This is a genomic window from Acinetobacter sp. V89_4 (assembly GCF_029967875.1).
Taxonomy (GTDB): Bacteria; Pseudomonadota; Gammaproteobacteria; order Pseudomonadales; family Moraxellaceae; genus Acinetobacter; species Acinetobacter oleivorans.
This window is the reverse complement of the sequence record NZ_JASCAI010000015.1, coordinates 1-57,671: the sequence shown is the minus strand read 5'-3', so window position 1 is coordinate 57,671 and position 57,671 is coordinate 1. Positions and strand designations below refer to the sequence as shown.

At 40.1% G+C, this 57,671-nt stretch carries 55 protein-coding genes (1 of these 55 running past the window's edge); 30 read left to right on the top strand and 25 right to left on the bottom strand.

Features of this window, described 5'->3' with window-relative positions:
* A protein-coding gene (hutC, locus tag QLG01_RS03385) for a histidine utilization repressor (protein ID WP_005066641.1) crosses the window boundary here: on the bottom strand, positions 1-724 show its 5' portion. It extends 29 nt beyond the left edge of the window; only the first 724 of its 753 coding nucleotides appear in the window; its start codon is at positions 722-724; its stop codon lies beyond the left edge, outside the window.
* Positions 725-1,077: 353 nt separating this feature from the next.
* Between hutC and QLG01_RS03380 the strand changes: the two genes are divergently transcribed.
* Complete coding sequence (locus QLG01_RS03380) at positions 1,078-2,190, top strand: acyltransferase (RefSeq protein ID WP_282495834.1); 1,113 nt, start codon at positions 1,078-1,080, stop codon at positions 2,188-2,190.
* Positions 2,191-2,223: 33 nt separating this feature from the next.
* Here QLG01_RS03380 and zigA read toward each other — a convergent pair whose 3' ends face one another.
* The 3 genes from zigA to QLG01_RS03365 all read right to left on the bottom strand — a co-directional run bounded on the left by zigA (position 2,224) and on the right by QLG01_RS03365 (position 5,869).
* Complete coding sequence (zigA, locus tag QLG01_RS03375; protein ID WP_282495832.1) at positions 2,224-3,489, bottom strand: zinc metallochaperone GTPase ZigA; 1,266 nt, start codon at positions 3,487-3,489, stop codon at positions 2,224-2,226.
* Positions 3,490-3,637: 148 nt separating this feature from the next.
* A complete protein-coding gene (locus tag QLG01_RS03370; RefSeq protein WP_282495830.1) occupies positions 3,638-4,315 on the bottom strand; it encodes a D-Ala-D-Ala carboxypeptidase family metallohydrolase in 678 nt (225 codons plus the stop codon).
* Positions 4,316-4,480: 165 nt separating this feature from the next.
* Positions 4,481-5,869 carry an amino acid permease gene (locus QLG01_RS03365; protein ID WP_005300436.1) on the bottom strand — a complete coding sequence of 463 codons (1,389 nt, stop codon included), beginning with the start codon at positions 5,867-5,869 and terminating at the stop codon, positions 4,481-4,483.
* A gap of 354 nt (positions 5,870-6,223) precedes the next feature.
* Here QLG01_RS03365 and fahA point away from each other — a divergent pair, with 354 nt between their 5' ends.
* From fahA to QLG01_RS03345, 4 genes are all read left to right on the top strand, one after another.
* Positions 6,224-7,531 carry a fumarylacetoacetase gene (gene fahA, locus QLG01_RS03360; protein WP_282495829.1) on the top strand — a complete coding sequence of 436 codons (1,308 nt, stop codon included), beginning with the start codon at positions 6,224-6,226 and terminating at the stop codon, positions 7,529-7,531.
* Complete coding sequence (gene maiA / locus QLG01_RS03355; RefSeq protein WP_004790182.1) at positions 7,518-8,150, top strand: maleylacetoacetate isomerase; 633 nt, start codon at positions 7,518-7,520, stop codon at positions 8,148-8,150. The genes fahA and maiA overlap by 14 nt, the downstream gene beginning before the upstream one ends.
* 17 nt (positions 8,151-8,167) lie before the next feature.
* On the top strand, positions 8,168-8,716 hold the full coding sequence (locus QLG01_RS03350; RefSeq protein WP_004790185.1) for a VOC family protein: 549 nt from the start codon (positions 8,168-8,170) through the stop codon (positions 8,714-8,716).
* Positions 8,717-9,012: 296 nt separating this feature from the next.
* Positions 9,013-9,792 carry an IclR family transcriptional regulator gene (locus tag QLG01_RS03345; protein ID WP_005300427.1) on the top strand — a complete coding sequence of 260 codons (780 nt, stop codon included), beginning with the start codon at positions 9,013-9,015 and terminating at the stop codon, positions 9,790-9,792.
* Positions 9,793-9,858: 66 nt separating this feature from the next.
* Here QLG01_RS03345 and hppD read toward each other — a convergent pair whose 3' ends face one another.
* Positions 9,859-10,914 (bottom strand): 4-hydroxyphenylpyruvate dioxygenase, encoded by a 1,056-nt coding sequence (hppD, locus tag QLG01_RS03340; protein ID WP_005300424.1) that lies wholly within the window; start codon positions 10,912-10,914, stop codon positions 9,859-9,861.
* 525 nt (positions 10,915-11,439) lie between these two features.
* On the opposite strand from hppD, the gene QLG01_RS03335 reads away from it, so the two are divergent.
* A complete protein-coding gene (locus QLG01_RS03335) occupies positions 11,440-11,910 on the top strand; it encodes a DUF523 domain-containing protein (protein ID WP_282495828.1) in 471 nt (156 codons plus the stop codon).
* 15 nt (positions 11,911-11,925) lie between these two features.
* On the opposite strand, the gene QLG01_RS03330 is transcribed toward QLG01_RS03335, so the two are convergent.
* The 3 genes from QLG01_RS03330 to pncA form a co-directional block, all read right to left on the bottom strand.
* On the bottom strand, positions 11,926-13,269 hold the full coding sequence (locus QLG01_RS03330; RefSeq protein ID WP_282495827.1) for an MATE family efflux transporter: 1,344 nt from the start codon (positions 13,267-13,269) through the stop codon (positions 11,926-11,928).
* Between the two features lie 175 nt (positions 13,270-13,444).
* Positions 13,445-14,383 carry a bile acid:sodium symporter family protein gene (locus tag QLG01_RS03325; protein ID WP_049837576.1) on the bottom strand — a complete coding sequence of 313 codons (939 nt, stop codon included), beginning with the start codon at positions 14,381-14,383 and terminating at the stop codon, positions 13,445-13,447.
* Between the two features lie 40 nt (positions 14,384-14,423).
* Positions 14,424-15,068, bottom strand: a complete 645-nt coding sequence (gene pncA, locus QLG01_RS03320) for a bifunctional nicotinamidase/pyrazinamidase (RefSeq protein WP_282495825.1) — start codon at positions 15,066-15,068, stop codon at positions 14,424-14,426.
* 329 nt (positions 15,069-15,397) lie between these two features.
* On the opposite strand from pncA, the gene dapA reads away from it, so the two are divergent.
* The 5 genes from dapA to QLG01_RS03295 all read left to right on the top strand — a co-directional run bounded on the left by dapA (position 15,398) and on the right by QLG01_RS03295 (position 19,063).
* Positions 15,398-16,291 carry a 4-hydroxy-tetrahydrodipicolinate synthase gene (gene dapA / locus QLG01_RS03315; protein ID WP_005300412.1) on the top strand — a complete coding sequence of 298 codons (894 nt, stop codon included), beginning with the start codon at positions 15,398-15,400 and terminating at the stop codon, positions 16,289-16,291.
* A gap of 15 nt (positions 16,292-16,306) precedes the next feature.
* On the top strand, positions 16,307-16,912 hold the full coding sequence (locus QLG01_RS03310; protein WP_282495914.1) for a lipoprotein-34 precursor (NlpB): 606 nt from the start codon (positions 16,307-16,309) through the stop codon (positions 16,910-16,912).
* Positions 16,913-16,948: 36 nt separating this feature from the next.
* Positions 16,949-17,668, top strand: coding sequence for a phosphoribosylaminoimidazolesuccinocarboxamide synthase (gene purC / locus QLG01_RS03305; protein WP_004790203.1), 720 nt, complete (start codon positions 16,949-16,951; stop codon positions 17,666-17,668).
* Between the two features lie 190 nt (positions 17,669-17,858).
* Positions 17,859-18,062 (top strand): hypothetical protein, encoded by a 204-nt coding sequence (locus tag QLG01_RS03300; RefSeq protein WP_013196537.1) that lies wholly within the window; start codon positions 17,859-17,861, stop codon positions 18,060-18,062.
* 152 nt (positions 18,063-18,214) lie between these two features.
* Complete coding sequence (locus QLG01_RS03295; protein WP_049837579.1) at positions 18,215-19,063, top strand: formate/nitrite transporter family protein; 849 nt, start codon at positions 18,215-18,217, stop codon at positions 19,061-19,063.
* Between the two features lies 1 nt (position 19,064).
* On the opposite strand, the gene QLG01_RS03290 is transcribed toward QLG01_RS03295, so the two are convergent.
* The 3 genes from QLG01_RS03290 to QLG01_RS03280 all read right to left on the bottom strand — a co-directional run bounded on the left by QLG01_RS03290 (position 19,065) and on the right by QLG01_RS03280 (position 22,172).
* Entirely contained in the window at positions 19,065-20,330 is a 1,266-nt protein-coding gene (locus QLG01_RS03290; protein WP_282495824.1) for a replication-associated recombination protein A, read from the bottom strand.
* Between the two features lie 102 nt (positions 20,331-20,432).
* The gene (locus QLG01_RS03285; protein ID WP_198307350.1) at positions 20,433-21,605 is read right to left on the bottom strand and encodes a PQQ-dependent sugar dehydrogenase; all 1,173 of its coding nucleotides are present in this window, start codon (positions 21,603-21,605) and stop codon (positions 20,433-20,435) included.
* Between the two features lie 108 nt (positions 21,606-21,713).
* A complete protein-coding gene (locus QLG01_RS03280) occupies positions 21,714-22,172 on the bottom strand; it encodes a YcgN family cysteine cluster protein (protein WP_004790211.1) in 459 nt (152 codons plus the stop codon).
* Between the two features lie 193 nt (positions 22,173-22,365).
* Between QLG01_RS03280 and QLG01_RS03275 the strand changes: the two genes are divergently transcribed.
* From QLG01_RS03275 to QLG01_RS03240, 8 genes are all read left to right on the top strand, one after another.
* Positions 22,366-22,524, top strand: coding sequence for a DUF1328 domain-containing protein (locus QLG01_RS03275; RefSeq protein WP_002053759.1), 159 nt, complete (start codon positions 22,366-22,368; stop codon positions 22,522-22,524).
* A 170-nt stretch (positions 22,525-22,694) separates the two neighbouring features.
* Positions 22,695-23,432, top strand: coding sequence for a dienelactone hydrolase family protein (locus QLG01_RS03270; protein ID WP_004790213.1), 738 nt, complete (start codon positions 22,695-22,697; stop codon positions 23,430-23,432).
* A 183-nt stretch (positions 23,433-23,615) separates the two neighbouring features.
* The gene (locus QLG01_RS03265; RefSeq protein WP_005300389.1) at positions 23,616-23,978 is read left to right on the top strand and encodes an HIT family protein; all 363 of its coding nucleotides are present in this window, start codon (positions 23,616-23,618) and stop codon (positions 23,976-23,978) included.
* 141 nt (positions 23,979-24,119) lie between these two features.
* Positions 24,120-25,154, top strand: a complete 1,035-nt coding sequence (gene mutY / locus QLG01_RS03260) for an A/G-specific adenine glycosylase (RefSeq protein ID WP_111855309.1) — start codon at positions 24,120-24,122, stop codon at positions 25,152-25,154.
* 47 nt (positions 25,155-25,201) lie between these two features.
* On the top strand, positions 25,202-25,738 hold the full coding sequence (locus QLG01_RS03255) for a M23 family metallopeptidase (protein ID WP_282495820.1): 537 nt from the start codon (positions 25,202-25,204) through the stop codon (positions 25,736-25,738).
* Positions 25,739-25,747: 9 nt separating this feature from the next.
* On the top strand, positions 25,748-25,993 hold the full coding sequence (locus QLG01_RS03250) for a hypothetical protein (protein ID WP_001287364.1): 246 nt from the start codon (positions 25,748-25,750) through the stop codon (positions 25,991-25,993).
* Positions 25,994-26,023: 30 nt separating this feature from the next.
* Positions 26,024-26,584, top strand: a complete 561-nt coding sequence (locus QLG01_RS03245; RefSeq protein WP_282495819.1) for a DNA-3-methyladenine glycosylase I — start codon at positions 26,024-26,026, stop codon at positions 26,582-26,584.
* 38 nt (positions 26,585-26,622) lie between these two features.
* Complete coding sequence (locus QLG01_RS03240) at positions 26,623-27,651, top strand: NAD(P)-dependent alcohol dehydrogenase (RefSeq protein ID WP_282495817.1); 1,029 nt, start codon at positions 26,623-26,625, stop codon at positions 27,649-27,651.
* A 2-nt stretch (positions 27,652-27,653) separates the two neighbouring features.
* On the opposite strand, the gene QLG01_RS03235 is transcribed toward QLG01_RS03240, so the two are convergent.
* Positions 27,654-29,078, bottom strand: a complete 1,425-nt coding sequence (locus QLG01_RS03235; protein WP_282495816.1) for a PLP-dependent aminotransferase family protein — start codon at positions 29,076-29,078, stop codon at positions 27,654-27,656.
* 90 nt (positions 29,079-29,168) lie between these two features.
* Between QLG01_RS03235 and QLG01_RS03225 the strand changes: the two genes are divergently transcribed.
* Complete coding sequence (locus QLG01_RS03225) at positions 29,169-29,543, top strand: hypothetical protein (protein ID WP_192836119.1); 375 nt, start codon at positions 29,169-29,171, stop codon at positions 29,541-29,543.
* Here the strand turns inward: QLG01_RS03225 and QLG01_RS03220 are convergent.
* Positions 29,527-30,429 carry a LysR family transcriptional regulator gene (locus QLG01_RS03220; protein ID WP_282495815.1) on the bottom strand — a complete coding sequence of 301 codons (903 nt, stop codon included), beginning with the start codon at positions 30,427-30,429 and terminating at the stop codon, positions 29,527-29,529. The genes QLG01_RS03225 and QLG01_RS03220 overlap by 17 nt on opposite strands.
* A gap of 120 nt (positions 30,430-30,549) precedes the next feature.
* Between QLG01_RS03220 and dkgB the strand changes: the two genes are divergently transcribed.
* The gene (dkgB, locus tag QLG01_RS03215; protein WP_282495814.1) at positions 30,550-31,353 is read left to right on the top strand and encodes a 2,5-didehydrogluconate reductase DkgB; all 804 of its coding nucleotides are present in this window, start codon (positions 30,550-30,552) and stop codon (positions 31,351-31,353) included.
* Between the two features lie 4 nt (positions 31,354-31,357).
* Positions 31,358-32,548 carry an MFS transporter gene (locus QLG01_RS03210; protein WP_282495813.1) on the top strand — a complete coding sequence of 397 codons (1,191 nt, stop codon included), beginning with the start codon at positions 31,358-31,360 and terminating at the stop codon, positions 32,546-32,548.
* Positions 32,549-32,587: 39 nt separating this feature from the next.
* On the opposite strand, the gene QLG01_RS03205 is transcribed toward QLG01_RS03210, so the two are convergent.
* Together QLG01_RS03205 and dapB are read right to left on the bottom strand one after the other, a co-directional pair.
* Entirely contained in the window at positions 32,588-33,241 is a 654-nt protein-coding gene (locus tag QLG01_RS03205) for an START domain-containing protein (protein WP_282495812.1), read from the bottom strand.
* Between the two features lie 50 nt (positions 33,242-33,291).
* Positions 33,292-34,113 carry a 4-hydroxy-tetrahydrodipicolinate reductase gene (gene dapB, locus QLG01_RS03200; RefSeq protein ID WP_013196523.1) on the bottom strand — a complete coding sequence of 274 codons (822 nt, stop codon included), beginning with the start codon at positions 34,111-34,113 and terminating at the stop codon, positions 33,292-33,294.
* A 182-nt stretch (positions 34,114-34,295) separates the two neighbouring features.
* On the opposite strand from dapB, the gene QLG01_RS03195 reads away from it, so the two are divergent.
* Positions 34,296-34,655, top strand: a complete 360-nt coding sequence (locus QLG01_RS03195; RefSeq protein ID WP_151767014.1) for a hypothetical protein — start codon at positions 34,296-34,298, stop codon at positions 34,653-34,655.
* 114 nt (positions 34,656-34,769) lie between these two features.
* Here QLG01_RS03195 and dnaJ read toward each other — a convergent pair whose 3' ends face one another.
* The 4 genes from dnaJ to QLG01_RS03175 form a co-directional block, all read right to left on the bottom strand.
* Entirely contained in the window at positions 34,770-35,882 is a 1,113-nt protein-coding gene (gene dnaJ / locus QLG01_RS03190) for a molecular chaperone DnaJ (protein WP_002119101.1), read from the bottom strand.
* Between the two features lie 103 nt (positions 35,883-35,985).
* A complete protein-coding gene (locus QLG01_RS03185) occupies positions 35,986-36,363 on the bottom strand; it encodes a hypothetical protein (protein ID WP_004790237.1) in 378 nt (125 codons plus the stop codon).
* Positions 36,364-36,502: 139 nt separating this feature from the next.
* The gene (locus QLG01_RS03180; RefSeq protein WP_282495811.1) at positions 36,503-39,628 is read right to left on the bottom strand and encodes an efflux RND transporter permease subunit; all 3,126 of its coding nucleotides are present in this window, start codon (positions 39,626-39,628) and stop codon (positions 36,503-36,505) included.
* On the bottom strand, positions 39,625-40,731 hold the full coding sequence (locus tag QLG01_RS03175) for an efflux RND transporter periplasmic adaptor subunit (protein ID WP_005300346.1): 1,107 nt from the start codon (positions 40,729-40,731) through the stop codon (positions 39,625-39,627). Before QLG01_RS03175 ends, QLG01_RS03180 begins: the two co-directional genes overlap by 4 nt.
* A gap of 149 nt (positions 40,732-40,880) precedes the next feature.
* Between QLG01_RS03175 and QLG01_RS03170 the strand changes: the two genes are divergently transcribed.
* The 4 genes from QLG01_RS03170 (at position 40,881) to QLG01_RS03155 (ending at position 46,934) form a co-directional block, all read left to right on the top strand.
* Positions 40,881-41,504: a TetR/AcrR family transcriptional regulator gene (locus tag QLG01_RS03170; protein WP_013196520.1), complete on the top strand. Its 624-nt coding sequence runs from the start codon at positions 40,881-40,883 to the stop codon at positions 41,502-41,504.
* 170 nt (positions 41,505-41,674) lie between these two features.
* Positions 41,675-44,359: a phosphoenolpyruvate carboxylase gene (ppc, locus tag QLG01_RS03165; protein ID WP_198307341.1), complete on the top strand. Its 2,685-nt coding sequence runs from the start codon at positions 41,675-41,677 to the stop codon at positions 44,357-44,359.
* A 297-nt stretch (positions 44,360-44,656) separates the two neighbouring features.
* Positions 44,657-45,952, top strand: a complete 1,296-nt coding sequence (locus QLG01_RS03160; protein ID WP_004790247.1) for a solute carrier family 23 protein — start codon at positions 44,657-44,659, stop codon at positions 45,950-45,952.
* A 79-nt stretch (positions 45,953-46,031) separates the two neighbouring features.
* Entirely contained in the window at positions 46,032-46,934 is a 903-nt protein-coding gene (locus tag QLG01_RS03155; RefSeq protein WP_282495810.1) for a LysR family transcriptional regulator, read from the top strand.
* Here QLG01_RS03155 and QLG01_RS03150 read toward each other — a convergent pair.
* The 3 genes from QLG01_RS03150 to ilvD all read right to left on the bottom strand — a co-directional run bounded on the left by QLG01_RS03150 (position 46,931) and on the right by ilvD (position 51,182).
* The gene (locus QLG01_RS03150; protein WP_199943269.1) at positions 46,931-47,662 is read right to left on the bottom strand and encodes a sulfite exporter TauE/SafE family protein; all 732 of its coding nucleotides are present in this window, start codon (positions 47,660-47,662) and stop codon (positions 46,931-46,933) included. The two genes, QLG01_RS03155 and QLG01_RS03150, sit on opposite strands and share 4 nt — an antisense overlap.
* Positions 47,663-47,741: 79 nt before the next feature.
* Positions 47,742-49,031: a hypothetical protein gene (locus QLG01_RS03145; protein WP_282495809.1), complete on the bottom strand. Its 1,290-nt coding sequence runs from the start codon at positions 49,029-49,031 to the stop codon at positions 47,742-47,744.
* A 321-nt stretch (positions 49,032-49,352) separates the two neighbouring features.
* Positions 49,353-51,182: a dihydroxy-acid dehydratase gene (gene ilvD / locus QLG01_RS03140; protein WP_034590616.1), complete on the bottom strand. Its 1,830-nt coding sequence runs from the start codon at positions 51,180-51,182 to the stop codon at positions 49,353-49,355.
* A gap of 348 nt (positions 51,183-51,530) precedes the next feature.
* On the opposite strand from ilvD, the gene fmt reads away from it, so the two are divergent.
* A complete protein-coding gene (fmt, locus tag QLG01_RS03135; protein WP_192454695.1) occupies positions 51,531-52,493 on the top strand; it encodes a methionyl-tRNA formyltransferase in 963 nt (320 codons plus the stop codon).
* Positions 52,490-53,794: a 16S rRNA (cytosine(967)-C(5))-methyltransferase RsmB gene (gene rsmB, locus QLG01_RS03130; protein WP_192834019.1), complete on the top strand. Its 1,305-nt coding sequence runs from the start codon at positions 52,490-52,492 to the stop codon at positions 53,792-53,794. The genes fmt and rsmB overlap by 4 nt, the downstream gene beginning before the upstream one ends.
* Before the next feature lie 39 nt (positions 53,795-53,833).
* Here rsmB and QLG01_RS03125 read toward each other — a convergent pair whose 3' ends face one another.
* Positions 53,834-53,977 (bottom strand): methionine/alanine import family NSS transporter small subunit, encoded by a 144-nt coding sequence (locus tag QLG01_RS03125; protein ID WP_004790262.1) that lies wholly within the window; start codon positions 53,975-53,977, stop codon positions 53,834-53,836.
* A 12-nt stretch (positions 53,978-53,989) separates the two neighbouring features.
* Positions 53,990-55,468, bottom strand: a complete 1,479-nt coding sequence (locus QLG01_RS03120) for a sodium-dependent transporter (protein WP_282495808.1) — start codon at positions 55,466-55,468, stop codon at positions 53,990-53,992.
* A 641-nt stretch (positions 55,469-56,109) separates the two neighbouring features.
* Here QLG01_RS03120 and QLG01_RS03115 point away from each other — a divergent pair.
* Complete coding sequence (locus tag QLG01_RS03115) at positions 56,110-56,811, top strand: TIGR04219 family outer membrane beta-barrel protein (protein WP_081399233.1); 702 nt, start codon at positions 56,110-56,112, stop codon at positions 56,809-56,811.
* A gap of 64 nt (positions 56,812-56,875) precedes the next feature.
* Here the strand turns inward: QLG01_RS03115 and QLG01_RS03110 are convergent, their stop codons facing one another.
* The gene (locus tag QLG01_RS03110) at positions 56,876-57,472 is read right to left on the bottom strand and encodes a glutathione S-transferase family protein (protein WP_282495807.1); all 597 of its coding nucleotides are present in this window, start codon (positions 57,470-57,472) and stop codon (positions 56,876-56,878) included.
* Positions 57,473-57,671 lie beyond the last annotated feature (199 nt).

Sequence of the window (57,671 nt, the reverse complement as noted above, 5' to 3'; positions counted from 1 at the left end):
AGCGGCTGCCCGGATAAATCAAACGCGCACTTGAAATCAATTGCTTGTTTGACCATGTGCGGCGACGGATCAGTAAGCATGGTTCAGCTTTGGTAATCTTCAACCATTTACACTCTTGAGGAGATGCTAAAACTGCCTCAACAATATGCTCACCTTCGGACACAGGTGCTTTTGCCATGAGGTAAGCATTTGGGGTAATGGTTTTAAAATCTTGTTGTAGATAATCTGGAATGAGCGCTGCGTCGACTAAACGATCTTCGACCTGAACAGGTACATCATTTTCATAATGCACAATAATCGAGTGAAATAATCTTTGCCCTTCGCGAGTTTGCATTAACACGCTTTGCTCTGCATTTGCATAAATTTGTTCTAAGACTAAAACTTCAGCGTGGTGCTTATGGTTTCGTGCAATAATCTCATCGGCAATATTATTAATTTGAAAAAGTGCAGTTCGGCCTTGCCCTTCAGCTACGAACGAACCAACGCCTTGAATTCGAACAAGTAAGCCCTCTGTCGTTAACTCACGAAGCGCACGGTTTACAGTCATACGGCTACAACCGAGTTGATTGACCAACTCACTTTCCGAAGGAATTTTTTTATTTACAGCCCACGAGCCTTCATAAATTTTTTGTGAAATTAGCTGTTTGACGCGTTGATATAAAGGAACTGGACTATCAGCTTCAATCGAAAGCTCAGCATGTTCTTGTTTTGATGTTCTGGGCATAACAAATACTCAAAAAGGCGGCAGGCAAAAAGGTATTTTAGTTGACATGCTATGTATATACAACAACATACAACATGTTAATTTATGAATTAAATAGATTTTAAAAAGTTTAAAAAATAAACATAGCTCGATAAGAGCTAATTTAAAGTTTTATGTAGAGAAATTCAAATATATAAAGGCTTTATCAATATTTATTTAATAATTATTTCTGCTATGCCTGTGCTCCATTCAAGGATGTAAAAAGTATCGTCTTTTCTGATTTACGAAATACTGCTTAAAATTTTTGTTTAAAATAACTGATCGATAGTATTCTTCTGCCACACAGTATATTAATAAAACTGGAAGCACATCGAATGCGTAATTATAAAATAGATATTCTTCGAGGAATGTCTATCCTTTTGGTTCTTTTACACCATTTTAATATTCCTTATAAACTTAAAGATACATGGTTAGGCTTTGATTTCTTAGGTGAAGCATTTAGCACAGTCATCGCAAGAAACGGAAATTATGGCGTGACCATGTTTTTTGTGATCTCGGGTTTTTTAATTACCCATCACACCTTAAAAAGAGACAAACAATTCTTCGCAATTAACCTCAAGCATTTTTATATCCGACGGGCAGCGCGTATTTTACCGTGTCTGGTTTTACTCATTTTAGGTGTAAGTATACTCGGTTCGTTTGACTTAAAACCCTTTATGAACCAAGCACCCAATGGTATTGAGGTTTCCTATCCAATAACCATATTTGCAGCTTTAACCTTCTGGATGAACATCCTGATTATTAAATTCGGTTGGGTAAACTACGCTTTGGGCGTGTTATGGTCGCTCTCTGTAGAAGAAGTTTTTTACTTTGTTTTTCCATTATTGTGCCTGCTCACCCGTAGTAATAAAGTCTTTATTGCAGTACTAATTGGAGTCATTTTATACGGGCCATATTTTAGATCTCTCCATTTTGGAGAAGAAAGTGGCGCTTATTTATATCATTATTTTTCGAGCTTTGATGGCATAGCAATTGGCTGTTTAACAGCGATTTTCTCTCATAAATATCAGCCAAATTGGCACTATAAAAAACCTCTTTCATGGTTGATTATTTTGAGTATGGTCGCTCTTTATTTATATGCACCAATTAAAGAAGTGAGTACTTGGGGTATCAGCTTATTTGCTCTTGCCACAGGCTTACTGATTTTGTGTTTTCAACATCCTTCTGGAACACAAGCGCATAACCTATTTACCAAAGTGATGGTCTGGTTGGGGCAAAGAAGTTATGAAACTTATTTGTTTCATCTGGTGGTGCTTGGTCTTATAAAGGTTGCCTTTATTCCGGCTCAAACCGACTCTAGCATCAAAATTATGCTTTTAATTGGCTATCTGATTCTAACTTTCATCATTAGCGCAGCGATTGAAAAATATTATTCGACACCGCTTAACAGCTACATTCGAAAGATTTTCATTAAAGACAAATTATAAAAATAAGCCCCTTTAAAATAGGGGCTTTTTTAATTAAGCGATCAACATCGTTTCATCATCTTGCTTAAAAGGATTCGACCAGCTTTGCCACGCTTGTGGTCCTAAAGCCATTTCTTCATCACTTAACAAACAACGGTCTAAGCGTTCTATTAAAGCTTGCTCATCCATTTGCATACCAATTAACACCAGCTCCTGACGTGCATCACCTGTTTGAGCATCCCAAACCTTTTTAATTTGTTCGATGCTGTCTAAGTCACTCGGCCAGTCTTCTTCTGCAACGGCGGCCCACCAATAACCTGCTAATCCGTGCCGTGCCATCGCACCTGCTTGTGACCATGAGTAAGCCAATGTCGGTTCAGCAGCCAACCAGAAAAAACCTTTAGAACGAACGACACCCGGCCATTCAGCCTGTACCAAATCATAAAAACGCTCTGGATGGAAAGGTCGGCGGGCACGGTAAACAAAGCTACTAATGCCATACTCTTCAGTCTCTGGCGTATGTTCTCCACGTAATTCTTTTAACCATCCCGGTGCTTGTGCAGCTTCATCAAAATCGAATAATTGTGTATTTAAGATTTTATCTAAAGCGATCTTTCCAAATTGAGCAATTTCAATTCGAGCACGCGGGTTTAGAGTTTTTAAAATCGCGATGAGTTGGTCTTGCTGAGCCTGATCAATCAAGTCAATTTTATTGAGCACAATCACATCACAAAACTCAATCTGATCAATAAGAAGGTCAACCACAGTTCGCTCATCTTGTTCGCCTAGCGACTCACCACGTTCTTGTAGGGAGTCGATTGAACCGTAATCTTTAAGAAAGTTAAAAGCATCAACTACCGTAACCATGGTGTCGAGTCGAGCAAACTCATTGAGTGAGTTTCCATCTTCATCTTCAAAGGTAAAGGTTTCTGCAACAGGCAGTGGTTCTGAAATGCCTGTCGACTCAATCACCAATTGATCAAAGCGCCCTTCGTCGGCTAAGCGTCTCACCTCAACCAATAAATCTTCTCGTAACGTACAACAGATACAGCCATTACTCATTTCAACCAGCTTTTCATCTGTTCTTGAAAGGTCCGCCCCACCTTCACGTACTAATGCCGCATCAATATTCACCTCAGACATATCATTAACAATCACGGCAATACGGCGACCTTCACGATTATTTAAAATATGGTTGAGTAATGTGGTCTTTCCTGCACCCAAAAAGCCAGATAAAACAGTGACGGGAAGCTTGGCAAATGAGTTGGCGATTGCAGTGCGCATGGCTTGATCTCTTTGAATAATATTTAAACTGATCATGGCTGGCCATTTAAATATGGCCAGATCACAGGCGTAATCTATTTCTAAACCACAATAATGTTATGTTATAACATAACTATTAATCAAGTTTTTATTCCAGTTTTATTTAAGCCAAATCACTTAGTCTTTGAAAAAATTGCTTTTATAGTTACTGACAAATTGAGGTTCTATAGTGATGGTCAGGCCCCCATGAACGGAATCCTTGGCTATCAATATGGATTTGTCCCGAAGCATAAACACCTAGCCCCATATTAAGTGCTTGGCCCTTGGTTTCCCAGAACTGACAAAGTTTAGTTTTGGTTTGTTGAATATTAAACTGGTCTAAATCGGTAGGCTGTTCTGGTCCAATTCGAAAATCAAGCGCTGCATTAAAGACATGTCGAGAAGCATCTGCACCACCTGCACAACGGTTTAAAGATAAAGCTCGATAGGCCGATGTCACTTCAAAATCGTTAATTACCCCATCATCAACTAATGCTTTTAAAATGCTAAGCGTCGGAACGATGTTGGACCAAATCTCTCTTGGTGGCACCGCATAGGGTTCAACTCCACATTTTTGCCAATCGCGAGCCGAGCGTAATAACTCATGGTCTGGAACTAAATTGGCAAGCCCTTTTTGCTTAAGAAATTGCTTATAAGCTTGTACAGACTGTCCATGATCTGCGGTTGCGATCCAAGCCACATAATCTTCGGGTTGTTGTTTTATCCTGACCACTGTTTTAGAAGGCTGAGGCAAAGAGTGGGTGTGTAGAGGAGCTGTTGGCTTGGGCGTTTGAGTACTACACGCTGTAAGAGATAATAAAATTAAACCTAAATAACGTTTCATAAATATGCTCTATCTTCGCCAAAAATGGGAAGATTGCTCATCATTAAATTGAACAAATGTTATATTATAACAATAATAAAGTCCTTTAATTTCTGTTGTTAAATTTTAAAAATAAAAAAGGACGTATGAGATACGTCCTTTTGATACTTACAACTTACGCTGTTATTAAATATCAGCTTCTACAGCAGTTAAAGACTGCTCAGCTTTTAGTTTTCGGCGTTTAAATTGATAAGCCACCATCAAACATAAGATCCAGCCAGGAATCATCATGACCGCAACACGCATATCTGGTGTTAAAGACATCACAATTAAAATGCCCAACATAAATACGATGCATAAATAGTTGCTAAATGGATACATGAAGCTTGGGAACTTCGTTGTTTGTCCTTGGCGTTGCATATATTTGCGGAATTTTAAATGCGTCCATGAAATTACAACCCAGTTAATCACAATAGCTGCAACCACAAGCATCATGAGTAAACCAAATGCTTTTTCAGGGAAAATATAATTTAACAATACACATAAAATAGTCACAGCAGCAGAAAGGATCACTGCATTGGTTGGAATGCCGCGTTTATTAATGTGTGCAAATACTTTCGGCGCATTTCCTTGTTGTGCAAGACCAAGCAACATACGGCTACTGCAATAGCTTGTACCGTTATAAACTGAAACAGCAGCAGTCAAAATCACAAAGTTCAACAACGTTGCGATCCCTTGGCTATCTAAAGAAGCAAATACCATCACAAATGGGCTTCCGCCTTGTGCCATCTGGTTCCATGGGAATAGCGAGAATAAAACAAAAAGTGTCGCAATATAGAAAATCAAAATACGGTAAATAATTTGATTCACAGCTTTAGGTAAAGTTTTATCAGGGTCACGTGCTTCAGCCGCAGTAATACCGAAAAGTTCGATACCACCAAAAGCAAAAATAATGACCGCCATTGCCATGACTAAGCCTTCAACACCAAATGGGAAGAAACCACCAAGTGCCCAAAGGTTCGAAATGCTTGCTTGTGGACCTGCCGTGCCTGTTGCAAGTAAATATGAACCAAAACCAATCATTGCAAGAATCGCCAAGATTTTGACAATAGAAAACCAAAATTCCATTTCGCCAAAAAACTTAACATGTAGCAAATTAATGCCATTAATTAAGACAAAGAAGGTTAAAGCAGATGCCCACGTTGGGATTTGCGGCCACCAATATTGAATATAAAGACCAATTGCACTTAGTTCTGCCATACAGACGAGCACATTGAGTACCCAATAGTTCCATCCTGACATGAACCCTGCAAATGGTCCCCAATATTTATAGGCAAAATGACTAAAAGAACCACTAACTGGCTCTTCAACCACCATTTCACCAAGCTGACGCATCATTAAAAAAGCAATAAATCCTGCAATGGCATAACCGAGGATGACCGATGGACCTGCTAATTTAATCGATTGTGATATACCAAGAAAAAGCCCTGTGCCAATCGCCCCACCCAATGCAATAAGCTGGATGTGCCGATTACTCAAACCATGTTTCAGGTTTCCTTGCTCTTGTGCTGACATATGATTATTCTCATCCGTGTCACGTAATTTTTTTCCAATAAATTACGTATATCATAAATTGATCAAACTTTCATAGATATTCATGAAAAAATAATTGCGTGACTTTTCTCATGACCGCGAATGAAAACAGAAAATACAAGAAATGACAATTATTATGAAATGTGTAATTAAATTATGTATTGCGTAATTTGATGAATTCAGTATTATAGAGACATGAAGCAATTGGTTGTGCTCGGTCTATATCAAACTCATAAGACAGATGATCTAAGCAAAGGTTAAAAACTTATTGAGTAGCTCAGTCCTAGACCGAACTTTTATTTGTATAAGACCCGAGATAAAGACAAGGACGCGAAAATGGAACAAAAACTAAACTCTTTTATTGAAGTTTCACCTCAATCAGATTTCACTATTCATAATTTGCCTTATGGTATTTTTAGCAAAACAGCTGATGGCGAGCGTCAGGTTGGTGTAGCTATTGGTGATTGGGTGATTGATCTCGCTGCTCTTGAAAAGCACGGTCTTTTAAAACTCTCAGAACAAGACACATACTTTAATCAACCGACACTAAATAAATTTATCGAGTCTGGCAAAGCCAACTGGTCAAAAGTTCGTAAGACACTACAGTCTCTTCTTTCAGTTGAAAATTTAACACTTCAAGAAAATGAAGCATTACGCCAAGAAGTTTTAGTTAAACAAGAAAGCGTTACTTTGCATTTACCTCTTCAGGTGCCTGGTTATACCGATTTCTATTCTTCTAAAGAGCATGCAACCAATGTGGGCTGTATGTTCCGTGACCCAAAAAATGCTTTACTGCCAAACTGGACTGAATTGCCTGTTGGTTACAACGGTCGTGCTAGCTCTGTTGTAGTCAGCGGCACTCAAGTCGTGCGTCCATCTGGACAAATTAAACTTCCAAATGAAGAGCGCCCAGTTTTTTCTGCATCGCGTAAACTCGATTTTGAACTTGAAACAGCATTTGTTATTGGTAAGCCAACGGCGCTTGGTCAACCGATCTCGATTGAAAATGCGTGGGACCATATTTTTGGAATGGTATTACTTAATGACTGGTCAGCACGCGATATCCAGCAATGGGAATATGTGCCTCTAGGTCCATTCAATTCAAAATCATTTGCCAGTGCCATCTCACCTTGGGTGGTAACACTTGAAGCACTTGAGCCATTTAAAGTTGAAGGTCCAAAACAAGAGCCTAAACCTTTAGCTTATTTACAAGAAAATATCGCCAACAGTTACGACATTAATTTGAGTGTTGAAATTCAAAGTCCGAAATCGGCACAAAGCGACGTAATCTGCAAAACCAATTTCAAATATATGTATTGGTCTATGTCTCAGCAGCTCACTCACCACACCATTGGCGGCTGTAACGTTCAGGTTGGTGACTTAATGGGTTCAGGTACGATTTCAGGTTCTACACCTGACTCTTATGGCAGCTTGCTTGAGCTTACTTGGAACACCACCAAACCTCTAACACTTGCCAATGGTGAAACTCGTGGTTTCTTACAAGACGGCGATACACTCATTATGAAAGGCCACTGTGAGAAAAATGGTATTCGCATTGGCTTCGGTGAAGTTCGAAATACGGTTCTTCCTGCATTAACGTTCGACTTTGCAGAAACTTCGGAGCCAGACTATGAAGCTGTATAGTTACTTTCGTAGCTCTGCAGCCTACAGAGTACGAATTGGTCTAAACATTAAAGGTTTAGCTTATGAGACTGTTCCAGTTCATCTGGTAAAAAATGAACAGCAAAGCGAAGACTATTTAAAGTTAAACCGCAGTGCTCTGGTTCCGACATTAATTGACGGCGATTTAACCTTGTCTCAATCGTTAAGTATTTTGGAATATCTGGATGAGCAATATCCAGAAACCAAATTACTTCCAAGTGATGTGCAAGAGAGAGCCAAAATCCGTGCTTTTTCCCAAGCAATCGCTTGCGATATTCACCCGTTAAACAACTTACGCGTACTGAAATATTTAAAAAATGACTTAAATGTTTCGGACGAACAAAAAAATTATTGGTATCAGCACTGGATTATTGAAGGCTTTCAAAATCTCGAACAGCTACTTCAAGATTCAAACGGACAATTTTGCTTTGGAAACGAAGCAACAATTGCTGATTGCTGTCTGATTCCACAGGTTTACAACGCGAAACGCTTCAAGATTGATTTATCTGCGTTTCCAAAAATTGAATCGATTTATCACCATTGTTTGTCTATCCCAGCCTTCTATAACGCGGCGCCAGAACAACAACCAGATTGGGAATAGTAAAAAGGAGCTTTAATATGACATTTGCCATTAAAAAAATACATCACGTTGCATATCGTTGTAAGGATGCGAAAGAAACTGTTGAGTGGTATAAAAAAATGCTCAACATGGACTTCATTTTAGCTTTTGCTGAAGACCATGTGCCTTCAACTAAAGCCTTTGACCCTTACATGCATTTATTCTTAGATGCAGGTCAAGGCAATGTTTTGGCTTTTTTTGAATTGCCAACTCAACCAGACATGGGCCGAGACGAAAATACCCCTCAATGGGTACAACATATTGCTTTTGAAGTTGAAGACTTAAATGCTCTAATGGCTGCGAAGCAACATTTAGAAGAAAATGGCGTGAAAGTTTTGGGCGTAACCAACCATGGCATTTTCCACTCAATTTACTTCTTCGATCCAAATGGCCATCGTTTAGAACTGACTTATAACGATGTGCATGCTGAAGAAAAAATTGCAAAAATTACTGAAGAAATGAAAGCTGAAATGCTAGAGGAATGGAGCAAAACTAAACGTGCTCCACACCACACTCATTTCTTACATGAAGCAGAGTTAGGAACCTAATTTAAAAAGAGCAAACTAAAAAGTCGGCATTGATTAGAATTGTTTAAATGAACGATTCTATATCAATGCCGATTTATATTATTTAAAACTGCTAAATTTCTAGAAAAACGCGCTATAAATAAGAGTGTCGGGATTTTAGAAAAATTGTTGATTATTAAACATGCCAATTTCGCTAATAGAAAAAGGTGATTTCTATTTCTTACTAGGCTCAGGCATGATGTAAATCGCAGCAATTTCAATTTATGTTTTGATCGTCACTGTTTAACAGCTGAAGTAACTTTATTAAGGGTATTTAAATGATTGAAGAAAAAGTATCTGGGGGGGTTCAATCACTTGAAGTCGGTTTATCTGTACTAAACGCCCTTTTAGAGCACAATCAACCTATTATTCTCAAAGACCTATCGAGCAAGCTAGAAATGCATCCTGCCAAAGTGCATCGCTATCTGGTCAGCCTTATTCGTATGGAATATGCAAAACAACTTGATGATGGGCAATATGCTTTAGGTGATCAGGCATGGCGCTTAGGTCTCAACTGTGTTCAGCATAGCGACACACTACAGCTGGTACAGCATTTAATTTACGACCTACAAAATAAAATTGGTTGCGGCATACAAATTAGTAAATGGTCGCCTAAAGGCCCTGTGGTAGTTCAATCGATTGAATCAAACCACCCTATTTCGATTGTCACTAAAGTCGGCTCGATTATGCCTTTAGTCAATTCTGCTGCAGGACGTTTATTTGCTTCTTATCTTCCAGAGCATTTTGTTCGCCCCTTAATGGAAACCGAATGGCAAAAGCATCAAGAGCTTGGTCTAAACATCGCACCACAAAACTGGGAAGCGTTTACAGAGCTTAAAGAAACCATTCGCCAGCAAGAAATGTCGGCAGCAAAAGGTGACTTACTAACAGGAATTAATGCGGTGGGTTTACCTGTGTTTAACTCAAATCAGAGCATTGAATTTTGTATTGTCGCCCTAGATAGCGAAATGTTTTTACCAGTCGACCCACACAGTAAAACGATTGAAATCTTAAAAAATGAAGTAAAGCTCATCAATCAATATATTAAAAGTCGCTAATCAACAGCCATAAAAAAACCAAGAGATCAAACTCTTGGTTTTTTTATATCAGGAATAAAGCTCAGCTTATTTAGCTTCTAGAACACCACGGCGAATTTGGTCACGTTCAATCGACTCAAATAATGCCTTGAAGTTACCTTCACCAAAGCCGTCATCATCTTTACGTTGAATAAATTCAAAGAAGACTGGACCAATCATGTTTTCAGAGAAAATTTGCAATAACAGTTTCTTCTGACCATCTTTAGTATTGCCATCTAACAAAATACCACGCTGTTTTAACTCTTCAGTTGGCTCACCATGCTCAGGTAAACGTTCTGGTAGCATTTCATAATAGGTATTTGGCGGCGGTGTCATAAATTTCAGACCAAGGCCTTTTAACTTATCCCAAGTCGAAATTAAGTCATCACAAATAAACGCGATATGTTGAATACCTTCGCCATTAAAGTCAGACAGGAACTCTGCAATTTGGCCGTTTCCTTTGTCAGAATCTTCGTTTAATGGAATACGGATCTTACCGTCTGGTGCTGTTAATGCTTTAGACGTTAAACCTGTATATTCGCCCTTAATATCAAAGTAGCGAATTTCTTGGAAGTTAAAGATTTTTTCATAGAAGTTTGCCCAATACTCCATACGGCCTTTGTAGACATTATGAGTTAAATGGTCAATTTCATTTAGGCCTGCACCTACTGGATGTCTTTGAGCATCATCAAAGAAAGTAAAGTCATTTTCATAAATATCGCGGTCAACTAAGAAGATCGGCATGCCACCAATACCTTTAATTGCCGGAATGTTAAGCTCCATTGGCCCAACTTTTGAATACATTGGTTCAGCGCCAAGCTCTACTGCTTTTTGGAAAGCTTTTGCTGCATCACGTGTTTTGAAACCCATCGCACAAGCAGATGGACCATGTTCATTAAAGAAGAATGAAGCATAAGATTCTGGCTGATAATTCAGGATAATATTGATATTTCCTTGACGCCATAAGTACGCTTCTTTCGATTTATGCTTGGCTACTTTTGAAAAGCCGATTGTTTCAAAAATTGGATCTAATTCATTTTCTTTTGAAACAAACTCAATAAATGCAAAACCGCATAATTCTAATGGGTTCTCTAAAATATCCATCTAGTTTCCCTCTGGTGATTACCTGTTCCGTTTATCTCTATTGCTGATGAACTCAGCTCCTTTCTCTATAGAATACGTAATCATTGGGTGAGTATTTGAACCGTCAAAATGCCTTAACCCAACGCATCCTATGAGAAAAAAACGAATCATTAAAATGAAGATATGATGAGCGTAGAGCCTTTGATGATTAATTTCCGTTCCATGTGGTGATTGTTTTCCATACACACTGTCCTTTGTTATCTAAAAGTACGATTGAGATTTTTCAATAAACCCTTAAAAATCGTCTTTTCCTAAAAATCATTTATAGATTTATGGAGACCAACATCCTTGTTGGATCTCCATTGGCCATTTACCTTGAATTAGATGCTACTAAAAACAATTAAATTATGCAATACATAACTTAATTATGAATTGCATAATTTTAGTAATATTAAATGAAGTAATTTTAAAATTAATGGTCAGTTTCCAAATTTTGTTTATGATTTCTACAATAAGCTCCGCCATCCATTTGATTTAGGAAAACTTATGATCTTAGTCAGCGCCTGTTTAACTGGTGAACCTGTTCGATATGATGGTAAATCTTGTCCAAATACTTTACTTAAGCAGCTATTACTCAATAAAAAAGCCCAATCATTATGCCCAGAGTTATTAGGCGGTTTTACGACTCCTCGCTTACCCGCAGAAATTGTGGGCGGAACAGGTCAAGATGTGCTTGATGGCAAAGCAAAAATTACCGATTCATCTGGTTTAGATGTAACAGACTTATATTTAAAAGGTGCATACCGCACTTTAGAAATTGCACAGCAAATAAAAGCAAGCTGTGTGGTTTTAAAAGAAAATAGCCCTTCTTGCGGTAGTCAAAAAATTTATAACGGGACTTTTCAAGGGGAAAAAATTGTTGGAACTGGAATTACCACGGCACTATTGCAGCGCCATGGTTTTGAAGTAATTTCTGAAAATGAGATTGAAGATTGGTTAGTAACCCATCCTCTTTAATGGTTGTCTGCTCAATCAAAACCCTCTTAATTGTTTCCTAAAATGAAAACAGAAGGTACTCAATACACAAGCTACTAAATAACTCAGAGCAGCCATCCACCAAAAACCATAAATTCCCATCGCAGAAATCGAGATATCCTGCCAATGCAACCCTTTATAGGCCATCCACCAACCACCGCCCAATCCACAGCCCATTACTACGACCAAGAAAATTAGCATCGGTAAAATCGACACATCCCAACAGCGCAACAAAGAGGTCAATAACGCCATTAAGCCATCAAGGAAATGAAACAGACACACGATCAACAACAGTGATGCAGCCAAAATCTGCACGGCCAAATCATCTGAATAGAACGTGACAATTAAGTCCCGCTCTAACCATAAACACAGGGACAGACTGCCACTCACTGCCATAATTACCCATATACTTTGTCTGGCAATTTTGTCTGCTTCTTCCATGTTGCCGCTCCCCATAGATCGTGACACCAAAATGCTATAGGCCGAGGCAATTGATGAAGGAAAAATAAACATGAAGCCGCCAGTACTCGCGACAATTTGATGGGCTGCTGACACCACACTCCCAAAAGGTAAAATCAGAATAGCAACCGAACAAAATGCAACGACGTCCATCAACGCCATGATTGCTGTCGGGATACCTATTTTTAAAATCATCCGCAGACTTTGTCGGCTATCCTCAACCGAACGTTCTGGATGTTCAATGAAGATGTATCCTTTCTCCAAGAAAAACAGGTAATAAACAGCCAACATAAACCAGCGTACAATGAGAGTGGCTAACAAAGCCCCTATCGCACCGAGTGGCGGAATTGAAAATGAAGCGACACCATAAATCAAAAGATAGGACAAAATAATTTTAAGAATGAAGAAAATGCTATCTGATAGTAAAACCTTATGCGCATTTTCAGTGACTTGGGACAAAGCTGTAAATAAACGCATTAGTAAATGCGCAGGTAAAATAAATACCAAAGCCCACATACAGTTTTTAGTAATTGAAACGACATGTTCAGATGCGCCGAACAATTTTGGTAAATCGCGGAACAAGTAAAGCAAGCCAATACTCACCAATGCCGAACATAACATCAGCCAAATGCCTTGAATAAAAATTTGACGAATATGGGGTATGTCATGGCAACCATAAGCTTCCGAGAGCTTGAGGATCACACCTTGCAGAATACCCATCCCAATGACATAAACCACTGTATATAAAGATAAGGTCACCGATAATGCGGCGACATGGTCATTACTAAAATGCCCTACATAAGCAATATCAACCAATCCACTTAAAACTAAAATTAAATTGCTTGAGAGCATGGGAATAAATAATTTAAAAATCTGGTTCATCAAAAAAGCCTTATTTTTCTTTGCGATTTATACTCATATTCACGTTATTTTTAGTGCATCAATCCAAAGCAAAAGATATACCAGTTCTAAATTCAGCTTCCCCTAAAATATTTTTTAAATAAGAAGGCCAAACTATTCGTTTGGCCTTCTTTTGTAATATATGTTGTTTATACCGTTATTCTTGTTTGTGTTTACTTGCCCAATAAGTCGCAAGTGCAGGACCAGAAATATTGTGCCAAAGACTGAAAATCGCGCTTGGTACAGCTGTAATTGGAGAAGCAGCAAAATGTACTGCTGCAAGCGCTACACCCAAACCTGAGTTTTGCATTCCTACTTCTACGGCAATTGCCTTACAGTCTGCATAAGGTAGTTTAAAAAATCGTGCTGCTGCAAAACCTAATAAATATCCAAATCCATTATGTAAGATCACCACAGCTAAAATGAGCAAACCCGATTGAAGAATAGCTGCTTTGCTCCCACCAATAATAGCTGCCACAATCGCTACAATTGCAATCACTGAAACTAATGGCATGACTTGAATATAGGATTCGACCTGACGCTTGAGCCACGTTCTTAAAATCAGACCAACCACAATAGGCAGTAGCACCACCTGCAAAATCGAAATAAACATCGAAGCTGCATCAATCTTTAACCATTGACTCGCGAGCAAATAAAAAATCGCTGGTGTTAACACTGGCGCTAAAAGTGTTGATACCGATGTACAAGCAACCGATAAAGCCACGTTACCTTTGGCCATATAGGTAATCACGTTTGAAGCTGTTCCGCCGGGGCAACACCCCACTAAAATAACCCCAACGGCAATTTCAGGCGGTAAGTTAAATAATTTACATAGAACATATGCTAAACCGGGCATCACCACAAACTGAGCAACCACCCCAATCAATACAGCTTTAGGGCTTTGTAATACCCCTTTAAAGTCGTCTACAGTCATGGTCATTCCCATGCCGAGCATAATAATGCCCAAAATCCATGGAATGTAAGCTTTGAGCCAAACAAAAAATTCAGGCTGCCATAACGCTAGTGCTGCAAAAACAATAACCCATAGGGCAAAAGTTTTTTGAATAAATTGGGTAAAGCGCAGTAATGCAGACATACTTCCTATCCCTAAAAATTAGAATATTAGACCAATAGACTTAGCGCCCACTCAACAGATCAGTCGATTGAATACGGATAACACCTCGTTGCTGCATGGTTTGCCACGCGTGTTCTAACGAGCCATTCAGATCAATAGCTTTACAAGCATCTTCAACCACTAAAGTTTTAAAACCTTGTTTAACTGCATCTAAGGCAGTCCATGCCACACAAAAGTCCGTGGCAATTCCGACCACATAAACCGTATCAATACCGCGTTCTTTTAAGTAACTCGTTAAACCCGTCATTGTGGCGTGGTCTGCTTCCATAAAAGCCGAGTAGCTATCAATATGAGCATGAAAACCCTTTCGAATAATCAGTTGAGCGGTCGGAATATTTAAACTCGGATGAAATTCGGCATCTTGGGTACCTTGCACACAATGCTTAGGCCAAAGCACTTGTGGTCCATAGTCGAGTTCAATGGTTTCAAATGGCTGCTTACCCGAATGGTTCTGTGCAAAAGATATATGATTATCGGGATGCCAATCTTGTGTTAAAACAACATTTTCAAAATAATCAGCAAGTTGGTTAATCATTGGAATAATTGTATCGGCATCGGTAACTGCTAAATTTCCACCCGGTGTAAAACCATTTTGCACATCAACTACGATTAAAACCGCATTTTGTGGTTGTTTATTCATATTCATGTCATCTTCAATCCCAACCGGGAAAATTGCATTCTATCTTGCCATAAAAAAAGTACATATTAAGTAAGGTCCAGTCGAATCAGGCTCTATTGTTATATTTACCGGCCTCTCTCAGCTGACAATAATGAAAACATCCTATCTTTTCCTCAAGTTTACCTCGCGATTATCCGTTAGGCGTATTGTTCTTATGCGTCTGATCAGTCATAATTTGCATAATTGTCATTCAACAATCTGTTATTGTTAGAACTGGACAATCAAAATACTGCAACCATCCCACATTTTGTTTTTCTTACCTCAGATTCGGATGGATAAATAGGATATTTTTAAAAATGACTCAGCAAGCACAGACCATTCAAGGCTCAATCGTCGCAATCGTCACACCAATGTTGAAAGACGGCGGTGTAGATTGGAAGGGTCTTGAGAAGCTGGTTGAGTGGCACATAGAACAAGGTACAAACAGTATTGTAGCCGTCGGTACAACCGGCGAAGCCTCAACATTGAGCATGGAAGAGCACACACAGGTTATTAAAGAAATTATTCGTGTAGCCAATAAACGTATTCCAATTATTGCCGGTACTGGTGCAAACTCAACCCGTGAAGCAATCGAATTAACTAAAGCTGCGAAAGATCTTGGCGCAGATGCAGCTTTACTTGTGACGCCGTACTATAACAAGCCAACTCAAGAAGGCCTATTCCAACACTATAAAGCGATTGCTGAAGCCGTAGAACTACCTCTTATTCTTTATAACGTACCAGGTCGTACTGGTGTAGATCTTGCAAACGATACAGCTGTACGTTTAGCAGAGATCCCTAATATTGTTGGTATTAAAGATGCAACAGGTGATGTACCTCGTGGTAAAGCATTAATCGAAGCTTTAAATGGCAAGATGGCTGTCTACTCAGGTGACGACGAAACTGCTTGGGAACTCATGCTTCTTGGCGCTGACGGTAATATTTCAGTTACTGCAAATGTTGCACCTAAAGCAATGAGTGAAGTATGCGCTGTTGCGATTGCTAAAGATGAACAACAAGCGAAGACGATTAACAATAAGATTGCAAATTTACACAATATTCTATTTTGCGAATCAAACCCAATTCCTGTGAAATGGGCACTACATGAGATGGGACTGATTGATACTGGTATTCGTTTACCACTCACTCCTCTCGCTGAGCAATATCGCGAACCTCTCCGCAATGCCCTAAAAGATGCGGGAATTATTTAATAAGAGCAATTTATGATGCAATTACGTCTTGGTTTAGTCCTTGCAGTTTCAGCCTTAAGTTTAGCTGGCTGTGGTCGCTTCGCAATTAATAATCACTCTTTAGATTATAAAAATGCCAAGCAACTTGCCCCGCTTGAGTATCCTGCCGATGCAACTGTACGACCAGCGACACCTTTGTATCCTGCACCAACTGTTGACCAGCTCGCTATTGAGCACGCGCCGAAGTTTGAAAACCAGCGTGGTAACCGTTTTGCATTGCCACGCCCTGAACAAACTCAAGGTAACAATCCAACAGCAGATGCATCTGCTCAAACGACTACCGCGCTTGGACGTCCTCAGCTTGTGACCGACGGTAATAAAAACCCATTATTAAAAGTTGATGGGAATACGACCGAGATCTGGCAATACACCAAAGCGACATTAAGTACTTTAAATTACAACATCATCGCTCAAGGCAGTAATCAGGCGACGATTAAAGTAAATGACAATACTTATGTGCTTAAACTTACTGGTGTAGGTTCAAGTCATACTCTTGCTCTATTTAATGTAGACAACACTTTTGCAAGCCCAGATGTGGCTGCTGAAGTGTTAAACCAGATTTACCAAAATTGGCCAGCCTAGTCGTTTACTAGGCATTTTTTTTTAAAAGGTTCCCTCATGTTAAAACAAACCTTGCTCTATACTGGTAAAGCAAAATCTGTATATGAAACAGACAATGCCGACCATCTGATTTTAGTCTTTCGTGATGATGCCTCTGCGTTCAACGGCGAAAAAATCGAACAACTAGATCGTAAAGGCAAGGTGAACAACCTTTTTAACGCCTTCATCATGGAAAAACTTGCTGCTGCGGGTATTGAAACGCATTTTGAAAAATTGCTTTCTCCAACTGAAGTGCTTGTTAAAAAACTTCAAATGATTCCTGTTGAATGTGTAATTCGTAACTACGCAGCTGGTTCTCTATGTCGCCGTTTAGGTGTAGAAGAAGGTAAAGAGTTAACTCCTCCTACATTTGAATTGTTCTATAAAGATGACGGTCTAGGCGACCCAATGGTTAACGAATCTCAAGCGATTGCTTTAGGTTGGGCGACTGCTGAACAATTAGAACAAATGAAAGTGTTAACTTACCAAGTAAACGATGTATTAAAAGCATTATTTGCTGAAGGCAACATGATCTTGGTGGACTTCAAGCTTGAATTCGGTGTTTTCCATGACCGTATCGTGCTTGGTGATGAATTCTCTCCAGACGGCTGCCGTCTATGGGATAAAGACTCTAAGAAAAAACTCGACAAAGACCGTTTCCGTCAAGGTTTAGGCGGTGTTGTTGAAGCTTATGAAGAAGTTGCTGCTCGTTTAGGCGTAGATTTATCTGCTCTCTAATCGTTCAAACTTCATGAAAAACCGGGCTTTAGCCCGGTTTTTTTATATTTAATTACTTGAGATATTAAAAAGTAGACAGATTTGTCTATTAAAGTAAATTAGCACTTGCACAAACTTAATTTAAAACACTAAAATCTAAAAAAACATTAAGCACTTCACAATAATTAAATGTCAAAACTAGGGTAAAGCTATGGAAATATCTAAGCTTGAAAAGAGATTAACGAATCATCCAATCCTTTTTGGTGAAAATCCTTTGGTCTTATTAACTAACTTTAGCAATTCCGCCTTAAAACAAGGCTGGAGTCAGGCAGAAGTCGAATCTGTTATTTCTAAAGCCTCCCAAGGTGACTATATGGCACTGATCCGTACGTTAAGGGCTTATACATTTCTTTAATCTTATTGCTGATGATCTGCTGCAACTTCACATTCAATTTATAAAAAGACACATAAAGCTGTTAGGAATCGACTGGATTTATCCCAAGCACTGCCTTATCAATAAATAAAAATAAGAAATATAAATTATTTATTCAGTGAGGAGTAAACCTGATGGATCATGAAATAGAGGAAAAAAAAGTCGAGAAAACCTTAAGCTGGCGTGAAAAAATGGCAGTTGAAGAACATGAGAAACTGTCACCCCGTTTGGTCTATGAAATTATCCGCCGTGATGGTGCCGAAGAGCTGGATCGTCCAACGGCTGCACTGATCTTTTCAGGGATTGCTGCGGGTCTAGTCATCAGTTTTTCATTTGTATTTAAAGCCATTATTGCCTCTTATCTCCCAACTGATGCTGTTTGGACCGATTTAATCACAAATATCGGTTATACCATTGGGTTCCTGATCGCTATTTTGGGTCACATGCAACTCTTTACCGAGAATACCATCACCACTGTTGTACCTTTATTCAAACCCTTTACCTTCGATAAATTACGAGCAGTGGGCCGCTTATGGGGCATTGTAATTCTCTGCAATATTATTGGGACAGCATTGGCGAGTTTATTTTTCTTAACTACTCACCTGTTTACTCCAGATATTGACAAAGCACTAGATGAACTCGCCCATCATGTCGGTTCCTTTTCTGCAACCCAGAATATGCTCAAAGGTATTATGTCAGGGCTGTTAATTGCAGCGTTGGTCTGGATGTTACCCTCAGTTACTAATAAGTTCCTGCTCATCTTTTTCATGACTTACTTGATAGGACTGGGCGACTTTACCCATGTAGTGGTGGGTTCTACAGAAATGTCCTATCTCGTCTGGCAAGGAGAGGCCTCTATTAATGACTATCTATTTACTTTCCTCGTCCCCACCACCATTGGTAATATTATTGGCGGCACAGGCGTGTTTACGCTACTGATTTATGGTCAGGTGACTGAAGAACTAGAGCAGAAGCATAAATAAACTATTGTTCCTGCTGCCATCTGCGTTGCTGTAAGCGCTCACCTTCAACCTCACGCTTGTTTCTTGCAGATTCATAGAGTTTGGTTCCCTTTAACTCAGGTGGCAAATAGTCTTGCAACACAAAGTGCTCAGGATAATCGTGAGGATAGAGATAATTAATCCCATAGCCTTGTTGCTTCATCAGCTTGGTTGGTGCGTTTCTCAAATGCAAAGGTACAGGTAAATTTGCCGTTTTTTCAGCAAGTTCTAAGGCCTTATTAATCGCTAAATAAGTACTATTACTCTTTGCACTCGTTGCTAAATAAACCGCAGTTTGACCCAAAATAATTCGAGCCTCAGGCATACCCACCGCTTGTACAGAGCGGAAACACTCTCCTGCTAGCAATAGCGCATTAGGGTTAGAGTTTCCAATGTCTTCTGAGGCTGCAATCAGCATACGTCTTGCAATAAAAACCGGATCTTCCCCGCCTTTGAGCATACGTGCCATCCAATACAGGGTTGCATCTGGATCACTGCCGCGAATTGATTTAATAAAGGCAGAAACGAGATCGTAATGCTGCTCACCCGATTTGTCATATCGCGCAATATTTTGCTGAGCGACTTTCACGACCACCGCATTGGTAATCGTGTTTTCAACTTCTGGCTCAAACGTACTTGCAATTAAATCCAGTAAATTAAGCGCCTTACGAGCATCGCCTGCTGCAAATTGTATGAGAGCATCGTATTCTTCAACATGAATGTAACGCTCTTTTAAGAATTTATCGGCTTGAAGTGCATTATTAAGGAGTGTCTGAATTGCTTCACTATCTAAACTATTTAAGGTATAGACCTGACAGCGAGATAAAAGCGCACTATTCACCTCAAAAGATGGGTTTTCAGTCGTCGCGCCAATTAAGGTAATTTTGCCTTTTTCAACTGCACCCAATAATGCATCTTGCTGTGATTTATTAAAGCGGTGAATTTCGTCAATAAAAACCACAGGTGTCAGTAAATCACCACTTTCTGCAATCACTTCACGTAATTCTTTTACGCCCGTATTCAGCGCAGATAAGCTCACAAATGGGCGATCTATCGCTTGAGCCAAAAGCAAAGCAATTGTTGTTTTACCAACACCTGGTGGCCCCCAAAAAATAATAGAAGGCAAATGCCCCTGATCAATCATTTGACGCAGTGGCGCATGTTCACCTAACAAATGATCTTGCCCAATAATTTCAGACAAGTCTCTCGGGCGCAGGCGTTCAGGAAGTGGAATATGGGTGTCTGGCATCTCAAATTGCTTTATCGTCTTTTCACTATAGTCTATTGTGTCTCACAGAAATCTACAATTTGAATCTATGAGACACGTCCGTTATTTATAGGCTGGTTCGCATTAAGAGGGTTTCTTACTTAGCTTCAGTAAACGCGCATTTGAGCCATCTTCAATGACCCAAATCGAGCCATCTTGGGCTTCATGTAATCCACGAATACGTTTTTTCATATCTAATCTTTGCACTTCTTTCACGGGTTTATGCTCTAAATCCACCACAATAATTGCTTCTGAAGATAGCCCGCCGATTAACGCCTTATTTTTCCATGCAGGAAATTGTTGTCCCTGATAAATGATCAGGCTCGACGGAGAGATTACGGGAGTCCAGTCAATTTCTGGTGCTTTAAATTCTGGGCGAGTGTGATGGTCTGGAATAGGTTGACCTGAATAATGGTCTCCATTTGAAACGATTGGATAACCATAATTTTCACCTTTTACGATGACGTTAAGCTCATCACCACCTTTAGGCCCCATTTCAACTACCCAGAGTTGTCCTTGGCGGTCAAAAGCCATACCTAATGGATTACGGTGTCCAAGCGACCATATTTCAGCAGTAACCCCGCCTTGCTTATAAAAAGGGTTATCTACAACCGCTGAACCATCCTCATTTAAACGCAAGATTTTACCCAAGTTACTTTTCATGTTTTGAGCAGGGTCAAACTTTTGTCGCTCACCTGAACTGACCCACAGCTTACTGTCCGCACCAAAAAGCATACGATGTCCATAATGGCCTTGTCCTGAAACTTTAGGTACTTGCTGCCAAATCTGCTTTATATTGGTAAGTTTTGGCTGATTGGGATTAGATAAATCTAATTTCGCACGCGAAATCACTGCCCCAGATCCGCCTTGCCCTTTTGTAGCGTAGCTGAGATAAACCCAATAATTCTTAGCAAAGTCAGGGTGTAAAGCTACATCTCCTAAACCACCCTGTCCCCCATAGTTCACTGCTGGAACGCCTTGAACATCCAAGATTTGTTTATTTTTAGGGTTAAAAATTTTTAATTTACCTTGCCGTTCAGTGACTAATAAACGCTGATCAGGCAAGCTGGTCAAAGCCCAAGGTTCATTGAATTGAGCAAATATTTCAGTTTGATAAGGTTGTTTGGTTAAGGCGGTCTGCTCTGTTTTTGCAGACGTATTTTGTTCAAGATTTTTTGAATTTGTATTATTAGACCCACAAGCCATCAACAAAAAAAAGCTACTACATAATAAGGGGGTTGCTAATCGTCTCATCACTCTTATCTCCTTTTGTTTTTATTGTTATATAACGGAGATGAGTAAAAAATTTACGATAAAATGTTACTTTATAATACGTTGTAATTAAAAATGCCCATCATAAGCATATTAACGCACCCATCTTACGACATAATCTTCAAGATCATCTTCATGGACATCAACTTCAGAAAGACAACGTCCAGCAACTGACTTTTTCGCCTTAACGACGCTTTGTCTCGAACCTGTATTTAAATAATGCCAAGAAGGTAGATTTTTGCCTTCATTCAATCGCTTATAGGCACAGCTCGATGGTAACCAATGAATTGTTTTTAAAGACTCTGGGGTTAGTTGCAAACAGTCTGGCACTTGCTGCTGACGATTTGGATAATCGGTACAACGTCCTGTATCACAATCGAGTAACTTACAGGCCACTTTGGTATAAGCCACCTCATGGGTATCTTCATCTTCAAGCTTGACCAAACAGCACAAACCACACCCATCGCATAAAGCTTCCCACTCAATTTGAGTGAGTTGCTCTAATGGATAGTTTTTCCAGAAGAGTGGTCGAAGTGAGGTCTCGGTAGACATAATGTTTTAGCAGCTGATGAGATGAAACAGTGACTAAGTATAACATTGAAGTCGTCTGTACGAAAAAAGAAGCTGTATTCCTAGCATCACAAAATGATTGTTTAATATACATTTCAACCACATAAACGACACATTCGGTGCAAAAAACAAGCTATATAGTTAAACAACAATGAAAAAATAAGGAGAACAGCATATGTTCCGTTGGGCTATAATTTTTGCAGTGATTGCACTCATTGCCAGTCTATTAGGGTTTGGTGGTGTTGCAGGACTATCTAAAGACTTTGCCGTGATTTTATTAGTTGTGGCTGTAATTCTCGCTGTCATTGGGTTCATTTCCCGAGGCAGAACGTAACTTAATTATGATCACCTAAAAAGAAGGAACTGGTTTCCTTCTTTTTTATTGCTTGAAGATTTCTATCTTTTGTTTTGATGTAGATTCTTACACAGTTATTTATATTAGTTTTATCTTTTTATGCTTTAATCAAGCGTGTTTAAATCTCTTTAAATTTCAGGATTAAGGTTATGAGTACAGCAATTAAAACCCGTGAAATTCAATATACTGCACCAGATGGAAGCCATTTAATTGGTTACTTTGCGGCTCCAGATAGTGAAACACCTGTTGCGGGTGTAATTGTTGGTCCTGAGTGGTGGGGTCGTAACGAATATACGGAACAACGTGCACGCGAGCTTGCTGAACATGGCTATGCTGCGCTTGCAATTGATATGTATGGCGATAAAAAAGTAACTTCGACTGCCGCTCAAGCCTATGAATGGATGATGCAGACATTTGAAAATTTAGATACGGTTACTGACCGTGCCAATGCAGCGCTTCAAACTCTAGCGGCCCAACCAGAAGTAAATAGTGAAAAACTTGCTGCAATTGGTTTCTGCTATGGTGGCAAAGTTGTATTAGACCTTGCTCGCTCAGGTGCACCACTTAAATCAATTATAACGTTCCATGCTACATTAGCTCCGAAAGCACCTGCTCAAAAAGGCAGCATTCAGGGTGAAGTTTTAGTACTACATGGTGAACTAGACAGCATGGTCACCTTAGAAGATGTTGCTAATTTTGAAAAAGAGATGCAAGCTGCTGAGGTTAAACACGAAGTAGTGGTTTTAGAAGGTGCTAAACATGGCTTTAGTAACCCGCTTGCAGATGAAAAAGCTAAAGCGAACGGTGTAGACCTTGGCTACAATAGCGAAGCGGAAAAACAAGGCCTTGCTAAAATGTACGCGTTGTTAGATCGTACTTTAAAATAAAAGAAGCCAATTTGGAGCAAATGTTTTTTCGCATTTGCTCCCTTAAATGTTTATGACTTTGCAATATTTTTACTGTATTTTTTAAACCATACTTCAATAACTATACTCCCGTTGAGCTAGAGCAAAGCCTAGTCTTATTTCCCGCACTCGGGGTTTAATGGAATAACATGAGAGGATACAACAATGACTGACAAGAAATGTCCGTATTGCGAATTTGATGAATATGACATCATTGATAAGAATGAATTTGCTGTAATTTTGCCTGATTCTAATCCGCTATCTAAAGGCCACTGTGTGGTAACGCCACTACGCCATGTTCGTTCTTTTTTTGATATCACTTCTAAAGAACATCAAGGCTTGCTTACACTTCTTGAAATTGCTCGCCACGAAACACAGCTTCGCCATCAACCAGACGGTTTCCATATTGGCTTCAATGATGGTGAAGTGTTCGGACAAAATTCTGATCATTTCCACATTCATGTCATTCCGTACTACAAAAACCAACCGTTGAAACTTGACCAACGTTGGGGTGTACAAAAGGATTAATCCTTTTTATACATGAAGCAGAGGTTACTCATTATCAGGTAATCTCTGTTTTAACATACTCTCGCTGTTCGCCTGCTTTAAACAAAATTTCATCTAAATTTCAGCTATAATTTAGCCCTTACTTCTCTTCTATAGCTGTTCATGCCTGAATTTTCTTTTTCTGATGCCCTTTTAAACTGGTTCGATCAACATGGTCGTCACGATTTGCCTTGGCAAGTTGCAGATGATCCGTACAAAGTTTGGGTTTCTGAAATTATGTTGCAGCAGACTCAGGTAAAAACGGTTCTGCAATATTTTGACCGCTTTATGGAGCGCTTCCCAACTGTAGAGACGTTAGGTCATGCAACTTGGGATGAAGTAGCACCTTATTGGGCGGGTCTGGGCTATTACGCTCGTGCACGCAATTTGCATAAAGCTGCTGGCCTTGTCACTCAGCAAGGTAGGTTTCCTAAAACACTAGAAGAATGGATTGCACTACCCGGCATTGGTCCCTCTACCGCAGGTGCACTCATGTCTTTGGGTCTACGTCAGTACGGCGTGATCATGGATGGCAACGTGAAACGCGTTTTAGCTCGTTTCTTTGCCATTGAAGATGATTTAAGCAAACCACAGCACGAACGTGAAATGTGGAAACTGGCTGAAGAGCTTTGCCCGACACATCGTAACCATGACTACACGCAAGCGATTATGGACTTGGGCGCGACGATTTGTACGCCTAAAAAACCGCTTTGTTTATATTGTCCAATGCAAGCTCATTGTCAGGCTTATCAGCAAGGTTTAGAACAAGAATTACCTTTTAAGAAACCGAAAAAAACACCACCTGTTAGAACAGCAGATGTTCTTATTATTCAATGTGAAGATGAATGGTTCTGGCAACAACGCCAAGCCCATGGTCTATGGGGCGGTTTATTCTGTTTACCTATTTTAGAAAATGAACATGAGCGACTAAGCTTAAGTCAGCAATTTAAATTACAACCTCAACCGCAAACTTTTCAGATCAGTCATAGTTTCACTCACTTCACATGGTTACTTAATGCCCACATGTTCCACGTGGAACCTGACCAAAAAGAACATCTGGCTATTGAACTTGAAGGCCAATGGTTGAGTCCGGAACAGGCTATTGCTAAAGGAGTTCCAACAGCTATGAAAAAATTGATCTCGACGAGTCGTTCGTGACATAGTGGGTAAAATAATTTTGATATGACTGTGACAGGGAGTATTTTGTGCGACGTTTTGTTTCTCATTTCTCACTTGGTTTTCTGTTTATTCTATTGGCGGCCTGTGCCAGTGCACCTAAGAAACCTGCCCCACTTCCACCTGTTCAAGTTAATAAACTTAAAAGTATGCAGCTTCCAAATCGACTGCCTGTACCCGTGAAAGGTGTCGATCGAGATGAGTTAAAAGACACATGGGGAGCTGCTCGCAGTCAAGGTCGTAGTCACGAAGGAATTGATATTTTGGCTCCACGTGGAACCAAAGTGTACAGTGCAACCGAAGGACTCATTGCCGATCTTCGCAATAACAACTTAGGTGGCAAAGTCATCTGGATTTTAGGTCCAGCTGGAACATGGCATTATTATGCCCACCTTGATGACCACAAACGTGGCTTAAATGTTGGTGACTATGTCAAAAAAGGCGATCTAATCGGCTATGTCGGCAATACGGGCAATGCACGTTATACTTCACCTCATCTTCATTATGGTCTTTACCTAGATGGTAAAGGACGTGGTGCTGTTAATCCTTATTCATATTTACGCTAGGAACATTTTATGTCGGAAGCGCTGATCAATCGCTTAGTAGAGTTTGCCGAGTCTGGCAACCAGCAAAAGATCATTTTAAATGGCAATAGCTATCAAGGTTGGATCATGGAAATCAGCGATGATGCCCTGCTAATCAGTACCGGTTTTTCAGATAAAGTTGGTAAAGACTTTTGGCTAAAGTTTGAAGACTTAACTCAAGCTGAACTGTATTATTGGGATACTCGCCCAAATGAATGGGTGCTGTTTAAACTTTAAAATTCTAAGATAAATATAAGGAGCATTATCATGAAAACTCAACGTTGCGGATGGTGTTCCGACGATCCACTCTATATTGCCTACCATGATGAAGAATGGGGCAAACCGGAACATAACGAAGCACGTTTATTTGAAATGCTTTGCCTTGAAGGCCAGCAAGCTGGTTTATCTTGGATTACCGTACTGAAAAAAAGAGAAAGCTACCGTCAGCACTTTTTTAATCATCCGATTGCAGAAATTGCTTCATTCACAGATGATTTTTTAGAACTAAAATTATCCGATGCAGGCTTAATTCGCCACTTAGGCAAACTCAAAGCTATTCGTGATAATGCAATTGCTTGGCAAGCTCTCAAGGCCCAAGTTGGTGATGTTCCTAAATGGCTTTGGCAGTTTGTAGATGCAGCTCCACAACACAATGATGTTGTAGATTATCGTAAGGCTCCTGCACAAACTGAACTCAGCGTAAAACTTTCCAAGACTCTTAAAAAGAATGGCTTCAAATTTGTCGGCCCAACCACCTGTTATGCTTTTATGCAAGCAGTAGGTATGGTCGATGATCATGAAAACGATTGTCAATTTAAAGCTTCATAACCCACTCGAACGGTTCAAATCCGCTTAAGGAGTTTCCGATGAGCAATAATACGATTCAGGCTTATGCCGCAATGCAAGCAGGTGAGAAACTGGTTCCCTACCAATTTGATGCAGGTGAATTACAACCGCATCAGGTTGAGGTAAAAGTTGAATACTGTGGTTTATGTCATTCTGATGTTTCTGTTTTGAACAATGAATGGCGCTCGACTGTCTACCCTGTGGTTGCGGGTCATGAAATTATTGGACGAATTGTTGCTTTGGGTTCAGAAGCCAAAGGTCTACAAATCGGGCAACGTGTCGGCATTGGCTGGACTGCTGAAAGTTGCCAAGCCTGTGATGAATGTATTGGTGGTCAGCAAGTACTTTGTACAGGCGGAAGTGTTGCAACAATCGTGGGGCATGCTGGTGGTTTTGCCGATAAAGTCCGGGCAGGCTGGCAGTGGGCTATTCCCCTCCCTGACGATTTAGACGCTGAAAGTGCTGGTCCTTTACTTTGTGGCGGAATTACCGTTTTTGACCCGTTGCTTAAACATAAAATTCAAGCAACACATCATGTCGGTGTGATTGGCATTGGTGGCTTAGGTCATATCGCCATTAAGCTACTCAAAGCATGGGGCTGTGAAATCACTGCTTTTAGTTCTAATCCTGATAAAACAGTAGAACTCAAAGCAATGGGAGCTGACCATGTCGTGAATAGCCGCGATACAGACGCGGTAAAAGCTCAAAAAGGTAAATTCGATTTATTGCTAAGTACCGTGAATGTGACTCTAAATTGGCCTGCTTTTATTGCAACACTGGCACCAAACGGAACCTTACATTTCTTAGGCCTTACGCTTGAGCCTGTTCCTGTTTCTGTTGGCTCTCTTATTGGTGGTGCTAAGTCAGTGACTGGTTCACCTACGGGCTCACCTGCTGCACTACGTCAGCTTTTAAAGTTTGCTGCACGCAAAAAAATTGCGCCTCAAATTGAGCTATTTCCAATGTCACAGCTTAATGAGGCAATTGAACGTCTACACTCAGGTCAGGCACGCTACCGCATTGTGTTGAAAGCAGACTTTGCAGAATAAAACTAACTCACGTTTTTCATCTGTTGTCGTGACCATTCCGCCAAGTCACTAATTGCTTGGCGGACATCTGCTGTTAATTCATGACCCGCATTTAAACGAATGAAGTGTCGATATCGTTCATCCTCACCAAAAACATGGCCTGGTACCACGGTAATTCCTTCAGCTTTCGCAGTGTAATAAAGCGCTAAGGTATCTACTTCCTTTGGTAACTGTATCCAGAGTGCGTAGCCCCCTTCTGGCTGACTTAACGCAATGGGAAGGCCGTCAAAGGCTCTTAAAATACAACTTCGATATTGCTCGACCTGCCGCATTAGATTTGGTCGTAGCTGCTCTAAATGCTCTCGATAACCACGGCTATAAATAAAATCAGCTAAGCCTAATTGTAGCGGTGTATTTACGCCAATATTACTTGCCAGTAGCTCTAGTTTTAAATGCTGTAGCTTTGAGCTTAAACAAAACCACCCCACCCGATATGCACTCGACAGCGACTTAGAAACTGATCCACACCAAATGACATAGCCTTCGCGGTCCCAATAGCGAATCGGTAGCGGGCGTTCGTTGCTGTAACCGCATTCACCAAAAATATCGTCTTCAATAATAAAGCACTGATACTTTGCAGCTAATTCAGCAATCTTTTGTTTTTCTGCATTACTTAAACAATATCCTAAAGGATTTTGATAATTGGCTGTCATCAAGCAAACCTTCGCCAACCCCTGCTCCATCAATGATTCTAAACGTTCAAGATCAATGCCACGATGATGTGCTGGAATTTCAATAATCTGCCGTTTTAAACTTGCTAAAAGCTGTAGTTGCCCATTAAAAGTAGGCGTCGGAATCAAAATACTATCGCCTACTTCTGTTAGATGCTGAATGACTAACGATAAAGCGGGGATGCAACCATTAGTAATAAAAATATCTTCCGTTGCAATGAAGATTCCGTCTTCGCGCCAATGATCAGAAAGCGCTTTTCTTAATTGCTCATGTCCTTGTTTATTACAATAAAGAAAGTCTTGTGGTTGGCAATTTTTTAAAGCCCGTTGAATAGAACGACGTAAACCCTCTACCGGAATAAAATGCGGCGTCAACTGAATCGAACCTAACGGTACGAGATGGCTTTGTAAGGCGGCTTCTTGAATTTGGTTATGCAACTCTAAATTTGAGACTTGCCGAGGTAAAGACAAAAAATCTAGGCTATCAGGAATAGGACTAGATTGAGTACGAGCAACCACAAAATAACCTGATTTCGGCTTTACATAAATCAGTCCCCTCGCCTCAAGCAATTCATAGCAACTTTTTGCCGTGCTTAAGCTAATACTATGCTGACGAGCGAAATCTCGTAATGAAATCAGCTTCTGATGAGGCTTGAGCTCATCTTGATAAATTCGATGTGCTAATTGATTGGCAAGAACCTGATATTGAAAAGTCATTCTGTGCTGCTTTTTTAAAAATTTCTGTATCTGTACTGGTTTATAGAACACCTTTACGCTATAGAAATCAACTCAAAGAGTAGCAAGATCATGAAATTAAAAGCTATATTGTTATTTACTATTGTTTTAGCAGGTTGCCAGCCACAACCAAAAAACGAGCAGTATAGACATACGGTTTGCCAAAGTCTCATTGAAGGTTATTTAAAAATGACCAATCAACAAGACTATAAAATGGAGCAACGCACTGATGATGAAGCCAATACGATTTCTCATTATCAATATAAGCGTAATAGCTCAAATGAAGTTGTCATGGTGAATTCGACTTATTCCAAATTATATTTTAGTTGTCGACAACAGCAAAAAAGCTATTTTCTGGCCCAGCATTCATCAGAGGGACAAATCACTCCAATTTTAGAAGTTCATTTTCCAACTGATGGTTATGCTACTTTTAGAGAGCGCTTTTAAAACCATCTTTTAACTGTTCTACCAAAAACTCAATAAATAAACGAATTCTTTTTGGTAGATGCTCTTGTTGATAATACACAGCATGGATGCTTTGATATTGATGTTCAATTTGGTTTTCAAATAAGGCTATCAATCGCCCGTCTTGAATATCTTTCCAAATTTCAAATTCAGATAGTCGTGCAATACCATGGCCTCTAATCGTGAGTTGACGTACCGTCTCACCACTAGAAGCTTTAATATTTGCTTGTGCAAAAAAATATTCATCGCCGATTTTAATCGGCCAGCTATTAATATAGGCAGGTCTGGTAAAACCAATCAAATCATGATTTTCGAGTTGTTCAGGTTGTGTTGGTGTGCCTTTAATCGCTAGATATTCTGGGCTCGCAACAATAAATAAGCGACTTTTACACACCAGTTTGGCATGCAGACTCGAATCATTAAGCTCCCCAAACCGAAATGCCACATCGGTTTTATGCTGCAATAGATCAATCACCTGATCATTACTATTTAACTCAATTTCAATATTTGGATAACACTCTCGAAACTTATGCATTAATGGGGCAATCACGTGTAAAACAAACGGCGTTGCTGAATCAATGCGAATGAGTCCCGCAGTACCCTGATCAGATTTTTGTAGTTCTTCTTCAGCCGCATTTAGCTCATTTAAGATTTTACGGGCCTTTACCAAAAATTGTTGCCCTTCTTGAGTGAGTTTCAATTTACGTGTCGTTCGCTCTAACAAAGTCACATCTAACTTTGCTTCCAAGCGTGTTAAAGATCGACTAACTCCCGAAGGTGTTTGTTTTAAATGCTCTGCTGCCGCAACAAAAGAACCCGTATCAACGATTGCGATAAACGCGACGAGTTCTTCAATTGTTGATTTCATGTCTTATTCCATTATTGACTAATGATCAAAGATATTTTGCTTATTCATCTATTTTTTCGCAACAATAAAAAAAGCAAAATGCACATCAAGTTAAATGATTATTCAAATTTAGGTAAACACATGAATATTCCACGTTTTGGTCTAGGTACTTTCCGTCTTAAAGAACAAGCAGTCATTGATTCTGTGAAAACTGCTTTAGACGTAGGTTACCGCGTAATTGATACTGCTCAAATCTATGACAATGAAGCAGCGATTGGTCAAGCCATTGCCGAAAGCGGTGTATCGCGTCAGGACTTATTTCTAACCACAAAAATCTGGGTAGATAATTTTGCTCAAGATAAGTTTATTCCAAGCTTAAAAGAAAGCTTAGAAAAGCTTCGTACTGACCATGTCGATTTAACTTTGATTCATTGGCCAGCACCAGATTTAGGCGTTTCGATTCCTGAAATCATGACACTTTTACTTGAAGCGAAAGAACAAGGTCTTACTAAACAAATTGGTATTTCAAACTTCAATATTGAGCTTACCCAACAAGCGATTGACACAATTGGTGCTGAAAATATTGCAACTAATCAGATTGAGTTAAGCCCTTATCTTCAAAACCATAAACTTGTAAATTTCTTACAAGAGAAGAATATTGATGTCACTTCATATATGACGCTTGCGTACGGTAAAGTGCTTCAAGACCCTGTTTTAACTGAAATTGCAGCAGCTCATAAAGCAACGACAGCACAAATTGCACTTGCATGGGCATTGCAACGTGGTTTTGCAGTTATTCCATCTTCGACTAAACGTGAAAACCTGATTAGCAACTTAAAAGCACAGGATATCGAGTTAACTTCAGCTGAAATGCAAATGATTGCCGAACTTGATCGTAACAGTCGTGAAGTTAGCCCAGAGCCATGGGCACCAGTTTGGGACTAAACTCATGAACACTCAATCAAATACGGCGTTCTCGTTATTGGCATTGGCAATTGGTGCCTTTGCCATTGGCACCACGGAATTCTCACCAATGGGGCTGTTGCCGAATATCGCTAATGATTTAGGGATTTCAATTCCAACAGCCGGAATGTTAATTACGGGCTATGCGCTTGGCGTCATGCTAGGTGCCCCGTTCATGACCCTGTGGTTTGGTGGTTTTGCACGACGTAATGCGCTTATCTTTCTGATGGCGATCTTTACGGTAGGTAACCTGATAGCAGCGTTTTCACCAAGCTATATGAGCTTATTAGGTGCGCGTCTCATCACAAGCCTTAACCATGGTGCTTTCTTCGGGATCGGTTCAGTTGTAGCAGCAAGCATTGTGCCCGCACATAAACAGGCCAGTGCTGTAGCAACCATGTTTATGGGCTTAACCATTGCCAATATTGGTGGTGTACCTTTGGCAACATGGGTTGGGCAAAACATTGGCTGGCGTATGTCCTTCCTTGCGATTTCATTGCTTGGTGTGATTACTATGCTCGCTTTATGGAAAGCATTACCAAAAGGTATGGTTGCCCAAAAACCGAATGTGAAAGCTGAGTTGAAAGTGTTAACGCGCACTCCTGTAATACTTGCTCTACTCACCACCGTGCTTGGTGCAGGTGCAATGTTTACGCTCTATACCTATATCGCGCCAAGTTTGACTGAGTTTACACATGCTTCACCGACCTTCATTACGTTTATGCTTATGTTGATTGGTGTCGGTTTCTCAGTGGGGAACCATTTAGGCGGTCGCTTTGCAGATTTGTCTATTAACAAAACTCTGATTGGCTTCTTGGTTCTGTTAATTGTAATGATGATGACTTTCCCAATCCTTGCACAAAGCCAGATTGGAGCAGCCATTGCTTTAATGATCTGGGGTGCTGCAACTTTTGCTTTAGTTCCACCATTACAAATGCGTGTAATGTCTGTCGCTCACGAAGCACCAGGCCTTGCCTCTTCAGTAAATATCGGTGCCTTTAACTTAGGTAACGCAGTTGGAGCAGCAGCAGGTGCTTTAGTACTCGATTTAGGTTGGGGTTATAGCGCAGTATCATTTGCTGGTGCATTGCTAGCAGGGTTAGGTTTGTTATTGGTTTTATTCCAAATCAAACGCGAGAGTAGTCCCGCCCAAGCATTACAGCAGTGTTCAGATTAATAAAAAAAGCGCCTGATCTCAGGCGCTTTTTTAAGTTATTTATTTTAAAATATCTGGTAATTTAGGTTGTTCATAAATCGGACTAGTCACTTCCCGCTTCATTTTCAGCAACATCTGGTAAGGCTGTTGTTGAACAAACATATTTACGAAGCTCAGCGGAATCGCACCAGCTGGGTCAGCATAACCACTTGTGGTTACTTTAACTTTGTTATTCGCTAATTTCTGGAAGGTCCAGTCCCCTTCATAGCGAGTTAAGCGCACGACATCAGGTTGTATCGGATAATTACTATTAATTGCTGTGTTTTTAATGGTAATTAAGCCATTGGCTGCTTTACTCATTTTTCCTTTCACGACCACATCGCGATCTTTTAGAGGAAAAGGAAAATCTAACAGCATATAGAGTGTGAATTCACCCTTTTTCTCATCTTGAGACAACATCTGAACCTTGCCCATATAAGGCACCCACTGATCGGCACGATTTACATCTAAAATCACAGCGACAGCGCGTTCAAGTGGCACATCAAAAGTCGTTTCAGCCTTATATTGAAAGACTGGATTATCAGTCTTTTGATAGGTCCAGACTTTAATATTATTACGGTCTAAGCTGAGTTTAGCTTTTTCCGTAGAAGCAGCCCCCGTCCAGAAGCTGCTTAAGCAAAGAAGAGTGGTCAAGGCAATTTGTTTTTTATTCATGTTCTGCTCTATCTTGTTTTTCTCGCTACACATGGAATACGGACAGGGTTTTAAACCTGTACGTCGTTCAATCCTAAAACATCTTTCATGTCATATTTACGCGCTTCACGGCCCACAACCCATGCAGCAGCTCGCACTGCCCCAGCAGCAAAGTTCATACGATTCGTTGCTTTATGAGTCACTTCAACACGCTCACCTTCACCAATGAACATCACAGTGTGCTCACCAACAATATCGCCCCCACGAATGGTTTCAAAACCAATCGTTTGACGTTCACGCGGACCTGTGTGCCCTTCACGGCCATAAACAGCAACTTCTTTTAGGTTACGGCCTAAAGTATCTGCAATCGCTTCACCCATCATTAACGCTGTACCTGACGGCGCATCTACTTTATGACGGTGGTGAGCTTCAATCACTTCAATATCTACTGTATCGCCAAATACTTTTGCTGCAAGCTCAAGTAACTTGATTGATACATTTACGCCTACTGAATAGTTCGCTGCGTAAACTACAGGTGTATGAGTGGCAACTTCGTCTAATTCAGCTTTTTGCTCATCTGACATACCTGTTGTACCAATAACCATGGCAACACCAGCTTCACGGCAAAGCTTCAAATGCTGAGCAGTTGCAACTGGTGCAGTAAAATCAATGATTACATCGCAATCTTTCAGAACATCGGCCAAGCTTCCTGAAACCTTCACACCCACTGAACCAATACCAGCAAGCTCACCTGCATCAGTGCCCACTAAACTACTTTCTGGACGCTCTACCGCAGCAGCTAATTGATAGCCTGCCTGTTGAACTGCTTGAATAAGCGTACGGCCCATACGACCGCCTGCACCTAAAATACCAATGCGTGGAGCTGCTGACATAATCTTCCCAATCTTCGGTTTTACGTAATTTACCTACTATATCAAAACTCTTTGCTCATCTTAAAAAGTAAAAATTATTTTTTGAGATGAACTGAAATTTAATCTGTTTTCACAAAAGTTAAAGAATTGATCTGCACACTACGGACCACGAATGAAAAAAAGATGACTATAAGGAGTTCAGCATGCATTCGAGAATTATTGGCTTTACCGTGATGATGGGGATTATGAGTTCAATGGCATTTGCAGAGCCTGCAATCCAGCCAGGAGACACCTTAGAAAGCTTATCTAAAGTACGTATTACAACTAACGTAAGTACTCAAACAGCAACACCTACAGCTCAAACTGTAGTAACCGATGCCAACACTGACGTTAAAGTTGAAGATATTGACCCGATTATTGGCGAAACAGCAGCAGAGGCACCAAAAGTAGCTGTACAGGCAGAAGCAGTAGCTGCACCAGTAATCGAAAATGCTCCTACTCTTGCTTCTAGCGAACCGACTGTAAGTGTTAATGATATTGATGTTGCTCACCCTACAGAGTAAGCAGACGTAATTTTCTTTTAAGCAGAATAAAAATAATAAGATGAATCAGCGCAATAAAAAGGCGGATATTTTATGAATATCCGCCTTCTTTTTAATTTCTTATCTAATCAAGTATTAATCGAACAAACGATCAAAGAATGATTTTTTCTTCGGTGAAGAAGCACTGTCTTCGCCATCAAAAGAAGCTTGCAACTCTTTAAGTAATTCACGTTGACGAGAATTTAAGTTGACTGGTGTTTCTACCACAATACGGCAGAGTAAATCACCCACCATGCTGCTACGTACTGGACGAACGCCTTTGCCACGTAAACGGAATAATTTACCTGTTTGAGTTCCCTCAGGAATCTTCAAGCTAACGCGACCTTCCAAAGTTGGAATTTCAATTTCTTTACCAAGTGCAGCATCAGCAATGCTCACTGGTACGTCCATATAAAGATCGGCACCATCACGTTGGAAAATTTCGTGTTCACGAACAACGACTTCAACGTACAAATCACCTGATTGGCCATCACGAATTGCTTCGCCTTTGCCACTCAAACGAACGCGGTCACCATTATCTACACCCGCTGGAATTGTAACTTCCAACGTTTGCTGGCGATCAGCGACACCTGAACCATGACATGCCTGACAAGGGTTTTTAATAATTTTACCTTGGCCACGACAAGTACCACATGTTTGTTGTACCGAGAAGAAACCTTGCTGCATACGTACTTGTCCTGAACCATGACAAGTTTTACAGGTTTCAACATCTTTTGGATTTTTTGAACCTTTACCATCACACACATCACAAGGTGCTGGAGCAGTAAAGGTAATGGTTTTTTTCACCCCTTTTACAGCTTCTTCAAGGGTAAGTTCCATTACATAGCGTAGATCTGATCCGCGACGTTGACGCTGTTGACGTCCACCACCACCGAATGCACCACCGAAGATATCACCGAACTGGCTGAAAATGTCTTCGGCACTAAATCCACCAAAGCCACCACCACCGCCGCCAAAGCCGCCTTCGAACGCATTATGACCCATGCGATCGTACATGCTACGCTTTTCGCTGTCCGATAAAACTTCATAAGCTTCAGCAGCTTCTTTAAATTTCTCTTCAGCTTCGGCATTGTCAGGGTTTCTATCAGGATGATATTTCATCGCCAATTTACGGTAGGCTTTTTTGATCTCATCATCACTTGCGGTTTTTGAAACGCCTAAAACCTCATAATAATCACGTTTAGCCATTTTTGGCGGTGCTCCTCACGGAATTTTATCAATACTCTATTGCCGACTAAATGGGGGGCTTTAGCCGAATTTACAAGGGTAAAATGTTTAAAAAATAGATATATTAAAAAACTGCCTTATTTTTTAAATATTTAGACAAGCCTTTTAACCATGCATTTAATAGAAATAACCACGCAATAGCACTAAATACCACACCCGCAACCGTAGAGGCGGTTACCCAGAGGTTACTGTCCCATGCAAAAAAGAAGAGCGGAATAAACCAGACCACAGCAAAAATTGCCATACAAAGAAATAGAATCCCGTTTCGCATAATCCATAGTGCATGCGCATGAATCCAAACTTCTGCATTATCTACAACCGCCACTTTACGAGCGACCAAATAAGCAAAGGCCGCAAAAATAACCGTAAACAATGCAAGAAACATGAACGCATAAGAAATTACTATATAACGGCGATGCTGTTCGATATGGTCTTGCCCCATCTGTATTTCACCTCAATTCACTGCACTTAGCCTATTTTTTATGCAGTGAAATAATCCTGTATTTTTTGTGTAAAGACAGGTGCTACTATATTGGAGTTTTCAATATTTCGCACCTTTATTCACAAAAAATTTATGTATTTTATGCGGTTTTTTTCACCTTAAACCACGCTGCGTAGAGCGCAGGTAAGAAAAATAATGTCAGTAAGGTGGCAACAATCAAGCCGCCCATGATCGCAACTGCCATTGGACCAAAGAAAATACTTCGTGAAAGTGGAATCATGGCCAAAACTGCGGCTAATGCAGTCAAAATAATCGGGCGGAATCGACGCACTGTCGCCTCAATAATCGCTTCCCATGTTGGATGCCCTGCTTGCCTGTCTTGTTCAATTTGATCAATCAAAATAAGCGAGTTACGCATGATCATCCCAGAGAGTGCAATTGTGCCCAACATGGCCACAAAGCCAAATGGTTTGTTAAATAGGAGCAAGAATAAAACCACACCAATTAAACCAAGCGGAGCTGTTAACAACACAATAGTCGCGCGTGATAAGCTTTTGAGCTGAATCATCAGTAATGTCATAACCACAGCCAAGAACAGTGGCATACCCGCATTAACGGAATTTTGCCCACGTGCAGACTCTTCTACAGTTCCACCAACTTCAACCAGATAACCACTTGGTAATTCAGCACGTAATTTATTCATTGATTCAGCTAACTCGCCAACAACAGTCGCTGGTTGTAATTGAGTGCGAATATCTGCGCGAACAGTAATGGTTGGTAAGCGGTTACGATGCCAAATTAAACCATCTTCAAACTTATACTCAATTTTAGCGATTTGAGCTAAAGGCACAGTCGTTCCGTTGGTCGTTGGTACAGCTAAACTTGCTAGGGAAGCCACTTCAACTCGTTCGCTCTGATCGCCGCGTAAACGGATTTCGATGAGTTCACGCTTTTCACGATATTGCTCAATCGCACTACCTGTAATTGATGCATTAATGAAATTCGCTAAATCGACACTAGAGACACCCATTTGTCGAGCACGATCTTGGTCAATTTGAATTGAAATAATCTTACTCGGCTCACCCCAATCTAAATGCACATTGGTGGTATTCGGGTTTTCGCTAATCAGTTTAGCGACTTTCTGTGCTTCTTGACGGACCAAATTTTGATCTTCACCCGACACACGATATTGCAATGGATAGCCAACAGGAGGACCATTTTCCAGTAATGACACGCGAGTACGAACTTGCGGCAGCAATTGTCTAATTTGTTTGTCTAACGAGCGTCGAATTTCATCACGATCATCAAGTGATGATGCCAGAACTACAAACTGCGCAAAGCTGGCTTGCGGTAATTGCTGGTCTAACGGTAAATAAAAACGTGGTGAACCTGTACCGACATAAGCCACATAGTTATCAATACCTTTTTGTTTAGACAGGAATTTTTCAACCTTTTTCACAGCTTGTTCTGTCGCTGTTAAAGAAGCACCTTCTTCAAGTTTTAAATCGACTAAAATCTCGGCGCGGTTCGAAGGTGGGAAAAACTGCTGAGGCACGATCTTAAACATCAGCACAGATAGCACAAAAACACCCACCGTCGTCGCAATTACGGTTTTACGGTAAGTCACACAAAACTCGACCATCTTTCTAAAACGTAAATAGAAATTAGATTGATAAGGATCGTAGTGATGATCCTGTGAAATGGCCACAGTTTGCGGTTGCGGTTTTTTGGTTAACCTCGCCCATAAACGGACATACCAAGGTGCTTGATGACCTGTTTTAGTAAAATCGGGTAATAGCTTTTCGCCTAAATAAGGTACGAATAAAACTGCTGCAACCCAAGAGACTAATAAGGCAATCGTCACCACCTGAAAGATAGAGCGAGTGTATTCACCTGTACCAGACTGAGCCGTAGCGATCGGTAAGAAACCAGCCGCAGTAATCAGTGTTCCAGTAAGCATCGGAAATGCAGTGGTTTTCCATGCAAATCCGGCGGCTTTAATTCGGCTATAACCCTGCTCCATCTTAATTGCCATCATCTCGACGGCAATAATGGCGTCATCGACTAACAGACCCAGCGCCAGAATCAAGGCACCCAGTGAAATCTTATGTAGGCCTACATCGAATAGATTCATCCCCGCAAAAGTCATTGCTAAAACTAAAGGAATAGAAAAAGCGACAACCAATCCTGTACGGAAACCTAAAGAGAAAAAACTCACTAACAAGACAATAATAACTGCTTCAGCGAGTACCTTTATAAACTCATGAATACTGCGTTGTACTGCTACAGGTTGGTCAGAAACTTTTTGAAGCTTCATGCCTAAAGGCAAAGTTTTTTGCAGTTGGGCAAATTCTGTGTCGAGATTTTTACCTAAGGCAATAATGTCACCGCCCTTACGCATTGATAAAGCAATACCAATGCCATTTTCACCCATGAAGCGCATACGTGGCTGAGCAGGTTGACTAAAACCACGGTAGACATCAGCGACATCTCCAAGCTGAATGGTTTTATCACCTACCAGTAAAGGCATTTTCTTAATTTCATCAATGTTTTGTAAATGACCACTTACCCGAATCTGGATGCGGTCTGTGCCCGTTTCAAAAAAACCTGCACTTGCCATACTATTTTGCTTTTGTAAGGCATCTTGAATCGCTGTAACTGGAATGCCAAGCTGTACCGCTTTGGTGTTAGAAATCTCAATCCAGATTTTTTGATCTTGCAGACCAATGAGTTCAACCTTACTGACATCCTTGACGCGTTGAAGCTGTAATTGCAAACGATCTGCATATTCCTTAAGAAGTGCATAGTCAAAGTCTTTGCCTGTCAGTACATAAATATTGCCGTAAGTATCTCCAAATTCGTCATTGAAAAATGGACCTTGTACACCGTTTGGTAGTTCATGGCGTATATCATTTACCTTCTTACGAACGTTGTACCAAACATCAGGAATCTTGTCAGAAGTAAGTGAATCCTTCGCTACAAAAGTGACCAACGACTCACCCGGACGGGAGTAAGCCATAATCTTGTCATACTGCCCTGTTGTCATGAGTTCCTTTTCGATACGGTCCGTAACTAAAGTAGAAACTTCTTTGGCAGTCGCCCCAGGCCAGTAGGTCTGCACCACCATGACCTTGAAGGTAAATGGTGGATCTTCACTTTGTGATAATTTTGAATAAGAGATTGCACCGATAATTCCAAGCAACAGCATAAAATAAAGGACGATGCCTTTATTATTTAATGCCCATTCCGAGAGATTGAATTTCATGGCTGGGTTGCTCCCTGAATTTTCACCCCACGGTTTTCACGATCAATCGGATGAATCTTCTGTTTATCACGTAGCAAATGTACGCCGCCAATCACAACCCAATCATTTGGAGCCAACCCAGATAACACAGGTACGCTATCTTTGCCATATGCACCAATCGTTACAGGTACTTTACGCAAAGTCTGATTCGCATTAACCACCCACACATAAGGTTGATTATCTGTTGCTGAAACACTCGAAAGTGGCACACTCATCACATTGGTTTGAGTCGAACTAAAAAATACGCGTGCACTTTGTCCAAGCTGAATAGCAGATTGACCTTCTTTGAGTGCAACTTTCACTGTAAATGTACGGGACTGATCCGCCGCTGGGGAAACTTCACGCACATAACCAGCAAATCGGTCATTCGGTTTAGACCATAACGTCACCCAAGCTGCTTGGCCAACTTTGATCTCGGAAACCGCTTGTTCTGGCACACCAATGACAACTTCACGCTCTCCATCAATCGCCAGTTGATAAGCCGCTTGGCCCGCAGCAACCACTTGTCCAATCTCAATGTTTCGTGCAGTAATTACCCCGTTTTTATTAGAAACGAGTTGGTTATAACCAGTTTGGTTTGCAGAAACTTCATAGTTAGAACGAGCTTGCTGTAGAGCCGCTTGCGCAGCGTCATATTGATTTTTTACCGTATCGAATTGCGAACGACTTACTGCATTAATCGGCAATAATTGCTGAAAACGCTTAAGTTCGTCTGCTGCTGTTTTTGCTGAAGCCTGTGCATTGTCCAGTTGGGCTTTAGCGGCATTTAATTGTAGCTGAGCATCTGCCACGTCAAGCTTTGCTAAAACTTGCCCGACTTTAACTCGATCACCTACATCCACATAACGTGCCGTAACCTGTCCACCGACCCGAAATGCTAAAGCTGTTTGCTGTCTGGCCTGCACATCCCCTGCATAGCTTTTTTGTTCATTGAGAGTAGTTAAGGGTTGGGCCACCATCACATAGGGTATTTCTTCTGTTTTGGGAGCTTCTTTACTACACCCCATTAATGTGACCGTACAAACAATCACCATACTCATGATGAGAGGTTTTAACAGATTCATATCTTATCGCTCTTATTCAAACTGATTTTTTAAGGCACAATATGCTTGCATCATAAATTGTTTATTTTTTAATTAATATACCCATGGGTACATTAATTAAAGAAAAACTTATAAATTGCTTTCTTTTTAAATTTTTATCAGAGGATTTTGTGCAAACAGTTAATCAAAGTGGTCGCCCCAAAGATCTGGAAAAACGTGCTCGTATCTTACAAGCCGCGAAAGCTATTTTTTTAAAATCTGGCTATCACGGTACCAGCATGAACCAGATTGCACAGGAAGCAGGTGTCACTAAACTCACGGTTTATAATCACTTTCAAGACAAAGCAAACCTGTTTATCTGTGCAATTACACAAACTTGTGAAGAGACACTGAATCCTAAACAATTTGAATTAGATGCATCGGTAGACTTTTATCAAGCACTCTTTATTGTCTGTTCACGCGCTTTACAGATTATTTATTCACCTGAAGCACTAAAGCTGGAACATGTATTATTTGAACTCGCAGCAGAACAAAGCCCTTTAGCTGAACAGTTTTTTGATGCATCACATACACGACTTCAAAATCAGTTAGCCGCATTCTTCCAAAAAGCAGCTGAATTAGGGTTTATCCAAGCCGATGATCCAATTTATCAAACAGAGCTTCTTTTAACTTTGTTGCTTGGTGTACGTCACCATAAGGTTCTACTTAGAATTATTGCCGTACCAAATGCAGAAGAGCTAGAACACATTATTAGAGATGCAATTCATTTATTTTTGCTCAAATATCGGAATTAAACCAAAGTCCGATTGCCAAAAGTCGCACTGAGTGCATGTCTACTTTTAAGACGCCATAAGCGAATTAAATGTTATTTTTTAAGCAAAAATTCACATTTTCTTACGCTCAAAGCTTGGAATGTTTGTTAATCGCGCTATATTCGATAAGAATAAGAACAGGAGAAAATAGCATGGTTCAGCAAATCGATGCGCCACTGCGTGAGGATGTCCGTTTACTTGGCAATTTGTTAGGTGAAACCCTAAAACAACATGCAGGACAAGAACTGTTTAATCAGATCGAGCAAATCCGTGCTCTTGCAAAAGGTGCACGTGATGGTCAAGCTGAAGCCGAAAAGCAATTAGAACAATTATTTTTAGAATTGCCCGATGAAGAGCTATTGCCTCTTACCCGTGCCTTTTCTCATTTTTTAAATTTTGCCAATATTGCCGAGCAATACCATGTAGTGCGTAGCCGTAGACAGGCAGAGTTTGATTCGGAGGCTAACTCTCCAAATCCACTTGTTCACCTATTTCAAAAATTTAAAGACAAAAGTATTTCGACAGAAAAACTGTTTCAGCAAATTTGTGATCTCAATATTGAGTTAGTACTTACGGCACACCCTACCGAAGTCAGCCGTCGTACCCTCATTCAAAAATATGATGATATCAATGCTTGTCTTTCTCAACTTGATCAGCAAAAACTTACTCCTCGAGAGCGTCAAAGTGCACTTGCCAACTTAAAGCAACAAATTAGTTCAGCATGGCAAACAGATGAAATTCGCCAGCACCGCCCGACCCCTGTTGATGAAGCAAAATGGGGCTTTGCAACCATTGAACAAACACTTTGGAATGCTGTACCTAAATTTATTCGTGAATTAAATGAGTTGGTTCAAGATAATTGCCAACAAAACTTACCACTCAACATTGCGCCGGTACGCTTTGCTTCTTGGATGGGCGGAGACCGCGATGGCAACCCAAATGTTACTCATCAAATTACCCAAGAAGTACTGTGGTTATCACGCTGGCAAGCTGCCGACCTTTACCTAAGAGACATCGAAAACTTACGTTGGGAACTTTCGATCCAAACCTGTTCTGAAGAAATGATTCAGGCTATTGGTAACCAACATGCAGAGCCTTATCGTGAATATTTACGTGCTACACGCGAACGCTTAAAAGCGACTCGCCACTGGTTAGCGCAGCGCCTACAAGGCTTAGAAGCAGACGACAGCAATGTCATTAAAAGCAAAGATGAACTCTTACAGCCTTTATTACTGTGCTATCGCTCTTTAATCGACAGCAACTTACCTGAAATTGCGAATGGTCAACTTCTCGACTTTATTTACCGTGTGAACTGTTTTGGTATTGAACTACTTAAACTCGACATTCGCCAAGAATCAGGTCGTCATCGCCAAGCGATTTCAGCAATTACCGAATATTTAGGTTTAGGTAATTTTGAATCGTGGACTGAACAAGCGCGCCAAAACTTCCTAATTCAGGAATTACAAAGCAAGCGCCCGCTTTTACCGAAATATATTAATGAACCTGAAGGCAGTTTGATTGGGCACCCAGATGTCCAAGAAGTATTTGCAACCATGCGTACTTTGGCAGACCAACCGCCTGAGTCTTTAGGGGCTTATATTATTTCGATGGCTGAATATCCAAGTGATGTTTTAGCTGTGTTGTTATTGCAAAAAGAAGCAGGTATTCAGCACCCTTTACGTGTAGTTCCTCTATTTGAAACTTTAAAAGATTTAGATGGCGCTGCAACAACCATGAATACGCTGTTCAATATGCATTGGTATAAACAGCACATTCAGGGTAAACACGAAGTGATGATCGGTTACTCCGACTCTGCAAAAGATGCTGGTTTCATGTCAGCTAACTGGGCGCAATATCGTGCTCAAGAAGAGCTAACTGCAATTGCTCAAAAACACGGCGTACAGTTGACGCTGTTCCACGGCCGTGGTGGCTCAATTAGTCGTGGTGGTGCTCCAACACAACAGGCACTATTTTCACAGCCGCCAGGTTCGATCTCTGGTGCAATCCGTGTCACAGAACAAGGTGAAATGATTCGCTTTAAGTTCGGTTTAGAAGGGATTGCCATGCAAAACCTTGAAATCTATACCGCAGCAACACTCGAAGCGACTTTATTACCACCACCAGAGCCAAAAGCCGAGTGGCGTGAAATCATGAACCGTATGACAGATCACTCCGTTAAGGTTTATCGCCAGACAGTGCGTGAAAATCCACATTTTGTGAAGTATTTACGGACCGTTACCCCTGAACTTGAATTACAAATGTTGCCATTAGGCTCACGTCCAGCAAAACGTAAAGTGAGTGGTGGTATTGAGTCTTTACGTGCGATTCCATGGGTGTTTGCATGGACTCAAATTCGTTTAATGTTACCTGCATGGCTAGGTACTGGTGCAGCAATTAATGAAGTGATTGCCGATCAGCAAAAAGCAACGCTTGATGAAATGCTCCAGCAATGGCCTTATTTCCAGACGCTTATTGATATGCTGGAAATGGTATTGTCTAAATCCGATGCGAACATTGCACTCTATTACGAGTCTCATTTGACTGAAGATGAAGATTTAAAAGTGCTCGGTAATCAATTACGTCAGCGCTTAAAAGATGCTGTTGAAACACTCCTTAAATTGAAAGATGAATCAAAACTTCTGAGCAACAACGAGGTTCTTGATCAATCAATGCAAGTTCGTAAACCGTACTTACTTCCTTTGCATCTTTTGCAGGCTGAACTCATGAAACGCCGCCGTGATTATCTTGCTGAGCGTCAGGCAGAGAACACACCTGTTGACCATGCACTTATGGTGAGTATTGCGGGTATTGCTGCTGGTTTACGTAATACGGGCTAAGCTAATTTTACCAATTGTTTAACAAGGCAGTGCATCTTGATGTACTGCTTTTTACTTGCAAAATTCTCTATTTTTCTTAAATTTTCCTCGATTTTCTATTTTTTTGAATATTTTTTTAAAATCAAAAAATTAGTCTTTATGAGAAAAAAATAACTAATTCCTTATATTTAGAATTCATAAAATTATACCAATCGTTAAAAAATAATTACTTTTCACTAACATACTTCTCTCTAGAGATTAAATGCACTCTCAAGAAAGAGTATCATGGCACCAATTAAAGAATAACGAGCTTATTTTATGTCCAATTGGTTTCCAAAATGGCAGCCTTACCAAGGTGATATTGACCACCGACCGGTCTCTACCAACGAATATCTCCCTCCAGTTCAGAGTGCTATTTTAGGTATTCAACATGCGTTTGCCATGTTTGGAGCAACTGTTTTAGCACCATTACTCATGGGCTTTAATCCTAACCTCGCCATTTTAATGTCGGGTATCTGTACCATCCTGTTCTTTTTAATTACGGGTGGTCGTGTTCCGAGTTACTTAGGCTCAAGTTTTGCATTTATTGGTGTGGTTGCAGCAGCAACTGGACATATTACAGGTTCAGGGGCTAATCCAAACCTTTCGATGGCTTTAGGCGGAATCGTAGCATGTGGTGTGTTTTATGCCATTATCGGTTTTATTGTGATGCTTACGGGTACACGCTGGATTGAAAAACTCATGCCGCCTGTGGTGACTGGCGCCATTGTGATGATTATTGGTCTAAACCTCGCACCCGTTACCATTAAAGGTGTTGCAGGCCAACCATTTGAAATGTGGATGGCTTTAATTACCGTACTTTGTATGGGTAGTATTGCAGTCTTTACTCGTGGCTTATTGCAACGTTTGCTTCTATTGGTCGGTTTAATTTTGGCTTATGCAATTTACGCTATCACCACCAATGGCCTAGGTTTTGGTAAACCAATCGATTTTAGCCAAATCTCACAGGCTGCATGGTTCGGTATCCCAAGCTTTTCACATCCTACTTTTGATACTAAGGCTATGCTGATTATTGCGCCAGTTGCGCTTATTTTAGTAGCAGAGAACCTAGGTCATATTAAAGCTGTTGGTGCAATGACTGGTGAAAACCTGACGCCGCAATTAGGCAAAGCATTTGTTGCAGATGGTTTAGCAACAACGCTTTCTGGTAGTGTTGGCGCACCGGGGATGACCACTTACGGCGAAAACATTGGAGTCATGGCAGTCACTCGTGTCTACTCAACCATTGTTTTTGTGATTGCTGGTGTCTTCGCCATTTTCTTGGGTTTATCTCCAAAATTTGGTGCGGTAATTAGTACGATTCCAAGTGCTGTTTTAACAGGTGCATCTATTGTTGTGTTTGGTTTAATTACCATTGCTGGTGCAAAAATCTGGATTGAAAACAAAGTTGATTTTTCTAATAATAAAAACCTGATTGTTGCTTCTGTAACAATTATCTTAGGTGCCGGAAATTTTGAATTAATGTTTGGTAATTTCAATTTAGGTGGCATTGGTACAGCAACATTTGCGGCCATTATTCTAAATTGGTTGTTTAGTTTAAAAGATAAAACCTAAATTCAAAAAGGCAGCGTAAGCTGCCTTTTTTCATTACGATTTAGTATGATGAATTTTTGCGTTTCAATACGTTCCTATCATGCGTTTTGATTTTTTTGATTTACAGTTGGTTCTTCATATCGTCTCGACTGGTAGCCTAACCAAAGGTGCTGATCGCTCTGCTATTTCACTTCAAGCAGCGAGCGAGCGTATAAAAAAACTCGAACAGTATTTTGACACACCCTTATTTGTTCGCCAAACCACTGGGGTAGAACTCACCACAGCTGGACATGCTTTTGTAGAGCATGCTCGTCAGCTTTTAGCACAAAAATATCAACTCGAACAAGAAATGCAGCGGTTTAGGCACCCTACCACAGAGGCATTAACGCTTTGGTGTAACTCTTCTGCTCAAAGTGAATATTTGCCTACATTATTACCGCAATATTTAGTGCTTCATCCTGAAATGAATATCGATTTGCATGAGGCAGAAAGCTCAGAAATTGTAGATGCATTAACCCAAGGAATTGCGAGTCTCGGTCTAGTCTCAAGCTTTTTCGATACCCGACATTTGCAAACTAAAGAATTTGCGAGTGATCCTTTAGTTCTGATTTGCCCTACTACCCACAATTTAGCTCAACACCAAGAGCTGAATTTGGTAGATGCTCTAAGTTATGGCTTTATTGGCCTTAAACCCCATCACTCTTTGCAACAGTCCATCGAAACCCAAGCTAAGCTATTAGGCTTTAACATACAGTACCGTTTGCGCTTACCTAACTTTAGTGCAATTGCTGAGGTCGTTGCCAAAGGCGTGGGAATTGCGATTATGCCAGCTCGTGCGGCACAGCGTTTGCAATCAGATTATGATTTTCATTCGATCCAACTGCTAGGTGCATGGGCAAATCGTAAACTCCTTTTAGCCACACAAAACTTCAACCAGCTGCCTAGCAGTTACCAACAGTTTGCAGATTTTTTATTGCAGCATCGTCCTGAAAAAACGGCTTAATGCAAAATCATGTAAAGCCCTAATGACACCAAACCTATAAAAAAGATACGACGAAATAACTGCTCGTTGAGTCGATAGCGAATTTTTTTACCTAACCACATTCCAACGAGTGCAGCCACCAACGCAGCAAAAGATAACCGATAGTCCAGTGTTACTCCCGACATCGGGTTATGGTGTAAAAAGACGGCAAGACAAATGGTAGACACCGTAAAAGTCAGCCCCAAAGCTTGAACCAGCTCATCACGTTTTAAATGCAAAGACTGCAAATAAGGAACAATCGGAATAATAATGACGCCTGTTGCTACCGTCACTGCCCCACCAATATAACCAATTATGGGCGATAGCCAACGCTCATGTTTACCTAAGTGCGGAAGCTTCTTCACACATAGACCATAGAGCCCATATAGAGCCAACATACAGCCCAATAAAATTTCACTACTCTGCCCATGACTTTGACTTAAAGTCGGTAGAAAACTCCATATTGAACCCACCACAATGCCTATAAGTAAGGTCCAGAAACGGCGAATAAAAGCCCAGACATGTCCTTCAGCAAAAAGCTGCCAAACATTGGTGACCATTGAAGGAACAATGAGTAAAGAGGCTGCTTGAAAAGGACTCATTGCGATGGTGAGTAAGCCCATCGATACTGCGGGCAACCCTAGACCGATCATGCCTTTAATCATGCCAGCAAAGGCAAACACCATCATAATAATTACTAAAAAAGTCACTGTTTATCTCCGATTCCCTACATGGTTATGCTACGGAAAAAAAACAGGTTTGCCCTATTCTTGTTTTTAGGAGTAGGCCTCAATTAGAAGTTGAGGCCGTTTTGTATTTTTCTTCTAAAACATTACTAAAAATACTTTCAATCATCCAAACGCGGTACAAGCTATTAAATACATAACTTTGCCCATCAATACGTAACTCTAGAACTGGCAAATCAGGCTGATGCTTATCTTTGCAAAAAGCATCATTTTGTGCCAAAACAGCTGGCACATCCTGCTCGGTTAACTGCTCAATTCCCAGCTGATACTGTAATTCTTGGAAATGCTTTTGGAAAGATAAATCTTTGCCTTTTGTCCAAACGGCCTGCAAGATCGTAAAAACCGTATCGATTTGCTGATTTTCCTGCACACTATAGAAAAGCTTTGCCATTTCAAGCGCACTTTCTTCGGTAGGGCGGCAAAAAGGAGTAAAAGCGACATCTGTTCGTTTAGAAACACGTGTTGCCAAACTCCAATCAAACCAGTCTCGGCCTTGGTAGCTTAAAGGGTAAACTTTTAATTGAATATCATAATAATCAGCCAGTTCTTCCTTAATATAAGCAAGCAACAGCCAACTCATTGGATCTTCTAAGGCAATATATAAATCAAGTTCAGGATGAAGTGTCTGAATTTCGGTAAGTGCCTCAGCATCATTAATTAAATGTTCACGCCATTCGATGTGATTAATTAAAAAGATCGGATTGCCAGTCAGTAACTTTTGCTGTTTTAGACGACGGGTTAAACGTAATAAATCATCTACTGCATGATATTTACGCCCACCAAATTCAAAGTAAGCTGCCGGTACAGGCTCATCCGTAAAAATACGTTCTGAAAAATGTTGAGGAAGCTGATGTTTAACTGCCATGGCATGTAAAGTACGCAGCTTTCCGTATTGCTGCTGCCAAAGCATGTGAAAAATATCTTCAAGTAAATGTAAGAAATTCTGACCTTGTAATGGGGTTCTTTTTAATATGACGGCGGCTTGTTTTAAAGATTCTTGGCTTGGGATTTCTGGAAATTCATCAAAAGCAAAACGATGTTGTTTGGCTAATATTTTGGCATCATTCAAACAATAATTTTGCCATTCTTCATGCGACATACCATTCGGAGGTTCAGAAGCGGTATGGGAAATAATAATTTTTAAGGGCTTAAGTTCATCACTTAAAATCTCATCAAGCTGAGACAGTTGCTGAACAGCTAAATAGCTATACACATCATCAAGTCGTAAATAAATACTTAAACCATTTTCCGTGGGTAACACCGCTTGACGTGAAGGTTTTTGGTAAAACCAACTCGATCGGATAGGGTCAAACCAACGGCGTAGCAGTGACATGAGAGTAGAGCCTCTAAAAAAATAAATCCTAAGCAAGACCAAAAAACTGCTTTGATCGCAGTACAAAGTGCCGCAGAAACTTCATATACAAAATGCTGAAGAGCTCTGCTTATGCAGAACAAAGTTCATGTTATTGCACGTATTCCTGCATCGGTGAAGATTTTATCATCATTTTATAGCAAACCCATAGAATGACTTTCAACACCCTCATCTACAAGCCTATTTTTTCGAACAGATGTAAAAAATGCACCCATCAGCATGATAATAATTCATCGTGCAAATGGATGCATAGTTTCTATTCAATTAATAAAATTGAATATTTTATAGAACGCGTACAGCTCCTTTCGCTGCACTTGTTGTATGCATTGCATAAACTTTTAACGCTTTTGATACCTTACGTTTACGTTCTTCTTTCGGATGCCAGCCTTTCGCTTCTTGAACTGTACGACGGTGCGCCATAGTCGCATCATCAACGTTTAAGTGAATCGTACGGTTTGGAATATCGATTTCAATAGTATCGCCATCTTCAACCAAACCAATTGCACCACCTTCAGCCGCTTCTGGTGAAACGTGACCAATCGAAAGACCTGATGAACCACCAGAGAAACGACCATCTGTTACTAATGCACAGTCTTTTCCTAAACCTTTCGATTTAAGGTAGCTGGTTGGGTAAAGCATTTCCTGCATACCCGGACCACCACGTGGGCCTTCGTAACGAATCACAACAACATCGCCAGCCTTAATATCATGACCCAAGATTGCATCTACAGCAGCATCTTGGCTCTCAAATACACGCGCTGTGCCCGTAAATTTCAAGATCGATTCATCAACACCTGCAGTTTTTACAATACAACCATCAAGCGCGATGTTGCCATATAGAACTGCTAAACCACCATCTTTAGAGAATGCATGTTCTGCATTACGAATAACGCCTTTTTCACGATCGCCATCTAAAGTTGCATAGTAGCGATTTTGAGAGAAAGCAACTTGAGTTGGAACACCACCCGGAGATGAACGATAGAACTCATATACATCTGCATCTTCCGTACGAATAATATCCCACTTATCTAATGCATCTTTTAAAGTTTTCTCGTGTACAGTTGGCACTGATACATCAAGTAACTTCGCACGGTCAAGCTCGCCCAAAATGGCCATAATGCCACCCGCACGGTGAACATCTTCCATGTGAACGTCTTGTTTTGCAGGCGCTACTTTAGACAATACAGGAACTCGACGTGACAATTCGTCAATGTCGTCCATAGTAAAGTCAACTTCTGCTTCACTTGCTGCAGCCAATAAATGCAGAACCGTATTGGTTGAACCACCCATTGCAATATCAAGGGTCATCGCATTTTTAAACGCAGCCTTGGTTGCAATTGAACGAGGTAGAATGCTTGCATCTTCTTGTTCGTAATAGCGCTTAGCCAATTCAACAATAAGTTGGCCTGCTTTTAAGAATAGTTTCTTGCGATTTGCGTGCGTCGCAACAATCGAACCATTACCCGGTAAAGATAGACCTAAAGCTTCGGTTAAACAGTTCATTGAGTTTGCAGTAAACATTCCTGAACATGAACCACATGTTGGACATGCCGAACGTTCAAACTCTTCAACTTCTTCGTCTGTATAACTTTCATCAGCCGCAACAACCATTGCATCAACAAGGTCAATCGCTTTTTCATTACCACGGAACTTGACCTTGCCCGCTTCCATTGGTCCGCCTGACACAAAAACAACTGGAATATTCAGGCGCATCGCAGCCATGAGCATTCCCGGAGTAATTTTGTCACAGTTAGAAATACATACCATTGCATCGGCGCAATGTGCATTTACCATGTACTCAACTGAGTCAGCAATCAAATCACGTGATGGTAATGAATAAAGCATGCCGTCATGCCCCATTGCGATCCCGTCATCTACTGCAATCGTATTAAACTCTTTAGCAACACCACCTGCCGCCTGAATTTCTGCTGCGACTAGTTGCCCTAAATCTTTAAGATGTACATGGCCCGGAACAAATTGAGTAAATGAGTTGACCACCGCAATAATCGGTTTGCCGAAATCCTCATCTTTCATTCCTGTTGCACGCCATAAGCCACGTGCGCCAGCCATATTTCTTCCGTGTGTCGATGTTTTTGAACGATAGTCAGGCATTAGTGTTTCCAACAAGTTGTGCTTGAGCGGAATTTCTTCCACTCTGGCTGAATGATACTGATATAGCGTTAGATCAGTCGGAATATTGACTCATCATCATAATTTGATCATTCTCCATTCTATAGAAGCAAATAATATTCGGAAAGCCAAGAACAGTAATAGTCAGTCAATATTTAGCAAAACTTACATGAATAATTTTTTATTTTTTCATAACCTTTTTTTATCAATAAAAATTTTTGAATAATTTTTTGTTCACTATTTAAAAATCAAATCTCTCAATAGCCATGAGTTTAGGGCTTCAAACGTTTTTCACGTATACTACCCATAAACTCTTTTTGGATTGCATTTGTGAAAATTATTTTTGCTGGCACCCCCGAATTTGCTGCAACAGCATTGGCGGCATTATTAAAAACTTCCCATGAAATTATCGCCGTTTACACCCAGCCAGATCGTAAAGCAGGCCGTGGACAAAAACTAACGCCATCTCCTGTAAAACAGCTTGCGCTTGAACATGGTATCCCTGTTTATCAACCACTTCACTTTAAAGCATCTACAGAAGAAGGGCTCGCAGCCCAACAAGAACTTGCAACTTTAGGTGCCGATGTGATGGTCGTTGCAGCCTATGGCTTGATTCTTCCACAAGCTGTGCTCGATACACCTAAATATGGCTGTTTAAATATTCACGGTTCACTATTACCACGTTGGCGCGGTGCAGCACCAATTCAGCGTGCAATTGCAACGGGTGATAAAGAAACCGGAATCACAATCATGCAAATGGCTGCTGGTTTAGATACAGGCGATATGATGTATAAAACCTACTGTCCAATCACAGCCGAAGATACATCAGCGACTTTACATGACAAACTCGCAGCTCAAGGTGCGGAAGCAATTTGTGACGTACTTGAGTCAGAAGAAACACTACAAAAATATTTGGCAGAACGCGAAGTCCAAGACGAAAGCCTAACTGTCTATGCACACAAATTGGTGAAATCAGAAGCTCGTATTGACTGGTCAAATGATGCTGTTCAACTTGACCGAAATATTCGTGCGTTCAACCCTTGGCCAGTCGCTTTTGTTCAACTCGATGAAAATAATGCACTGCGTGTTTGGAACTCTTTAGTTTCTAGCCAAAGCAAAGCAGATGCCCAAGCTGGTGAAATTATTGCAATTGATAAACAAGGCGTGCATGTTGCTTGCGGTGAAAATACATTTGTTTGTTTGACGAGTGTACAGTGGCCGGGTGGTAAGGCATTAAATGCTCAACAAATAGCGCAAACTCAAAAACTTCACGTAGGACAGATTCTGCCATGAGTCAGGTTTCATCAAACTCGTCACGATTTAACTTACGTGCTCAAGTCGTTCAGACGTTATTAAAAGTCCAGCAAGGGCAATCACTTGCTAGTATTTTAAATACACAGCTGAATCAAGTTGCAGAACGTGATCGCGCACTATTTCATGAACTTGTCCTAGGTACGCTACGCCAATGGTTTGCTCTTAAATCAATTAGCCTACCTTTACTCAGTAAACCGTTAAATAATGAAACTGTTGAAACCTGTCTGTATGTTGGGCTTTATCAAGTTTTATGCACGCGTATTGCAGCACATGCCGCTATTTCAGAAACAGTAGATGCCACCAAACAGCTTGGATTTCCTGCACTCGGCGGTATTGTGAATGCTATTTTGCGCCGAGCTACTCGTGAAACTGATGACTTTCAGCAAGGTTTACAGCAAGCGCATGGCTTACCAAGTTGGCTTTTCAAAAGGTTAAAAAAGGATTGGGGAGAACAAACTGAATCTCTTTGCCAATCATTAAAACAAGTCGCACCTTTAACCTTGCGAGTTAACCAGCGTCATATTGGCCGTGATGCTTATTTAGCAAAATTACAAAGTCTAGATATTCAGGCACGTGCTTGTACTCTGTCTGAAGCAGGTATTGTTCTTGAACAATCTGTACAAATTACTCAGCTACCCGGCTTTGAAGAGGGATGGTTTTCTGTACAAGATGAACATGCTCAACTATGTGCAACATTATTGCCAGATCTAAATAATAAAACAGTAATTGATGCCTGTGCAGCTCCCGGTGGAAAAACAGCTCATTTACTCGAAAAGTTTAAACCGGCTCAGCTTATTGCTATTGACCAAGATTCTAATCGTTTAATCCGTGTAACTGAAAATTTAAACCGCTTAGCACTTGATCAAAGTCAAACAGAAATTTTGGCAGCCGATGCAACCCAATGGGTACCTGCACAACCAGTAGATTGTATTGTGCTTGATGCACCTTGCTCCGCTACAGGCGTTATTCGACGTCATCCTGACATACGACTATTGCGCCAATCTAGCGATATAGCTCAAACGATCGAACTACAAAAACAGATTTTGGAACACATGTGGCAACAGCTTAATGTTGGAGGTACATTGCTCTATATTACCTGTTCAGTTTTAAAAGCTGAAAATGAACAGCAGATGATAAATTTCTTTGCAGAACATACTGATGCAAAAGAAATTAAGATTGAAGCGAAGTGGGGACTTGAACAAATTCACGGCCGACAATTATTACCACAAGCGCAGTCTGGCGACGGATTTTATTATTGTAAAATTCAAAAAATTGCATAAAAAAAGCAGGCTTAAAGCCTGCTTTTTATTAGATCAGCATCAAAGCGTATGCTGATCTTTTACATCTTCTAAAACGTCATCTAACTCTTCAGGATGTTTCGATAAATGTAGAATGGATAAAGCCAACCCACCCCATAAAAACACCATCGAAATCACCATCATCACGATTGCCGAAGTATTCATTATTTTATCCTCCTAGCGATCTTTCATTTTGCTTAACACGATTGCAACGACCGCACAGAAAATCACACTGCCCCAGCCGAATACACCTTGTAAGCTCATACTATAAGTATGATAGCCATTTTTGATCAAATTAAAAACAGTCATACAGAGTGTTGTTAACAAGATTAAAGATGTAATAACCGTTAAAGTGAAATCCCATCCCTTACCAACTTGAATAGTTGAGATGCGATTTATATGGTCACTAAGTTCTTTAAGAGCTGAACGTTTAAACCAAGCTACGCTAATAATTGAAATTAATGCACCACCGATAATACCGATGTTATTAATAAAGTGATCAACAATATCAACCAGCTTAATTGCATTTACACTTGAGAATAAAATAATTGATACAAGTGCACTACCACCACCAATAATCGTTACAGCTTTTTTACGGCCCCATTTCAACTTATCTTGCATTGCTGCAATAGGCACTTCCAAAATACTGACCATCGAAGAAATACCTGCGACGAAAAGTGAAGAGAAGAATAAAAGACCAAATAAATCAGCCCCTGCGCCTAAGCTTGAAATAATTTTAGGGAATGCAATAAATGCTAATCCAATTCCGCCACTCACGACATCTTTAACATCAGTACCCGCTGCATGCGCCATAAAACCAAGCGCAGCAAAAATACCAATCCCTGCCAAAATCTCAGTTGATGCATTTGCAAAACCAACGATTAAGCCAGAACCAGTTAAATTCGTTTTTGGTTTTAAATAAGATGCATAGGTAACCATGATCCCGAAACCAACAGATAATGAGAAGAAAGTATGACCATAAGCGGCTAACCATACTTTATAGTCCATCATTGCTGACCAGTTTGGCGTAAAGAATGCATTTAAACCTTGAACTGCACCAGGTAAACGCAATGACTGAATCACCAAAATAGTGAAGAGAATGAATAATAATGGCATGAAAATTTTATTGGATAATTCCACACCCTTTTTCACCCCACCATAAAGAATGATTAAAGTAAGTGCCCAAATTCCAACAATCGGCCAGAATAAATGACTTACAAACTGTAAATCAAAACCAGTCGCTTTTGAGGTTTGTAGGTAGGTATTAAAGAAGAAACCTTCCGGATCACTTCCCCACATTTGACCAATAGAGAAGTAAACGTAACTACCTGCCCATGTCAAAACGCTCGCATAATACAAACCAATAATGATACAGACACAAACCTGCCACCATCCTAATGTTTCTCCACCTTTAAATAAGGCCCGATATGCTTTTGGAGGTGAACCAGTACTACGATGACCGACCGCATAATCTAAAAATAGTAACGGTAAACCAGCAGTAATGAGTGCCAATAGATAAGGAATAAGAAACGCACCACCACCATTTTCATAAGCAACGTATGGAAAGCGCCAAATATTACCTAAGCCTACAGCCGAACCAACGGCTGCAATAATAAAACCAGATCGTGACGTCCAGTTTTCACGAGAATCTGTCATAAAACACCTAATGTTAAAAGATTGCTTATTTTTACTGCTATTGTTGATTGTTATTCCGCATGCAAAAAAAGAACCAAAGAATACTTTTGTGTTTGATTGAGAATAAAAGGCACCTTGTGAGTATTTTTATTTTCATTTCAAACAAGCAAAAATAGAAAATTCTTCCTTAAAGATTTTTGTCCATTTTTTGCCCCTATATAGCTGAACAATACCTGTTTTTATTTCTTTTTACTGTAATTTCCATCAGAAATTTTACGAATTTTTTAAGTTTTTTTCACAATTGGTTATTTTTCAGCTAATCTTTGCGTTTAAATCAAATAGTCAGACAATATTGTTCAATGACATTTTCTTCCAAATCTTAAAAAGATCTATTTAATTACTCGACTTATCCATTAATTTCTTCCTTAATTTCCAATTAAAATTTGATAATACCCATTTTCTATATGACAAAATTTATACTAAAATCTGTAGAGGACTAATGTCATCCAAATGAAAAATTTAAACATTAATTATTTGAAATGATTAATATTTTATCTAGCTTAGAAAAATTATTAATAATATATGCTTTAGACTCATATTTTTTATCAATGCATCTGTAGCAAGATGTCTATATGATGCGCTCAAAGATTTCTTTTATGCGGATGTTCAAAGTGAAAATATTAAAAATATCTTTATTAACGCTCGGGATGGGCTTAAGTGGCCTTGCTCAAGCAGATTTTGTTGGAGTAAAGGGAGATGTCGGCTACTGGTTTTACGATGGTAAAGCGAATATGTCTTCTCAATTTCCTGATGATCAAGATCTAGATCAAAAAGGTAGTGCTCAACTCTCATTGGCAATAGAACACCCAATCCCATTTATTCCAAATGCAAAAATACGTTATGTAAATTTAGATACTCAAACTAAATCAGAAACTCTAGGTCAAGCTAACTATAAAGTTGATTTAGATCATAGCGATTTTATTCTCTATTATGAGTTACTAGACAATATTGTGAGTGTAGATGCTGGGCTGGGTGCAACTGTACTAAATGGTGATATTACTGCTTATACAGGTAAACGCGTGGATATTGATAAAACATATCCTATTGCTTATTTATCTGGTGAAGTCAAACTTCCATTTACAGGCTTGAGTGCTAAAGGTGAAGCAACCTACACGAACTTTGATGATGCACGAATCACAGACGCATTAGCAGAAGTAAAATATAAATTTGCAGATAATCTACTTATTGATCTTGGTTTAACAGCAGGGTATCGCGTACTCAATATTGATTTAGATGACTACGATAATAATGATCTTAAATTTGAATTTAAGGGCCCTTATGTCGGTTTAGAAGCCCATTTCTAACTTGGCACGGGTTCGAAACTTCCTTCCTATATAAAAAAAGGACTCTTATAGAGTCCTTTTTTAATTAGCCCATACCTATATAACCTGAATATTTTCGAATTCTTTGGCACCAAGCTTGAATATTTGGATATAGCTGCAAATCAAAACCACCTTCCTCCGCGACATGCGTATATGCATATAAGGCAATATCAGCAATAGTTAATTGATTTCCAATAAGATAGTCATGCTGTACTAAAGCTTTATCCATAATAGATAGTGCTTTATGACCTTTCGGTTGTAAATTATGATATTCCTCTATTCTTTCTGGTGGCAACCCTAAATATTTATTAATAAACCGAGCAACTGCAATAAATGGTTCATGACTATACTGTTCAAAGAACATCCACTGATACATTTTTGCTTTCGTATAGGAATCTTTAGCAATAAACTCTGTTCCCTCCGCCAGATAGCCTAAAATAGCGTTAGATTCACTTAAAACACGGCCATCATCTAGAACCAATACAGGTATTTTTCCATTAGGATTTAATAATAAAAAATCTGCTGTTTGAGTGTCTTTTTTTAAAATATCAATGTGGACCCATCTATGTTTAATATTTAATAAGGAAAGTAATAGTTTAATCTTATAACAATTACCTGAACCTACATCACCATAAATTATCATAGATGCTTTTCCCTTATTATTCATATTTAAGTATTTAATTTTCTTATTATTTATATCATGAATCTTTCATAATATTTTCAGTTTTATTTTTCCCATTTAATTCTGTACATAAAGAAACACCCCCAACTGTTAAGTTGGGGGTGTTTAGAATAATGAGCTGGCGATGACTTACTCTCACATGGGAAACCCCACACTACCA

Coding starts and splice junctions, on each gene's coding strand:
- zigA (WP_282495832.1), bottom strand. CDS start 3,489: ATGATCAGTTTAAATATTATTCAAAGAGATCAAGCCATGCGCACTGCA.
- QLG01_RS03160 (WP_004790247.1), top strand. CDS start 44,657: ATGTCCAATTGGTTTCCAAAATGGCAGCCTTACCAAGGTGATATTGAC.
- QLG01_RS03270 (WP_004790213.1), top strand. CDS start 22,695: ATGAGTACAGCAATTAAAACCCGTGAAATTCAATATACTGCACCAGAT.
- QLG01_RS03245 (WP_282495819.1), top strand. CDS start 26,024: ATGAAAACTCAACGTTGCGGATGGTGTTCCGACGATCCACTCTATATT.
- QLG01_RS03185 (WP_004790237.1), bottom strand. CDS start 36,363: ATGGGGCAAGACCATATCGAACAGCATCGCCGTTATATAGTAATTTCT.
- QLG01_RS03155 (WP_282495810.1), top strand. CDS start 46,032: ATGCGTTTTGATTTTTTTGATTTACAGTTGGTTCTTCATATCGTCTCG.
- QLG01_RS03290 (WP_282495824.1), bottom strand. CDS start 20,330: ATGCCAGACACCCATATTCCACTTCCTGAACGCCTGCGCCCGAGAGAC.
- dapA (WP_005300412.1), top strand. CDS start 15,398: ATGACTCAGCAAGCACAGACCATTCAAGGCTCAATCGTCGCAATCGTC.
- QLG01_RS03180 (WP_282495811.1), bottom strand. CDS start 39,628: ATGAAATTCAATCTCTCGGAATGGGCATTAAATAATAAAGGCATCGTC.
- maiA (WP_004790182.1), top strand. CDS start 7,518: ATGAAGCTGTATAGTTACTTTCGTAGCTCTGCAGCCTACAGAGTACGA.
- QLG01_RS03110 (WP_282495807.1), bottom strand. CDS start 57,472: ATGATAATTTATGGTGATGTAGGTTCAGGTAATTGTTATAAGATTAAA.
- QLG01_RS03120 (WP_282495808.1), bottom strand. CDS start 55,468: ATGACAGATTCTCGTGAAAACTGGACGTCACGATCTGGTTTTATTATT.
- purC (WP_004790203.1), top strand. CDS start 16,949: ATGTTAAAACAAACCTTGCTCTATACTGGTAAAGCAAAATCTGTATAT.
- QLG01_RS03145 (WP_282495809.1), bottom strand. CDS start 49,031: ATGTCACTGCTACGCCGTTGGTTTGACCCTATCCGATCGAGTTGGTTT.
- QLG01_RS03175 (WP_005300346.1), bottom strand. CDS start 40,731: ATGAATCTGTTAAAACCTCTCATCATGAGTATGGTGATTGTTTGTACG.
- QLG01_RS03350 (WP_004790185.1), top strand. CDS start 8,168: ATGACATTTGCCATTAAAAAAATACATCACGTTGCATATCGTTGTAAG.
- QLG01_RS03370 (WP_282495830.1), bottom strand. CDS start 4,315: ATGAAACGTTATTTAGGTTTAATTTTATTATCTCTTACAGCGTGTAGT.
- QLG01_RS03210 (WP_282495813.1), top strand. CDS start 31,358: ATGAACACTCAATCAAATACGGCGTTCTCGTTATTGGCATTGGCAATT.
- rsmB (WP_192834019.1), top strand. CDS start 52,490: ATGAGTCAGGTTTCATCAAACTCGTCACGATTTAACTTACGTGCTCAA.
- dnaJ (WP_002119101.1), bottom strand. CDS start 35,882: ATGGCTAAACGTGATTATTATGAGGTTTTAGGCGTTTCAAAAACCGCA.
- ilvD (WP_034590616.1), bottom strand. CDS start 51,182: ATGCCTGACTATCGTTCAAAAACATCGACACACGGAAGAAATATGGCT.
- pncA (WP_282495825.1), bottom strand. CDS start 15,068: ATGAATATGAATAAACAACCACAAAATGCGGTTTTAATCGTAGTTGAT.
- QLG01_RS03225 (WP_192836119.1), top strand. CDS start 29,169: ATGAAATTAAAAGCTATATTGTTATTTACTATTGTTTTAGCAGGTTGC.
- hppD (WP_005300424.1), bottom strand. CDS start 10,914: ATGGATATTTTAGAGAACCCATTAGAATTATGCGGTTTTGCATTTATT.
- QLG01_RS03345 (WP_005300427.1), top strand. CDS start 9,013: ATGATTGAAGAAAAAGTATCTGGGGGGGTTCAATCACTTGAAGTCGGT.
- QLG01_RS03365 (WP_005300436.1), bottom strand. CDS start 5,869: ATGTCAGCACAAGAGCAAGGAAACCTGAAACATGGTTTGAGTAATCGG.
- QLG01_RS03265 (WP_005300389.1), top strand. CDS start 23,616: ATGACTGACAAGAAATGTCCGTATTGCGAATTTGATGAATATGACATC.
- QLG01_RS03335 (WP_282495828.1), top strand. CDS start 11,440: ATGATCTTAGTCAGCGCCTGTTTAACTGGTGAACCTGTTCGATATGAT.
- fahA (WP_282495829.1), top strand. CDS start 6,224: ATGGAACAAAAACTAAACTCTTTTATTGAAGTTTCACCTCAATCAGAT.
- QLG01_RS03240 (WP_282495817.1), top strand. CDS start 26,623: ATGAGCAATAATACGATTCAGGCTTATGCCGCAATGCAAGCAGGTGAG.
- QLG01_RS03220 (WP_282495815.1), bottom strand. CDS start 30,429: ATGAAATCAACAATTGAAGAACTCGTCGCGTTTATCGCAATCGTTGAT.
- QLG01_RS03380 (WP_282495834.1), top strand. CDS start 1,078: ATGCGTAATTATAAAATAGATATTCTTCGAGGAATGTCTATCCTTTTG.
- QLG01_RS03275 (WP_002053759.1), top strand. CDS start 22,366: ATGTTCCGTTGGGCTATAATTTTTGCAGTGATTGCACTCATTGCCAGT.
- QLG01_RS03295 (WP_049837579.1), top strand. CDS start 18,215: ATGGATCATGAAATAGAGGAAAAAAAAGTCGAGAAAACCTTAAGCTGG.
- QLG01_RS03330 (WP_282495827.1), bottom strand. CDS start 13,269: ATGAACCAGATTTTTAAATTATTTATTCCCATGCTCTCAAGCAATTTA.
- QLG01_RS03195 (WP_151767014.1), top strand. CDS start 34,296: ATGCATTCGAGAATTATTGGCTTTACCGTGATGATGGGGATTATGAGT.
- QLG01_RS03205 (WP_282495812.1), bottom strand. CDS start 33,241: ATGAATAAAAAACAAATTGCCTTGACCACTCTTCTTTGCTTAAGCAGC.
- QLG01_RS03325 (WP_049837576.1), bottom strand. CDS start 14,383: ATGTCTGCATTACTGCGCTTTACCCAATTTATTCAAAAAACTTTTGCC.
- mutY (WP_111855309.1), top strand. CDS start 24,120: ATGCCTGAATTTTCTTTTTCTGATGCCCTTTTAAACTGGTTCGATCAA.
- QLG01_RS03125 (WP_004790262.1), bottom strand. CDS start 53,977: ATGAATACTTCGGCAATCGTGATGATGGTGATTTCGATGGTGTTTTTA.
- QLG01_RS03115 (WP_081399233.1), top strand. CDS start 56,110: ATGTTCAAAGTGAAAATATTAAAAATATCTTTATTAACGCTCGGGATG.
- QLG01_RS03250 (WP_001287364.1), top strand. CDS start 25,748: ATGTCGGAAGCGCTGATCAATCGCTTAGTAGAGTTTGCCGAGTCTGGC.
- QLG01_RS03280 (WP_004790211.1), bottom strand. CDS start 22,172: ATGTCTACCGAGACCTCACTTCGACCACTCTTCTGGAAAAACTATCCA.
- dapB (WP_013196523.1), bottom strand. CDS start 34,113: ATGTCAGCAGCTCCACGCATTGGTATTTTAGGTGCAGGCGGTCGTATG.
- QLG01_RS03235 (WP_282495816.1), bottom strand. CDS start 29,078: ATGACTTTTCAATATCAGGTTCTTGCCAATCAATTAGCACATCGAATT.
- QLG01_RS03300 (WP_013196537.1), top strand. CDS start 17,859: ATGGAAATATCTAAGCTTGAAAAGAGATTAACGAATCATCCAATCCTT.
- dkgB (WP_282495814.1), top strand. CDS start 30,550: ATGAATATTCCACGTTTTGGTCTAGGTACTTTCCGTCTTAAAGAACAA.
- QLG01_RS03310 (WP_282495914.1), top strand. CDS start 16,307: ATGCAATTACGTCTTGGTTTAGTCCTTGCAGTTTCAGCCTTAAGTTTA.
- ppc (WP_198307341.1), top strand. CDS start 41,675: ATGGTTCAGCAAATCGATGCGCCACTGCGTGAGGATGTCCGTTTACTT.